General features: G+C 40.3%; 31 protein-coding genes. All 31 read right to left on the minus strand.

The features are described from left to right. Positions 1–76: 76 nt before the first annotated feature. The 31 genes from OM074_RS15045 to OM074_RS15195 all read right to left on the minus strand — a co-directional run bounded on the left by OM074_RS15045 (position 77) and on the right by OM074_RS15195 (position 54892). On the minus strand, positions 77–358 hold the full coding sequence (locus tag OM074_RS15045; protein ID WP_301200890.1) for a hypothetical protein: 282 nt from the start codon (positions 356–358) through the stop codon (positions 77–79). A gap of 296 nt (positions 359–654) precedes the next feature. Further along, the gene (locus OM074_RS15050) at positions 655–2214 is read right to left on the minus strand and encodes a glycoside hydrolase family 43 protein (RefSeq protein ID WP_301200892.1); all 1560 of its coding nucleotides are present in this window, start codon (positions 2212–2214) and stop codon (positions 655–657) included. 40 nt (positions 2215–2254) lie between these two features. After that, positions 2255–4687: a glycoside hydrolase family 127 protein gene (locus tag OM074_RS15055; protein WP_301200894.1), complete on the minus strand. Its 2433-nt coding sequence runs from the start codon at positions 4685–4687 to the stop codon at positions 2255–2257. 21 nt (positions 4688–4708) lie between these two features. Next, positions 4709–6658, minus strand: a complete 1950-nt coding sequence (locus tag OM074_RS15060; RefSeq protein WP_301200896.1) for a glycoside hydrolase family 97 protein — start codon at positions 6656–6658, stop codon at positions 4709–4711. 13 nt (positions 6659–6671) lie between these two features. After that, on the minus strand, positions 6672–11108 hold the full coding sequence (locus OM074_RS15065) for a glycoside hydrolase family 98 domain-containing protein (protein WP_301200898.1): 4437 nt from the start codon (positions 11106–11108) through the stop codon (positions 6672–6674). A 40-nt stretch (positions 11109–11148) separates the two neighbouring features. Continuing rightward, positions 11149–13713 (minus strand): glycosyl hydrolase 115 family protein, encoded by a 2565-nt coding sequence (locus OM074_RS15070; RefSeq protein WP_301200900.1) that lies wholly within the window; start codon positions 13711–13713, stop codon positions 11149–11151. A gap of 143 nt (positions 13714–13856) precedes the next feature. Beyond that, positions 13857–16190: a beta-xylosidase family glycoside hydrolase gene (locus OM074_RS15075; protein ID WP_301200902.1), complete on the minus strand. Its 2334-nt coding sequence runs from the start codon at positions 16188–16190 to the stop codon at positions 13857–13859. Positions 16191–16629: 439 nt separating this feature from the next. Further along, entirely contained in the window at positions 16630–18012 is a 1383-nt protein-coding gene (locus tag OM074_RS15080; protein ID WP_301200904.1) for a glycoside hydrolase family 43 protein, read from the minus strand. Positions 18013–18389: 377 nt separating this feature from the next. Further along, positions 18390–18965 carry a DUF3237 domain-containing protein gene (locus tag OM074_RS15085; RefSeq protein WP_301200906.1) on the minus strand — a complete coding sequence of 192 codons (576 nt, stop codon included), beginning with the start codon at positions 18963–18965 and terminating at the stop codon, positions 18390–18392. A 10-nt stretch (positions 18966–18975) separates the two neighbouring features. Further along, positions 18976–20541, minus strand: coding sequence for a carboxylesterase/lipase family protein (locus tag OM074_RS15090; RefSeq protein WP_301200907.1), 1566 nt, complete (start codon positions 20539–20541; stop codon positions 18976–18978). Positions 20542–20555: 14 nt separating this feature from the next. Then, positions 20556–22478 (minus strand): alpha/beta hydrolase-fold protein, encoded by a 1923-nt coding sequence (locus tag OM074_RS15095; RefSeq protein ID WP_301200909.1) that lies wholly within the window; start codon positions 22476–22478, stop codon positions 20556–20558. Positions 22479–22898: 420 nt separating this feature from the next. After that, a complete protein-coding gene (locus tag OM074_RS15100; RefSeq protein WP_301200911.1) occupies positions 22899–23072 on the minus strand; it encodes a hypothetical protein in 174 nt (57 codons plus the stop codon). Between the two features lie 60 nt (positions 23073–23132). Then, positions 23133–23759 (minus strand): hypothetical protein, encoded by a 627-nt coding sequence (locus OM074_RS15105; RefSeq protein ID WP_301200913.1) that lies wholly within the window; start codon positions 23757–23759, stop codon positions 23133–23135. Positions 23760–23776: 17 nt separating this feature from the next. After that, entirely contained in the window at positions 23777–24754 is a 978-nt protein-coding gene (locus OM074_RS15110; protein ID WP_301200915.1) for a glycoside hydrolase family 43 protein, read from the minus strand. Positions 24755–24816: 62 nt separating this feature from the next. Then, on the minus strand, positions 24817–26154 hold the full coding sequence (locus tag OM074_RS15115; RefSeq protein ID WP_301200917.1) for a glycoside hydrolase family 43 protein: 1338 nt from the start codon (positions 26152–26154) through the stop codon (positions 24817–24819). A gap of 29 nt (positions 26155–26183) precedes the next feature. Further along, complete coding sequence (locus OM074_RS15120) at positions 26184–29255, minus strand: glycoside hydrolase family 2 TIM barrel-domain containing protein (RefSeq protein ID WP_301200919.1); 3072 nt, start codon at positions 29253–29255, stop codon at positions 26184–26186. A 56-nt stretch (positions 29256–29311) separates the two neighbouring features. Continuing rightward, positions 29312–31399, minus strand: a complete 2088-nt coding sequence (locus OM074_RS15125; RefSeq protein ID WP_301200921.1) for a glycoside hydrolase family 43 protein — start codon at positions 31397–31399, stop codon at positions 29312–29314. Positions 31400–31853: 454 nt separating this feature from the next. Next, positions 31854–32450 (minus strand): alpha/beta hydrolase, encoded by a 597-nt coding sequence (locus tag OM074_RS15130; RefSeq protein ID WP_301200923.1) that lies wholly within the window; start codon positions 32448–32450, stop codon positions 31854–31856. Between the two features lie 70 nt (positions 32451–32520). Beyond that, complete coding sequence (locus tag OM074_RS15135; RefSeq protein ID WP_301200925.1) at positions 32521–32838, minus strand: early set domain-containing protein; 318 nt, start codon at positions 32836–32838, stop codon at positions 32521–32523. Positions 32839–32848: 10 nt separating this feature from the next. Next, on the minus strand, positions 32849–35458 hold the full coding sequence (locus OM074_RS15140) for a glycoside hydrolase family 31 protein (protein ID WP_301200927.1): 2610 nt from the start codon (positions 35456–35458) through the stop codon (positions 32849–32851). Between the two features lie 116 nt (positions 35459–35574). Then, on the minus strand, positions 35575–36972 hold the full coding sequence (locus OM074_RS15145) for a glycoside hydrolase family 43 protein (RefSeq protein ID WP_301200929.1): 1398 nt from the start codon (positions 36970–36972) through the stop codon (positions 35575–35577). Between the two features lie 148 nt (positions 36973–37120). Beyond that, positions 37121–38245: a glycoside hydrolase family 43 protein gene (locus OM074_RS15150; RefSeq protein ID WP_301200931.1), complete on the minus strand. Its 1125-nt coding sequence runs from the start codon at positions 38243–38245 to the stop codon at positions 37121–37123. A gap of 27 nt (positions 38246–38272) precedes the next feature. Beyond that, on the minus strand, positions 38273–40852 hold the full coding sequence (locus OM074_RS15155) for a glycosyl hydrolase 115 family protein (protein WP_301200933.1): 2580 nt from the start codon (positions 40850–40852) through the stop codon (positions 38273–38275). A 24-nt stretch (positions 40853–40876) separates the two neighbouring features. Beyond that, the gene (locus tag OM074_RS15160) at positions 40877–42223 is read right to left on the minus strand and encodes a glycoside hydrolase family 43 protein (protein ID WP_363320271.1); all 1347 of its coding nucleotides are present in this window, start codon (positions 42221–42223) and stop codon (positions 40877–40879) included. 51 nt (positions 42224–42274) lie between these two features. Continuing rightward, positions 42275–44089 (minus strand): hypothetical protein, encoded by a 1815-nt coding sequence (locus OM074_RS15165; RefSeq protein ID WP_301200935.1) that lies wholly within the window; start codon positions 44087–44089, stop codon positions 42275–42277. Between the two features lie 437 nt (positions 44090–44526). Continuing rightward, positions 44527–46569 (minus strand): NPCBM/NEW2 domain-containing protein, encoded by a 2043-nt coding sequence (locus tag OM074_RS15170; RefSeq protein WP_301200937.1) that lies wholly within the window; start codon positions 46567–46569, stop codon positions 44527–44529. A gap of 265 nt (positions 46570–46834) precedes the next feature. Next, positions 46835–48376 (minus strand): carboxylesterase/lipase family protein, encoded by a 1542-nt coding sequence (locus OM074_RS15175; RefSeq protein WP_301200939.1) that lies wholly within the window; start codon positions 48374–48376, stop codon positions 46835–46837. Positions 48377–48391: 15 nt separating this feature from the next. Next, positions 48392–49549, minus strand: coding sequence for an alpha/beta hydrolase-fold protein (locus tag OM074_RS15180; protein WP_301200940.1), 1158 nt, complete (start codon positions 49547–49549; stop codon positions 48392–48394). A 218-nt stretch (positions 49550–49767) separates the two neighbouring features. Further along, positions 49768–52386: a xylan 1,4-beta-xylosidase gene (gene xyl3A, locus OM074_RS15185; protein ID WP_301200942.1), complete on the minus strand. Its 2619-nt coding sequence runs from the start codon at positions 52384–52386 to the stop codon at positions 49768–49770. Positions 52387–52468: 82 nt separating this feature from the next. Beyond that, a complete protein-coding gene (locus tag OM074_RS15190) occupies positions 52469–54394 on the minus strand; it encodes a glycoside hydrolase family 97 protein (RefSeq protein ID WP_301200944.1) in 1926 nt (641 codons plus the stop codon). Between the two features lie 327 nt (positions 54395–54721). Then, positions 54722–54892 carry a hypothetical protein gene (locus tag OM074_RS15195; RefSeq protein ID WP_301200946.1) on the minus strand — a complete coding sequence of 57 codons (171 nt, stop codon included), beginning with the start codon at positions 54890–54892 and terminating at the stop codon, positions 54722–54724. Positions 54893–55459: the final 567 nt, after the last annotated feature.

Genomic DNA, 55459 nt, shown 5'->3' on the forward strand with positions numbered 1-55459 from the left:
AGTCAAATCAAATCAAAAAATCAAAGAACGTTTATATTGTATTGAAATATAATTGTTTGCAAAATATTTTTAAAAGTTAACGCATCACTAGTATTCTGTAATAATTAAAATCATAACGGCACTCTGCAACTATTTTATATCCCCCACGCACTTCGTCAATAACTTTTAGAGATGTAAATTGTCTGCTCATTTGTTCATTTTGATTGTCTAAACCTAATTGATCGTTTACAAAATGATTTATTGAGTACCGTGATTGTTTAAAGGTAAGTTCGTCTCCTTTTTTTAAACTAATAAATTGAGCATTAATGCTTACTGAAATTATTCCAACAAGAATAATAGTACTTAAAAATTTTTTCATGTTTAAGATTTGTTTATTAATAACTATTAATAGGATAATTAATTAACATTGATAATTATTACGCATAAAAATCAATATCAAAATAAAATATAGAATCAAGAATATAAGTACACAAAACCATTTATAGTATTTGATATTAGTTTAAACTGGAATAGTAGGTAAAATATTTAGGCTCTAAAAGGTTTTCATTTTAAAATTATATTATTTACTATTCTTAAGTTTATTATAGATTCCATGACACTTTCGTGTTTCTTGGAATCTATAAGGACAGAAGGAAAACTCAAACAGGTTATGATTTACTTAACCCTAAACCAATCAATATCAATATAGCCACCAATCTGGCTGGTAGCATAATTAAACAAACAAAACTTATTGCCTGTAAACATTTTAAGATTGAACTGCATTCTTAATTCATTGCCTAAAGCAGTATAATTTTCATTATCGAAACTATATTCAAAAGAGGCTATTTTGGAACTGTTAGAAGCTATAGCACGTAAATAAACTTCGTTACCTTCACTCATTGAAACAGACGAAATAGTTTGGCCATTATTAACCATAACAAGCTCTTTTTTTCCTTCAGTTTGCTTAACTGCGATATAGGCATATGGATCCTGAAAAATACCAACACCTGCAATGTCGCCATCCTTCATGTTTGCAACATCAATTTTAGCGGTACCTAACGATGGTGTTATCTTATCGTAATGCGAGAATGGACGCTGGGTTAATGTATTTACAGCTTTGGGTAAGCGATCCACTACAGAAGCTGTGTAAAGCCTGAGGAATCCTTTACGCTCAGTAAGCGACCACTTTGTTGAATCGGGGTTATGATTCCATCCCCATTGCATACCTAAAGAAGAAGAATCAAACTCATCAGACCTTGGAAATTCCTTAACTGGATATTCCTTGCCTACATTGGGCTTTCGATAAGTTACCACACCTCTCCCCTCAACGCCAACCATTGGCCAGCCAACTTCCCAGGTAACTGGTTGTAACGAAGGCATACGGCCAAACGGGCCACTGTCAACAAACAGCATTGTCCACCATTCGCCTGTTTGCGTTTCGATTAATGCACCCTGGTGAACACCAAAGGTGACGCCCGGAGTTTTATCCTCAATTACTACTTTCTGCTTATACGGCCCATAGATATTTTTTGATCGCAAAGCTACTTGAATACCAGCAACACCGCCATAGGTGCCATACAGATAATAGTAGCCATTGATTTTATATACATGCATACCTTCGAGCCCACCGCGGATATCACCTTTAAACACTAGCGAATCATTGCTGACTGGCGCAAAGTTTTTGTCAAGCTCAGTGATTTTTATATCCCCGTAACCATGTGCCACATAAATACGCCCATCTGTATCGAAGAACAATCCTGGGTCATAAAATCCTTTCGGTAGTTTTGTTACTTTCCAAGGCCCTTCTGCTTTGTCTGCAGAACAGATAAACCCGCCTTCATCAAGTGTAATAAACAACAAATAGAATTTGCCATTATTATACTTAATACTGGTGGCCCACTGGCCATGGCCATAGCGATTACAGTCATTCAGGTTGTAACAATCGCTAAAATCGAATCGAGACACAGCATTACTGCAATATTCCCAGTTAACTAAATCATATGATTTTAAAACAGTTACACCAGGAAACACCCACATTGTGGTTGTTACCATGTAATAAGTGTCACCGACGCAAATAACATCCGGATCCGGAAAATCGGCAGGGATAACCGGGTTGGTATAGGTACCATCTCCATTATCACTATGAATATTCTGAGCACTTAAAATGGAAATAGTCAGAAAAAGTAATGTTTCTAATATAATTACAAATTTTATTGTAAGAATCGTCATTTTCATATCCTCTATCATTAGACTTCTTAGTATTATCTTGATTTTATTAATCATAACTATTCATCTGTTCATAAGCATCAAGAAACAAACGCATAAAAAATACTCCGCCTGCTGTACAACCTTCATGAGGTACAAATTTTACAGTTATCCGTTTTTTCCCATATAACATAGCCTCCGGTATTTCATAAAAAACGTTTCGAAATTCAGATACATTCCATTTATCCTTAGTATCTTCTGTCACCAGCTTTTCGCCATCAATAAGGATATCTAAAGCACGGTTGCCCCACTCGTTGCCCCAATAGCGCACCATTAATGACAAGTTAGTTTCGCCATTTGTATTCAACTGATAACTAAAGAAGCCTCCACTACGGGCATTGCGCCAAAATTCATTCATATATATGCCTGTGTTAGAATTGGCTGATTGCACAAAATGATCGGCTTCGGGCTGTTGCTGGCCCGGTTGCACTTTATCAACAGTAAGTTTTTCCAACAATAACAACTTAGCCTCTTCGGCGGCAATAGAATCCAAAACCTCTTTATATTCATCATTCGACAATTGCATCCAATACATCATGTACCTTGAATCGTGAATGCCATAGAATGGCTCTAATTCAAGTTGATCACCGGCGTTTTCGATGTGCATCTGGTTCATTGTAAAATGAAGCGGCTTGCCTTCAACAGGTTTTAATACATCAGCTATTTCAGAACGGTTATCATCAATAATCACAGGCGCATCGTTAACAGGCAACATGCTGCCTCCAGCAATGTGTTCCCAACGGCCACTTCCGGCTACAAGGCCTTTTAAATCCTCTGAACCGGTTTTTGCACCCAAAACAATAGGGCCATGCAAGAACGTAATGTACGATGGCACATTTGGCAATGCTTCGGTAGTGCTGTGCATTGGCAATGAAATTTCAACCACATCGCCTTTTTTCCATTTACGGTTGATAGAAACATAAGACGATGGCTGGGCTGTTACATCCTGCTTTTTGCCATTAATTTTAATTTGGAGCTTACCTGCTTCAACCCACGAAGGATAACGTAGCAACATATTAAACTTTGCATTGCCTTGAGTAATTACCAACTCCGTTTTTTCCTCGTAAGGGAAATTGGTATGCTGTTCGAGCCCAACCTTTTTTGCTTTCCAATTAAGCGATGACGCAACAAACAAGTTTACAAATAATGAATCCTGGGTATGCGAATAGATGAACTCGCCATATTTTCCATGGTTTTCCAGGCCAGTACCTACACAACACCACATGGCTTCGTTAGGTGCCGAATAAACCCTGTAATGCCTTGGTCGGGCCGGGGTAAAATAAACATAACCGCCATGCTCAGGATGCTGGGTCGACAAAATATGGTTGAACATTGCCCGCTCATAAAAATCGGCATATTTAGCCTGAGGATTCATCCTGAAAAGTACCTCTGTGAGCTTAAGCATGTTGTTGGTGTTGCAGGATTCGGGACCTTCAACATCATTGATATAATCAGTGCATGAAGCAGCTGTTGGGAAAAATTCTTTACGGCTATTGCCACCGATCGCCAGACTGCGGTTTTGGGTAACTGTTTCCCAAAAGAAACTGCCTGCATCATTATATTTTGCATCGTTGGCCACCTCAGCTATGCGCTGAAAACCTACTGCTTTAGGCACTTGCGTATTGGCATGCTTGTTATCAAGTTTATCTTCGCCAGCCATTAAAGGGTTCAAAATATCTTTGTGCGAAAACCTTTTGGCTGTAGCCAAATATTTTTCGTTGCCGGTTATCTGATAAGCATCAGCCAAAACCTCATTCATGCCGCCATGTTCGTTGGCCAACATAGCTTCCATCTGCGCATCGGTTAAGCCAGCGGTTAAATCCACTGCCCAATCGCAAAACTTCAGAAATACCTCTTTGGCATCTTCATTACCACCATAAAGCCAGGCATCGCGCAAGCCGGCATAAGCTTTATGAACATTGTACCAAGGCACCCAATATTTCCAAATCAATTCGGTTTTGCCTTCTTTTATACCTTTCCACAAATCAGCGCCATTGGGCACGCCGCCAACATAGCCAACGCCCCAACCGGGATATTTTTTTCCATTGGCTTCCTGGCAAGCTTTTAACTCAGCCACCATATAATTCATGCGCTTAAAACACGCTTGGTTGCCTGTTGCAGCATAATGAATGGCCATTGCCGAAAGGTAATGCCCGCCAACATGGCCATCGAGCCCATCGCTTTCCCAGTTGCCATAATTTTCAGCTTTAGGCGTTAAACCGGCAGCTTTAAGGTAAGGTGCTAAAAAACGATCGGTATCGTACTTTAATAAAGTAACAATATTCAGTTCCTGAGCCTCTTTAAATGGGCCATCCAACAAACGCACATCTGATAACGGGAATGTGTTTGGATAAAGTTTTTCTTGTGCCATTGCGTTGCTACTGCCACAAACGGCAGCAGCAACAAGCACAATTTTTGATAGTTTTTTAAGGTTATTTTTCATTATAAAAACCGTTATTCTTTGTTATTGCACAATTACAACACCTCCATTACATGGAATAGAAAGGGTAACTTCTTGTTTGTTATTTAGCTTGCCTGATACTTTTTTTCCTGACAATTGGCTATCATCAACATACATAGTATAAGCGCCTCCTTTTTGAAGCATTGGCAATTTTATTTTCAATTTTAAAGTTTCTTTTTGGGCATTTACTCCTGCGATGTACCATTTATCCCCTTTTCGGCGTGCAAATACAACATACTTGCCAGGATAACCATCTATAAATTGAACTTCGTCCCAGGTTGAAGGCACTTCTTTCATAAAATCAATAGCCCATGCAGGGGCATCTTCTAAATTATTGGGTGCTAAAGCAAAATGCTGCACGCCACTTTGAAACAATACCGCAGTTGCTAAAGCAAAAACATCGGAAGTGATGCGTTTTGTGCCTTTATTTGGGGTATTACCTGCATTATAAAATTGATTCAAAGCGCTCCCACCAAAATCCATGCTGCCAACAGTATTGCGGATAAATGGGTGGATACAAGCATTAAAAGCTTCGGCATCGCAACTGCCTTGCCCAAAATGAAGGTTCTCGCTGGCTAGCACTGCTTCGCTTGACGCAAAGTTAGGATACATGCGCTCCCATCCGCGTGGCAACGTACATCCGTGGAAAATCACCTGAATGCCAAAATCATTGGCATCAGAAAGGATATCCTCATACAATTGCATGGTTACCTGCTTGTCGCCACCAAAGAAATCTACCTTTATTCCTTTAATGCCAACACTTTGCATCCATGCCATCTCTTCCCTTCTAATTCTTGAATTATGCATTAAGCCACGTGGCCCTTGTGGGGCATCGTTCCAATAGCCATTTGAGTTATACCACAAGTAAAGCCCAACATTTTTGCTTTCGCCATATTTAGCCAGCTCGGCAATTTTATCGCGCCCAATTTGTGTATCCCAAAGGGCATCAATCAATATGGTTTCCCATCCCATTGCAGCACTAAAATCGATGTACTCTTTTTGTACCGGGAAGGTGGTATTGTTGTCCATTTTAATGATCCAACTCCAAGAGCCTTTGGTATACTTATAATTTTTTGACGCTTCGTATTTAGGTTCAACTACATCAAAAGGGATGGTAGTTTCGACAATTGGCTTTAAAGTCTCGCCAACGGTAATCGTACGCCAAGGCGTTTCGCCCGGCAAAGCAATACCTGGAGTGGTTGTGCCATTGCCATTATTCTCGCCTTCTTGAGGAAAACCAATGGCATACAAGCCTCCGTTGCTATTAACCAGCCTGCTTGCACAGTAACTGCCATCAACGCCAGTTTCGGAAATTAATACCCATCCTTTATCAGTTACCTTAAACAGACATGGGAATGTATAGCCATTGCCCCAGCCATTTTGCCTAATTGGCGCATCGGCTGAATAGGCTGTTTCATAACTTGGCGAGGTACGTGCAAAACCGTGCATTGGCTCTGCCTGCGGGCAAAGAAATGTTGTAGTGCCTTCGGGCAATTTAAAGCCGGTTGCTTCGGCTTCAACTACACAAGCAAAATTTTCTTTTTGAGGATATACTTTATATTTAAATGCAACATCGTTATCGCTTACGCGGAATGTTACATCAATGGCAGCTTGGCCATCTTTTGTAAAACCAAACACAGTTTCGTTGGCTTTATAATTTACCTTGCTGAATTTAATGTTGGGCAATTCATAAGTATCGTTAACTTCATTTGACTTTACATCTGCATTCATTTCAAGCCCTGTTGAAAAATCGCCAACATTGGTTTTCAACCCAATTGGCGAACCTTCGATAAAAGCAACACCATTAAGGGCCACGCTATATTCTGGCGCCCCATTATTAGGAGACACTGTTACAACAAGCTTCCCATCGGGGCTTGCTACCTGTTTTGATTGGGCAATAAGACCACTAATTGTTACACATATCAAAAAGAAAACTACACTTAATTTCTTCATTTTATCTTATTCTTTATTTGTTAATCTTTAATATTTTTTTCGCTGAAACAGTTTTATCGGAATAGGTTTTTAGTTCAATAAAAAATCCGGTTCTATTATCAACATTGTTTATTCGCTCTCCGGTTAATGAATAATACTCTATTGAAATTGCAATCTTAGATGCCGTCGGCAGATCATCTATACCTACATCATTAGGAACCTCACCTGAAAGTGCAATTGTTTTTGTTAATACACCTATAGATGATATATTAACTTCGCCATTGTAATTCCCTTCAGAAAGCTCTGTCTTCAACCTGACATAAACTATAGTCTCTGCAAGATTACCATTTTGTGGTGAAAGATTAATCTCTGAACTATATGCTTGATTTTCATCTAAAGTAAGTTCATATCCTGTTGGAGCATTTATATAAACATCATCTGTCAACGAGCTTCCCCACACACTAAATGACTGATTATAGGGCATTCCATCATTGTCATAACTAAATCCATTCAATACAGTTGTTGATACATTAATTAGATCCGGTGTTCCATTTGCAGATTCAAATCCTTTAAAAGTTATATCATCCAAATAAAAATCAACATTATCAGCAGCTAATCCCCATACTACTTGTGTAGCTCCTGCTTGAAATGCTGTAGATGACGCATCCGATGCTGAAGATCCTGTTTCCCAATTAATATTATCGATAGAGTATTCCAATGTTAATTCTACATTTGAACTTCCCGAAACTGATGCTCGATACCAAACAGGTTGTCTAAGTGATGGAGAAAGATCTACATAACCATTTTTCAACATATTAAGTCCGTTATCAGATGTTGATTTATAAATTCGAAATTCAGAACGATCATCTGGTCCAACTGTATATACCAGTAGCAAATATCCTTCCATAATACCCTGTGTATATCCGGTTGAAGCACTGCCTACATTGTTAACATCTCCCCTTAATAACACACCTACTTTATAATAGGAATCAGAACCAACAGTTTGCTTCCATGTAACTGAATAGTCGGTACTTTCTTGCGAAAAAAGATTTAAATCCATTACGCCGGTTGAGTTTCTTTGTCCACAACTATATGGAGTTAACATATTACTTGTGTTTCCATTCGTATCGGTGTAGGAAACCACACCTGCTGTTGCAGTATTATTCTTTCCTATTGTTACATCCAATGCCGGAGGTGTTTGTGCAGAAGTAGTTACTACATCATTTGAAAAATCATAATACTTCGTAACCGGTAAGGCTACTACTTCCCCTTCAACACTTATTGAATAACCAGAAACAAAGTCAGAACCTACTGCTATTTCTCCGCTATATGAATGAATTGCTAATCCTTCTTTTAAACGTACATATATGGTAGTTGCTTCAACCTCTCCATTTGTTGAGGCTAAATTCAATGTAGATGCAAAATCTGAGTTTTCGACTAATGAAACTTCAAAGTTATCCGGAGCTTGAATTTCAATATTATTTATAAGGGAATTACCTGAAACGATAAATGACTGAGTTTCGGAAGGACCAGCGCTCTGTTCATAACTAAAATCTTCCATCTTAATTAAAGAAACAGAAATATTACCAGACAGATAAGTAATGTTATCCATTTCCCAGCTAAAATTGTTGGAATTTAGTCCCCATACAAGTTCTGTTGATCCGGATGAATATGTATCATCTGTAAACAAGGTTTCAGAACCTCCGACCCAGGTAACACTATCATTTGAACATTCAAATTTTAACTGGTTATCATATACGGTTGCTCTGTACCAGCAAGGTTTTCCGGGTTCGATGGTAAAGCTGGTTGTATATGTTGCCCGACTCGTAAGACCATCGGTTCCTGCAACATATGGCTCAAGGGTAACGGTATTATCGTCATTATTCAAAGCAATAAATAAATAGCCCTGTTTCATTCCTTCAGCGTAAGCAGAAGAACCATTATCACCAGTTCCTCTTAACAAAACACCTTTTTTTCCCCCAGTGGTTTCATAATACTCTTTCCATACAATTGAATAATTTGAAGAAGCTGAAGAAAACATATCCAAATCTGCTACAGCAGTACTATTCGTTGTGCCTACTGTATAAGCTTTAAAACAATTACTTGTTTCGCTGTTGGCATTGGTATAGGCAACAACACCAGCACTTCCGCTTTGCACTGTTACCAACTGGGCTGCAGGACTGCTTGATTCTGTTGATGCTATATCTCCTGAAAAAGTATAAACATTACTTTCTTCTCCCTGAGTAACAACAATGTTATCGAAAACGATATTATTTGTACCGGATGTATTAGCTTTAAAAACAATAACATTCTTGCCAGTATTTAATGTAACCTTCTGTGCATTAACACTCCAATCACTATCACTGTTGGTTCCTGTAAAATTTGGTGTTGCCACTTTGGTTCCATTAACATATAAATCAATAGTAGTAACATCTCCTGCGGAGGCTAAATATTTAGTCAACAACTGATAATCACCGGATCTGATCACTGTTACAGTATCACGGACACTTGCCAATGCATTAGTACCAAAACGTAAATATCCTTGTCCGGTATAATTTCGAATGCTACTGCTATATCCACTTGTAGTTATTCCACTAATGTATTTATAATCGAAACATTCTGCTTCATATTGCAGAGGTCCTGTATAAACAGCAGGCTGATCAGGAGCTTCAATTGATGCAGTTGTGTATGATGTCAGACGATCAGTTGCATTACCTGCACAATTGATTGTAATATCCAACGGTCCGTTATGTTGAACAGTTAAAGTAAAGACATCATCTGCCCAACTATTGCTAAGAACACTTGCCGTGTGGTCTGCTCTATCAACATAGGAGTAGGTTGGTTCAGCAGTACAACCGTATATCTTTAATTCATCCGTTTTTAAACTCGCATCATTTTCGTCATAATTACTTAGATATAATGTTACTTTATCTGCATATTCCTTCATTACTCCTGAGGTATACTGCGAATAAGTAAGATCAATCGATTCACTTGTATTGAATTTAAACGGAATATTTGCACTGGCCATTTGTCCTGTTTTATAGGGGTTATAGGTAACCCAACCGTTTTCGTGACGTCCAACATATAAATCACCGGTATATTCTTCTTCAAACATCGTATTAAACTCAGCGACCTTATTTGAAACAGAAGACCAACGAGTTGAATAAGCTGATTTATTCACAACAACATCAAATGATTGTGCCATATCATCTCCCAATTGAAAAACAGTAGGAACAGTTGGGTAGCGTCCGGTCTTTTTAAAGAAGCTTTTATTATCTTCATAATTACCGTCATTATCCATACGATAGAGTCCTTCAAACATAGTTTCCGGCGAGCTATATATTTGATCGGAAGAGCCTGAATTTACATCATTAACAACAACCAACTTGGTACGATCAATCACTTCCTGGCGTGAAGGAATACGGATAGTACCATCTATTATTTTCCTAAAAAGATCAATACTAAAATTATCGAATTGAGGAAAAGTTTCCCATCGTCGCTCCATATAACCATCTGTAGTATTAGCAGCATTCAATTCATGAAAACACTGTAACCAAATTAATTCCGGGGCATCTATCACTGTTTGCCCTGTTAGCATGATATGTTCTAGATGAGGAGCGCCACCTGTTGCCAAACTAAAGTTGGCATGCTCTCCATTGGCATTGGTCCATCCTGTGTCATCATATCTTATGCCATAGTTTCCACTATAACCGGAAAGATAGGAACCCAAACATATACTTTCCATATCGGATTGATAAGATTGTTGGGTATATTTTTCACATAAGATATAATTCTCGGTATACTTTAAGCAAGCCTCGGCAAAAGCAGGGTTTCTTTTTAACATTGCAACTGGGTTGATACTAGGACTCCATTGGTTTCCGCACCAGCTAACCACAAGATAACCTCCATATTGATTACACAATTTTAACAAATCTGCAAAATGTGCTATACGGTCGGTCCAGGCAGGAGAAAGAGGATCTGTGGAATCATCATACCCCCAAAATTGTTCGGCATAATTAAATCCAATGACATTAGGATAATCTTGAAAAAATTCGTGATATACAGATAAATCCGAATCTGAAAATTGGGCATATCCACCACTTGCAATCTGAATCATAGCCCACATTTGATTCTGAGCACATGTTCTTACCCACGATTTCGCTATTTCATAACCATATTCGGCAACTTTAAATCTACTCGTTTCTGTATCGTGACTAATTGACAATGAGATATTCATTACTACATAAGGACGAATATCTTCTGGAATCAAGTCAATAATTTTCTGAGGGTCAGCATAATTCCAGGTATCAATATGAACTAACCACATAGGCTGGTTTGGTGAAATAGGTCTGCGTAATTGAACTGTTTCCTGAGCATTAGTATTACTAACGCCTATTAAACTAAAAACAAAGACTGCAAGCAGACAAATCAGTCTTATTTTATTAATAGATTTTGTAGATTTTTTTTCCATTTGCATAGATTTTTATATTACAATTTGACGTTTTTGTAAATCACTGAGTTATTTTCTCATAAGGACTTTCGGGCATTTTCAGAAAAGATTCTTCAAATCCGCCATTATCAATAATGATTTTATAAAATACTATTCCCGGATCCAGTGGTTTTATCTTTAATATACAATTACCATTTTCTCGATATGGAAGAGGAACTGTTATTTCTAATTCAATCATTCGTGCAGCAGCCGTAGGATACATTTTTGTATAGCAATTTTTCCAAACCAACTCGTTATTGATATTGACAATTTTTTCCTTCCCCCCCGCAATAGCAACAGCTATACTATGTCCACCTTTTTTAAACGAAAGCGTACTATCTAAATACAGCCTCACTTTAATACTGTCCGAACCGGCATTTAATTTAAATTTATAAGAGAGGAATGAACCATCAGTTTTTTCGGTATAAGGCATTAAAGCAATGCCCGACAAGGTCCTTCCCATATTAGGTATAATCTGCCATTGGGAATTTGCTGCAGTCTGACAATTAAAATAATGTTCAGCCTCGATGGCCACCACCCCATTTTTTTCTGAAAATACATAACCGCCTGTTTGAACTTCATCGAAAGAAATACGGATTACTGTTGGCATAATATTAAACTGTGGCGCATGCCAGGAAGTATAGCCAATATGAACCTGATCCATCATGTGATTCCATTTGCCATTCGCTAATTTTTGATTATAACTATTGGTTAATTCTCCATCACGTTTAAAACAACGCTCAACCCTATCGGCCCAAAAATTTGCAGCCGTATCTTTTTCTTTAGCCAGTTTTTGATTCATGGCAACAGAATAATACATATCATAAACATTTGCCAAGGCTTGTACCGGAAACAGCACCAACTGAAAATATGTATCCTTGTAAACTTCGGGCATTTCAATATATTGCCTAAGGGCACGTGCTTCGAGGGCCAAAAACTCATCTCTGGCCATTTTAAATTCACCGCTTTGCAGGTTGTATGTATTTTCATCCAACATTTCGGGAGTAACACGACTGGCATATTTACAGTAAGTATTCAATATACAGCTTGCTTCTTGCGCCTGAGATGATCCAAATTGCTGTGCACAAAATTCTACATAATAATCGTCAAGGTGTTCTAAGGTAAAGTTCTTAGGATTCCATGCCATATTCAGGAAAAAATCCATGGGGTATTCGTTAGGTTTTAAATCACCAACATTAAGTATCCACAATTTATCTACACCATAATCATACGTTAACTGAAGCTGCTCCCACATTTGTTGAATTTGTGTAACATTAAGCCACTTATTAGCCCTTGGAGCTCCATAATATCCAACATGATAGTACATTCCGTAACCTCCCGGATGTTTCTTTTCGTTCAATTCCGGTAACCGTCTTACATCACCCCAATTATCATCACAAAAAGCAACAATCACATCATCAGGAACTTTCATACCCTGCCCGTAATATTCAAGCACTTCTTTATAAAGCGTCCAAACCTGAGGCATTTCAGATGCATTACGACCTGTGGCCTCTTTGATTATTTGTCGCTGATCTTTAATAATACCTTCTAAGATTCTAAAATTAGCTTCAGCACTTCCAGCATCCACCATAGGCTTATCATCATCACCACGCATCCCTATAGTTATCAAGCTCTCGTAGTCTTTAGTATGTTCAATACCTTCTTTAAAAAACTGTTGAATACCTTTTTTATTAGTCAGATAATTCCATTCTCCATTACCATAATTGGTCTTGTTTCGGATCCATTCCTGCTGCGAGCGTTGCATGGGCTCATGATGCGATGTTCCTATTACAATACCGTATTCATCAGCAACCCGAGGGTTTCGATCATCATCTTCATTGAAAGAATTACCAAGATAATTTCCACTTTCATCTTTTAGAATTGGCACTAAAGGATTATATTCCTTCATTGATCCCCACATTCCCGGCCATAAAAGATTTGCATGCAAACGTAAAAGTAACTCATATACACGAACATACATCTCACTATTCAGCCCTCCAAATTTTTCTTTGGCCCAGCGTTGCATGCATGGATTCTCATCATTAATAAAAATGCCCCTGTATTTTACTTTGGGCTCCCCGGAATAATAAGTCCCGTTTAAAACATAAGCAGAAGTCCGTTTATTTGGAGGAACATCGGCCCACCAATACCATGGCGAAACACCAAGTTGCTTAGATAATTCGTATATTCCATAAATAGTACCTCGTTTATCACTACCTGCAATTACAAGACATTTCGCTACATCTGGATATGGATTATCAATGGTTGAAATGACAAAACTTTCCCACTTTCCCTGCAAGGGTTCAATATCTAATTTGCCAGAGTTAGAAAGCTGCTTAATTTGCTGACTGTGGCCAATAGTTCCAACTATAATTTGATATTTAATTCCGGTGTTTTGAGGATTTAACTCAGGCTTGACGTCTGTAACTGAAAAAATATCTTTTTGTAAATCCTGTGCTGCTCTTATTACACCTTTGAAATCAGATTTATCATATACAATACTTGCCACTATCCCGGCTTGTGATACGATAGGAAAATTTAAATCACTTACAGGTTCATTTGAAAGGATATTTTCTATGCATCCCAAATTTATTTGAGCAAATGACCTTTCACAGAAAGGAAAGCACAAAATGAACAAGCAACTAAGCTTAATAAAAAAATACTTTATATCTCTCGTTTGCATCATCCTTTTATTGAAAAATCATTATTTCAGCTTGATATTTTTTTGTATTAATAACCTAATATTGAAAGCATCTTTTTTGCATATCGTTTTCCTAAAATCCGATATCCTTCTGCTGTAAAATGCAAATGATCACCTTTTGCAGGACAAGCTTGTGAAGAAATAATATATGAGTTTGGAATAACCTGGGGAAGTGAATTTATAATTGCATTCATGCTGGCACAAGCTCCACCTTCTGCTGCACTTACCATTTCTCCGGCCAGTAAAGGAACCTCTTGGGGGTTCAGACCTAAATCAGCAATTAAATTGTCATAAACAAGCTTAACTTTTTTTGTCCAAAGAGTGTCCCCGGTATTTGATTCACCCTGATGTATAAGAATTCCTTTAATAACACCTTCCTTTTGAGCCAACTTAGCCATCTCCACCAATCTTCCATATGGATCACCATCGTATTCTTTCACCATATTTTTTAACCAATCAGGGGAAGAATCCACATAAGCTTGATAGTTATCCTTATCAAAAAGTTCAATTTTACAGCCACCTACAGCCACATTAATAACCCCAACTTTTATATTCTCAGGCAATTCATCAATCAAAGTTCTTCCAAAATAATCTGTAGGCGTTAATCCGGTATGACAACGACATAAAGGCGGAATTGCAGTATACCATTTCCCTTTCTCTCTTCCAAGATCAGGACAATCAACTGTTGCCATCACTTGAAATCTTGGATTTACATCTATGGTATCCTGAGCTTCAATTCTGGCATTACCTTCCATATTGGATTGACCTAAACTAAGGAATATATATCGTTCTTCCTTTGGAGATATTTCATCACTAATATGGAAATAATCAAAATCAACATATCCACCGGATTCTTTTGTAGCATAATTGAAAAGGCCAAAACGATAGCCCATAAAATGAGGCAAGGTATATTGCATCTCTAAATTAGATCCTATTTTTTTCCACTTTTGCCCATCATGGCTATAATAGAAATAGGCAATATCGGGCCATCCTGTAAAATCACAATCTGCTTTTAAATAAATAGTTGACTGGTTCAACGGCAAGCTTTCTACTTCGGCCGGGCTTTCGGTTTGAGCACTCACCATGACAATTTTCTTAGCACCAGCTTCGTATTTTACGCCTACCAAACCATATTTTTTCTGCAATAATGCCAAGCCGGCAAAATCGCCCTCTTTCATATTAGACACATCAAGCATGGTTGAACCTGAACATGTTGGCCCGATGGTTCTTTGTGTTAAAGTATTTTTAGCTAAAAGAAAATCGTTATTAACCCTTCCGGTTGTTAAACGCAAATAACCTTCGCGCTGGCGGACAGACCAAAGTGCATTATCCGGATTATGGTTCCATTGCCACACCAAAGGCAAATCAGCCTCTTTTTTGGTTCGGCTAAATTCATCTGAAGCAACAATGCCAGGCATCAATCCTTTGCTGACAGGCAAATCAAGTGTATCCGGCACTGTGCCATCAACCCCAAGCACAGGCCAGCCATCTTCCCAACTAACAGGAACCATATATGGGATGCGCCCTACTGCCCCATTATCCCTAAACAGGTAAGCAAACCATTTTCCATCAGGCGTATCAATTAACCCGCCTTGCGCAACACCTTTATCCTGCAAAGCCAAACGCCCCTCATATGGGCCGGTTATTTTATCGGCACGATGGATAATTACAGTCCTCATACCTCCCCGAGGCCAGGTAATATTAAACAAGTAATATTTGCCATCAACCTTAAACAACTGAGAACCTTCGGCAGGCAACATTAGATTATCTCCGGCAGGCAACCCTGCATCTTCGATAATCACTTGTTCTGATTCAGGAATAATGCCATCGAGGTTTTTATTTAGCTCAACCAATTTAATTTTTCCACTACCATATACCATGTAAGTTTTCCCATCATCATCGAAAAACAGGGAATGATCATGCAACATTGGCTTAAACGCGGTTTTCTTCCAAGGCCCTTTCTCTATATTTTTAGTTGAATAGATATATGTTTTTCCGGTTGTACCTGCAAACGTTGAAACGTAATACCTGCCTTTATGATAACGGAGGCTACTTGCCCAGGAACCTTTCCCGTAAGTGCTTTTTCCATTTTCAAGGTTTAAATCATCCACATCGTCCAAAACATCATAACAATAATTCACCATTTCCCAGTTAACCAAATCTTTCGATTTCATAATTGGCACCCCCGGGCTCATGTGCATGGTGGTGCTGCTCATATAATAAACATCGCCAACCCTTATGATTGACAAATCCGGGACATCGGCATGTATTATTGGATTAACCGCATTGCCATTTTGTGCCAATGCGTTCCCCAAAAAAACATTGACAAATAATAGAAACGTGTACAGGCTATATATTCTCATTTCATTAAAATTTTGATTAGTATTATTCTTCTATAACTCAAAGCGAAGTTATCCATTGCATTAAGAGGCGCCTTTTACTCTAAGATATTTGATTTATAATATCAGATAATAACCGCCTTTTCAACAAGATACTCCAGGCCGGAATAAAGATATTGAATCACAACACCCCTCCAAACATCCTCTAAAGGGTGAGGCTAAAAATCCCCTTTAGAAGAAAAATAGGGGTAAAACAGAAGATAGAATCTTGAATTTATCTAGCAAATGAGAGCATATTAATTAAACTCAAGACAATTCTATCCTAATTATTATTTTTATTGGCGTTTCACCCAAGCCCGGCTTCATTTTTTTTTATTTTGGACGCGCCAGAATTCAAAACTCTATTTTCATCCCTTGATTCGCATTTATTACAAATACTTCTTCCATTATCTATTAAACTAAATCACTCCATAAATTGCCAATAATCGAAATTCATAAGGACTTTTTCAGTTTTGCCTTTAAAGATGAAATAAACACCATGTACCCCGGTTATCTTTTCAACATCTATAGTAATTAAACCCCACTTGCCATCACCACCATACATTGGCACTTGCACACTCCCAACTAAAAGGCCATCACGGCTATCGAGGCGGACTTCCATTATTGCGCCACTATCAGTTGAAGTGCCAAGTTGTGCTGTAAATTTGACAGCCCCCTTTTCGCCAAAATCAACACCTTTAACTTTAGTGAATGCATTATTTGTTTCGGCAGTGATGAAAACACCAACTTCATTATCCTCTTTATATTTAACCCCCTCGGACCAAGCCATTGTTTCAGCCTCATTTCTTTTGAATGGATTTAAATGTGCCACACCTTCTTTCACGCCTTCTTTTGTTGGGTTGATTAATGGAATGGTTCCGTCAGAATTATACTCAAATTGCTCAACACAAGTAGAGCGCCTAAAACCTCCGCCATTAGGCAACCCCTGGTTATGATAGAAGAAATATGAATTGCCTTTATAATCAATAACCCCTGCATGATTTGTAAACGCCAAGTCCTCTGAACGCTCCATTATTATCCCCTGGTAAGCCCATGGGCCTTCCGGCGATTTAGAGGTTGAATACCCAATGTATTCGGGCACGCCTTCTGCTGCGTAAATAAGGTAATAAAGATTGTTTCGCTTATAAAACCATGGGCCTTCAACGTATTTGGTACCCGAAGTGCCATCTTTTTTTACCCCTTTCCCAAAAGATTCAGCAACCATATCAACCGATACCACACCATTATTTCCAATACTTTTATCGTATGAAAGCATATCTTCATTCAATTTCACATACCAAACATTTGGATTTCCCCAGTATAAATAAGCCTGCCCATCATCATCAATATATATAGTCGGGTCAATATCATTCCACAAATGATCGCTATCTATCAGCTGTTTGCCCAAAGGATCGGAAAATGGCCCATATGGCGAATCTGCTACCAAAACACAAATGCCAGTCCCGTGAATAGGCACATAAAGGTAGAATTTGCCATTTCGTTCGATACATTGAACCGCCCATGCCCCATTTGTTTTATCCAGCCACTTGAAGTTTTTTAACGATGCCACTGCACCATGGTTTGTCCAATTCACCATATCAACCGATGAATAACAATGCCAATCGTACATTGTGAAAAAATTGTCTTTCGTATCGTCCTCATCATGCGATGTATATAGAAAGACAGTATCGTTATAAACCATTGGCGCCGGATCGGCAGTAAAACTTGTTTGAATAATAGGGTTCTGTGCATTTACCCTACCAAGAACTGTTGCCAACAACAGGGCAATTAAATAACTTCTTTTCATCTGTTTATATTTTGTTTTTTAAGGCCATATGGAACTCGCCAACTTAATCATTGGCTTCGCCGATCTTCGATTCTCATGTGTGAGGAAGTATTACTCATGGCTCGTTGCATATGTCTATTTTTTTTTAATGTTTTACATTATTTTCCAGGTTAACACTCTAAAGCTAGCACCGGTTATAACAGGTTAGCATTTTTACAAAATTCTAATAAGGCACAAGCGAGACGCTTGCACCCGTTTGTTCATTCAAAAAAAAAGCCTTCAGAAGGTTCTCATTAGTTATCAATGAGCCACCTCCTGAAGGCTAAATTATCGTATTAGTACAATTATGATTTTCAGTATTAGATATTTTAGTTCTAAAATCGAACAACAAACACCTATTACAAAAGCTTATAAACACTTATAACCACATAAGGTATTTCCCCGGGCTCTAACTTTGGTACTTGTATAGTTCCTAAGAAAATGGCGTGGTTCAAATACTCATACGGGCTATTCACCGGCGCCTCGAAATTAAGCACTGATTTTAAATAAGGTATTTCCTTGCCTTTGCTTTTTGACAGGTGAAACAACGCCTGATTAATTACCTGAATGACAACGCCATCATCAGTCTTCAACATATAACGGGCATTAAACTCAACATCCCCATCGGGCCTTACCAGCTGCCAATCTTCGCCGGCAGGAAGCACATCCCCCTTTATTTTAGGGCCTTTAAATGTGCCACCTGTAATTGGGATAACCTGCCTTGAACCATATTTGCTTTCACCTATCTGTATGGCTTCGCCAATGGTTACTTTTGCCTCCCACATAAACTCTGCCTTGAAATCGACATAAGTATCAATTTTGTCCAAGCCGGTTGAATCCTGTGCAAATGCTGTTGATTGCAAAGCCAAAGCAACAAGGATAAGCAATAAAACAACCTTAGTTTTTAAATGCACCATTTGTTTTACAATTGTCATTTGCAACAATTTATTTTGCCCACGCCTCCCCATTAGAAGTGCGCCTCCACTCAAAATAAGTATCCAAAACTTTCAACGATTCCTCACTAGGCACAGGCCCCAAATGAGGTGTAGAGCCTAAATACATTACTTGCTTTGTGTCATCATTAAATGCTGGCCACTCAGGAAGCCCTTCGCCATTGGGATTGCCATACTTGGTAAAGTTCACCCAATAATCTCCCATAGCACGGGATATTTCAATATCTGATTCTGAAGTATGAGGATTAGATGCATCTAGCTTTTGGAAAACATAGGCCACATCCTGCCCATGAGGCGAGCCATAACCAAATTGAGGGGAATCCTTTGGATAATCAGGATGTTGGTCGAAATAATAATAGTAAACATCTGACTTTCCGCCCTGCGATTGAAGCCTTGCCCAACTCCAGGTATGCCATCCAAAGGCTGCATCACGCATTAAGTCCCGCCCAGTTTTTGGCACACTTTCTTCGCCCAATGGATAAGCCATAATTAAAGAATCAGCAAATTGCCCAAAACGGCCCTTCACATTTTCAGCTGCCACCTGTGGATTTTTCTCCCACATAAAACTAGCCCCCTCATCGGAATTATAACCAATCAATACAGGCACATCATTATACTTTCCTTCCTGATAAAGCTTATACTGATCGCCCATAATCACATGGCCATCTACAATAGGCCAGCCTCCAGGCATTGTCCAACCAGCCGGAATTAGTTTTTCGGCTGGCAATTGCCTTAACTCGGCAAGAGAAGCTGCCCCATGTTGCTGGGCGTAGGCAATACCATCAGCTTCAGCCTGTTTTAAAGTTTTCATATTCTCACCCGGATAGGTTGTAGGGCGTGTTGGCCCAAATGAGCCGCCACTTTGTGAAATAGCGCCATGGAAAAGCCCTTTAGCCAATGGCGAAGCACACAACATACTTACCGAAATTGCCCCGGCAGACTCTCCGAAAATGGTTACCTTATTGGGGTTGCCACCAAAGGCTGCAATATTTGTTTGTATCCATTTAAGCGCAGCAATCTGGTCTAACAAGCCATAGTTACCAGAAACACCATCAGTGCTTTCGGCAGTCAGCTCTGGATGAGACAAAAAACCCAGCTGCCCAACTCGGTAAGCAATACTAACCAACACAACGCCTTTCTTTGCCAGCGCTGCACCGTCATATACCGGTTCCGAGGTAGAGCCAAAACTAAAGCCACCTCCATAAATCCAAACCAACACAGGAATCTTTTCTTCGGCAGATTTTGCAGGCGTCCAGACATTCAAGTACAAACAATCTTCGCTTTTGCCTGATGGCGGGTTGCCTCCCTGCATTGGAGCTGGGGCAAACTCTTTTGCTTCTTTTACACCTTTCCATTTTCCTGCAGGCTGAGGGGCTTTCCAACGCAAATCACCCACCGGAGTTGCAGCAAAAGGGACACCTTTAAAAACAGTCAATCCATCTTCTTCAACACCTTGTAAAATACCTTCTTGAACCTTTACCTGGCCAGGTTCAAGGCTTGTACAGGCATTCAGCATAATCATTAACAACCCAATTACCGGGCATATGTATTTTTTCATATTTACCTCCAAAATTACTTAAATAATACTTGAGAAAAATTATACAGATTATTTCGCCATACCGGCCATGAATGCCCTCCTGGATATTCGCTGTAAACATATTTTATCTTCATTTCATCGAACTTGCCCAGCATGATTTGGCAGTTTTTCCAGGCAATATCTTCTTTACCTCCCATCGAAATCCAGAAGCTTTTAAGATTTTTATTTATCAGCTTGGTGTTTTCCTTTATAAAAGCATACTGTTTATTAGCCAATTCATCTTGCATTGGATGAATCCATCCAGAACTAAACACTCCTAAATATCCAAACAACTGAGTATTGTGTAATCCGGCATAAAGCGTTTGCATCCCTCCCATGGACAATCCAGCTAAAGCCCGCGATTGAGCATCTGTTTTAACGCGGTAATGTTTTTCTACAAATGGAATAACAACTTGCGATAAATCAGCTTCAAAAAGTTTAAAGAAATCTTCGCTAAAACCCGATAAAGCCATGTTGCCATCTAACATTACTACAACCATTTGCTTTGCTTTTCCTTCGGCAATAAGGTTATCTAAAATCAAATCTATTTTACCTTGTGTAGCCCAGCCACGTTGGTCTTCGCCACCGCCATGAAGCAAATACAAAACCGGATATTTTTCTTTAGTGTTTTTATCATATCCCGGAGGTGTGTACATATAAAAATTGCGCCAAGAGTTGGTTAAACTTGAATAGTACCGCTTGATGCGAATATCGCCATGTGGCACATCTTTAATTTGATAATAGCCATCGCCACTAAAAGGCACCTCAATTCCACTAGCCATCCGACCCATGCCATAAAATGTTTCACTATTTGGATCAGCAACAGCAACGCCATCGATAATTAATGAATAGTAATGAAAGCCTTCGCTTAAGGAATCGGTAACCACTTCCCACACTCCTTCCTCAGCTTTTACCATATCGTATTTGCGCCCTAAGTCAACTTGTACTTTATGAGCTTCAGGCGCTTTTATGCTAAAAACAGCACGCCCATCGGGCAATGTTTTAGGATATTGCGCTGAACGCATTGCAGTTTCAGCTTTTACGCCAACACTATTTGCCACATTAAAAATTGAAGGATCAACAGGCTTAAACAATAATTGCGAAAAGTGATACAAATTGTCTTTCCACACTTTAAAATCGTGATAGCCATTTGGCAATACCTGAAAAATATGATTGACATTATTCTCTTGTAGATACTCATGGGTGCGCTTGGTAAAATTCATCAGGTTGTCCTTATCGCCACAAGACAGCCACAACAATTTTAGCTTTTTTTTGGCTTCAGCAGGATTTGGCACAAGTATTTGCGGCTCCCTTGTATTGGGCGCCGAAGAAAAACCGCCAACCCAGGCAAAGTAATCGAGGTTGCCTAACCCATAATTCAACGACTGGCCTCCGCCCATCGACAACCCTGCCAAAGCACGATGTTCCCTATCGGTAAAAACAGGAAAATTCTTTTCTACATAAGGAATTAAATCATTTAATAATTCATTTTCGAAAGTAGAGAAAGCTGCCACCTTTGCACTATCAAAAATATTGCCTATCGCCCTGTCATCTTTCATGGCGCGCCCATTTGGCAACACCACAATCATAGGCTCCACCTTATTTTGAGCATACAAGTTATCTAAGATAACCTGAGGCGTACCTTGTATAAACCACTCTTTTTCATCACCTCCAATGCCATGCAAAAGATACAGTACCGGATATTTTTTATCTCTTGAAAAACCTGGAGGCGTGTATACTAATGCACGACGATTACACCCAACAGTGTTTGAGTTATAAGTTAAAGTATCAATATTTCCATGAGCGATATCAGGTTTCTCTATATCAAAACCTTCCGGGGCAGTAATATATTTGCTTTGGGCATGCAGTTGATTAAATAATAAAAAGAAAAAAGAAAAAATCGTGAATAGGGACTTCATTTTTTTAGACTTTAGAGTTATACAATTATTCTTTATTGTGGAAATAAAATCTGGCATTGGCTTAATAATTGTATCAAGCTAATAAGATACAATAACCCATCATAACATGGGTCAAGTTTTGTAAACCATAGCTAATCAACAACAATAACGTACCACCTCCCTGACAAATTAATACAAAAGTGCCATTAAGTTCATTTACTAAATAGTCTCCATAATTGGAAATATATCCACTTGTTTCTTTGCTAAATTATTATTAATCAATAATGATGAATGTGACTTTTAGATATTTAATTTATAAATCCAGACATTTGAATCATTATTACTTTGCAAAGGTCTAAAAATGTCTTAGGGCAATCATAATATAGAATAAGGCGGAACAAGAATAAATCCTGTTCCGCCTTAATTTATGTTTTGCATCTTTCAATGTAAAAAGCAGTCCACATTAAATTTCAATAATACTTCAATATTCAGGTCACGGGCACGTTTAAAAGGCCCGTCCAAAAGCAGTACATCTTCCAACGGAAACTGACCTGGATAATAGTCTTTACTCTCCTTTAATGTTGTGGTACAAGCAAATAACATCATATTTGCCATACACAATACTTTGTTAAACATTCAAGCGACAATAGTGCCGTAATATAATAGCTCCTTTGCCTATTTTATATTTTTAGGCCAGTGTGGGTTAATGCCCAACTTGTCAAAAAACAAATCTAACTGTAATGCATTGTGGTTTATTATTTTGACGTCCATCATCGAAAACGATCTTCTATGCTCTTTGGGTATACTCAACCAATGAGTAACCTTGGCAAGATTAATGGCTGTCAGAGAAGCGTTAAAGTGAAAACCCAATTTGTTTTCGCTTCTGGTTTGACAATCATTTAAGCCAATATGCTGTTTTGCTTCTCTGTAAAGAGATGCAATTTGGAAACGACTTTGATAAGATTTCAGGATATCAGAAGCGTGCATGTTAATATCTGTTGAGAAACATAGTTTATAAACCTGTTTACCCTTTTCGTTGCAATAAAGGGCATGTACAACCTTTATGCTACGTTTTAAGGATATGGAATGTACAATGGCACTATGAACTACAGCGTGCTCATCTTTTGACACTAGCTTAAAGTGCTTCATGTCTATATTGTTATGATCAACCTTCCCATCGTATTTTTGGGGTCTTCCAGTTTTACTTGTTGGCTCACCTTGATACAGGTATCTCAAATTAGCATCATCCCTTAATCTGCCAATTAAAAAGCTCAGGACTAATAAATTCGCAAACTTTTTCATAGCTTAGGTTATTGATTTCATTTTAAATTGGCCGATTTTACACCATCTAACGTTTGAATCACTTTCTTAATTGTACCGTCTTTATTAAAATTCAAATAATCAACACAAACCGATCTGCGATAATTTCCACCGGTAGGTAAGACTCCATTATGATAGAAATAGTAGGTCTTGCCTTTAAAATCGATAATCCCTGGATGCGTTGTTGAACTTTTGGGAACAGTGTCTTGCACTACGCCTTGATGAACCCAAGGCCCTTCAATACTTTCAGAGGTACAGTACTCCACCGATTCGGGAAAATGGGCTGCGTAAACCAGGTAATAAATTCCCTTTCTTTTATAAATCCATGGAGCCTCTGTAAAATTTTTGGGTGTAAAGGTGTGAATCGGGCCGTCAACTTCAATCATATTATCCTTGAGTTTAACCCATTTGCAACTCCCGTTGCCCCAAAACAAATATGTTTGCCCATTGTCATCAATAAAAACAGCAGGGTCAAGATCGTCCCAGGAATGTTTCATGTCGGTTGTCATATCGTTCGTGATCAATGCTTTGCCAAGCGCATCTTTAAATGGACCGGTTGGACTGTCGCCAACAGCAACCCCAATAGCGACACCCCCTTTGCTGTTTTCTTCGGCTTTGTGGATGATGGAAATATACCAGTAAAACTTACCGTTTCGTTCAATACACTGAGCAGCATTGGCAGCATAGGCAGCCCATTTGAAATCTTTGGTAGTCAGGCATGGCCCATAGCTTTGCCAGTTTACCATATCGGTGGTTGAATACACTAGCCAGTCGGACATATGATAGGTTTTGGCATCGACAGTTGCCGTATCGTGACCAACATAAAGATACACGGTATTCTTATAAACCAATGGGGCAGGATCGGCGGTAAAAACATTGGTAATGATTGGATTTTGGGCAGTTGAGCCATTGAAAAACAAAACCAATACAACTAAAAGACTAGTAAGCCTCGCTATAAATATCCAATTAAAAATCATAAAATTCATTTTTATGTAGTATAAATGCAATTTAAAATATATAGAATCAATTATGTTCCAAGTTATTGGAACTTCCACCAATCAAAGTTCAACAATTCGCCTTCGCCACCTTTAAAAACCAAATAAAGATCATGAACACCTTTAATTTTCTTCACCTTGGCATTTATAGTTGACCACTTGTCGAATCCTCCTGTACTGTTCACCTCGCAAACGCCCAATAGTATGCCATCCTGCCCTCCAAGCCTTATTTCGATACTGCCTTTTGCAGAAGAGGCCACTTGGGCAACAAACTTTTTGGCGCCTTTGCCAAAATCAACATCCCTTATCTTGATATAATCACCATGGCTGATGCTTGACATATAAACGCCGACATTTTTATCATCAGCAGCTACAAGCCCATGTGACCATGCCATTGTTTCGGCTTCCACACGTTCGAATGGAATGAACTTGCCCACACTGGTTTTGACCCCTCCTTTTGTTGTGGTTAACAGGGGGATTGTTCCGTCGGGATTCAAGCTAAATTCCTCGACACAAACCGACCTGTGGAAACTGTTTCCACCCGGTAATGTTCCGTTGTGATAAACAAAATACCACTTCCCTTTAAATTCAGTAATTGCCTGATGGCTGGTTTGGCAATTATCGACTGGGTTTAATATCCGTCCCTGATAATCCCATGGGCCGATGGGGGAATTACTGGTGCAATATTCGATGGTAGATGGCAAACTTGATGAGTACGATAAATAATATTTCCCATTAATCTTTTGAAGCCAGGGGGCTTCTCCAAATTTGGGAACATTGGCATACTGAACCTCGCCCGAAAAACTAATCATATCGTCGTTCAGTTTTACATATTTGCACTTTCCATTGCCCCAATACATGTAAGCTTGTCCGTCATCGTCAACAAAAACGGTTGGGTCAATGTCGTCGAAATCGCCCTGATTGGGGGTCATATCAGTGGTAATGATGGCCGAACCTTTCGCATCGACAAATGGTCCGGTGGGACTATCGCTAACCGCTACGCCAATGGCTTTGCCTTTTTTCTCTCTGTGGCTGGTTGATATGTACCAATAAAATTTCCCTTTGTGATAAACACATTGGCTGGCCCATGCATCGCCATTTGTCCATTTAAAGTCGGTTACCTTCAGTTTTGGACCGTGGTCGGTCCAGTTTACCATATCGGTTGACGAATAAACCCTCCACTCATGCATACTAAACCATCCTCCTGTGGGTGAAGCCTGATCTCTGCCGGCATAAATATAAAAACGTCCGTTATGAACCAACGAAGCAGCATCGGCTGTGTAATTTGTCTGAACAATAGGGTTTTGTGCGTAGGAAAAAACAAGTAGTCCTACCACTAGGAATGAAAAAAATGTAAACTTTATTTTAAATAATAAATTCATATATTATAGCTGTATATTTATGAAATTGTCTATTCTATTATTTCCAACACAAACCCATACGAATAGGGCTTATTTCCATCGATTGCATATTGCTCCAATGTTCTCGCGCCCCACGAGTCGTTTCCTCCGACACCTTCAATATTGAGGTCGATGTTTACGTTCACATATTCTCTGCGTGGCAACTGGTAATTGTGTAGCATGTTTTCGGTATCCTCTTCAGAATAAGGCCAAGCACGGAAACAAAGCGGTTGCAAACCATTAATTGCCAGTTTTCTGCCCAGGCTGTTCCCAAACGAAAACCAACGTACATCGCAACGGTTGGCATTGTCTTGCGGCACTACATAAGGCGTAATAAATTCTTCCAACCCTTTTTTGTAGTAGCCAACTAATGCCCCAGTTTTGCGATCGGGGTAGTTTTCAAATTCGCCCAGGCCATACCATTCTACTTGGTTCATATTGGCAGGCAACCTCATGCGCATCCCAAATTTGGGTATCATGGCAATTCCTTGGGTTATTGGGGTGTAAATGGCTTCAACCTGTATTTTGCCTGCTCCGTTTACGGTGTATTTCAATTGATAGTTAGCACCAACCGGAAGCTCCATCTCGAAAGTAACCACTGTGAAGCCATTATCAGTATTGACTTTATAGCCTTTTACTTTTCGATTTTTGGCGGCGTTGCGCCATGCACCAAGGCGGTTGTTGTAACCATTGCGCCGTTGGTTTTCATTGGCGGGTTTCCAGAAGCAGGGTTCCAGTTCGTCCTGCAAAACTTCATCGCCATTTACCTTCCAGCTTTTCATAGCCCCAGTGGATTTATCAAGAACGATGGATGCTGTTCCTGTTGTAATTTCAATCCCCGTTGCCGTCTCTTTCACCACAGGAGCAGTGGCTTCTTGTGCTATTTCCGAAAAGGTATATGGGTTTAGCACAAACTGCTTTCGGGCCACTATGAAACCTTTTTCGGCCCATAGGGTGGGTTTGGGCAATTTGGCATATACGTTGAGCAATAGTTCACCCTTTGCTTCATCCATAAAAGGAATTTCAAGTATATCGTTGGCATTCAACGGTTGATCACCGGCTTTGATTACCCGCCCGTTGTCCAAAAATTCGTAGGCATATTCAAAATCGTTCAACGAAGTAAAATCAAGTTTACTGATAACTTGCACGTTTGAAGAGTTGGATACCATGCTAAAATCGATGTATTGCTGAACCTTTTGCGCTTCGTAATAATGAGGGTGCGGAATGCGGTCGGCACCAATCAGGCCGTTTATCAAAAATGATCCGTCGTTGGGCTTGTCGCCAAAATCGCCGCCATAGGCCCAGTATTCGTCAGGTTTGAGGTTGACCGATTGTGGGTTGTTGCCAAAAGCTAATGGCGAGCCATCTTGTTTTTTGGAAATAGCCTGATCGACCCAATCCCAAATGGCAGCTCCGGCTATGCTCTTATCTGCCTCAATCACATCCCAATATTCTTGAAAATTACCCAAAGAATTGCCCATTGCATGGGCATATTCGCGCATCATCACGGGGCGGTCTGAAATCTTCTCGGCCAATTCATTCAATTTCAGTGGAGGTAAATACCCATTGTCGTACACATCAGAAACCGAGCGATCTGAGTCAGAATAGACCAAGCGAGAGGAGTCAAGAGCCTTAATTGTGTCGCGCATACCACTCAAATTTAGTCCTCTACCGCCTTCATTGCCCAACGACCAAAAAACAATGCTCGGACTGTTCTTATCGCGTTGCACCATCGATACGGCTCGGTCAACGTGAGCTTTGGTCCATTGTGGGTTATCGCCCAACTCTTTGTTCCCAATTCCATAGCCGTGCGATTCTTGGTTGGCGTCGATCATTACATAAATCCCATAGAGGTCGCACAATTCATAAAAAAGTGGTGAATGCGGATAATGTGCCGTGCGCACCATATTGAAATTGCCTTGTTTGATCAACCGCACATCCAATTCGGTGGTTTTTGCATCAACATAACGGCCTGTGCGCGGATGGTGGTCGTGGCGGTTAACACCTTTTAGCTTGATGGCTTTTCCATTGATTTTCAACACTTCCCCATCAACTTCTATTCTGCGTACGCCCAAGTGATATTGGAATTTTTCGATTTCATTCTTTTTATCGCTAAGTGTTATGGAAACATTGTACAGATATGGGTCTTCCGATGACCATAACCGTGGGTTGGCAAGTATGTCTTTCAACACCACTTCTTGCGAATCGAAACCTGCAACCAATGGAACTGCTTTAACCAATATTTTTTCAACTGTTTTCCCATTTTTGTCGTTCCCCGTGATTTTAACTTCCAATTTCAAGTTGCCCATTTTTTTCTTATTTTGGTTTCTGATTGAAACTTTAGCACCAACTGTGGCCGAAGAAAAACCTTTTAATGGTTCGGCAATAATAAAATAGTCGCGGATATGAGTTTTGGGCCTTACCCAAAGTTCCACCGGTCTGAATATTCCACTTAATCGCCAGTAGTCCTGGTCTTCAAGGTAACTACCATCGCTCCAACGATAAACCTCAACGGCCAAACAGTTTTCCCCTTCTTTTATAAAATCGGTTACATCGAATTCGGCTGGTGAATAGGAATTTTGGCTATACCCAACTTTTTGCCCGTTCACCCAAACGTACATGGCCGATTCTACCCCTTCGAAATGCAGATAAAACTGCTTGTCTACCATGCCGGGTTCCACCTTGAATGTGGTAACATATGAACCAACGGGGTTGCGGTTTTCGTACGAAGTCCAATCCTTTGGCGGTTCGCTGGATACCTGGGGTTGGTTGCGATTAAACGGGTAGTTGATGTTGGTATAAATGGGCGTTCCGAACCCTTGCATTTGCCAGTTGCCCAGAATTTGGATATTGTCCCAGGCTGTTACATCGTAATCGGCTTTATAAAAATCGACTGGGCGTACTTCGGGTTTTGGCGACCATTTGAACTTCCAAGTGCCATTGAGCGAAACAATTTCTTTGCATTCGTTTTTCTTCGAAGGGAGCACCAGCGAACTATGGTAGGCTTCTTTATTGATCCCAATTACGCTTGGGTTTTCCCAGTCTGCAGGTGCTTGCGATTTGGACTGTAGAACAATGAGCATCAAGCCAATAATCAATATTGTTTTCATTTTATTTTGAAGCTAATCCATTGAATATATTATTCCTCTACTATTTTCCATTCAAACACTGTCCCATCTTTTCGGTCGGGAAGGGTTCCGGGGAAATCGGCTCCGTAAGGTTCGTTTGTTCCAGGGGTTAACCCCACAAAACGGTTGGTTTTAAGCGAAAGCAACATACATTGCCCATGCAACATATCCTGCCACTGAAATAAACCGGCTTCCGATTCTTCTTTGAGCATTCTTACATCGCCCGAGATACCAATGCCTACCACAGTGAGAAACCCCGTACCATTCAGGGCTTCAAGTGCTACCCGTCCTTTGCCACGATCATGTACTTTAAACCGTACACCTTTTCCATTTGCTTCAGGCGAACCTTTTCCTTGTGAGTGCATCATTCCGTGCGGATTGGCCCATGCCAATAAGTTTGTACCCAAATTAGTCAACGTAATAACCTTCCCAACAGGGATATTATTCGAGCGGTTGGCAAGTGGCTCATCAAGCTTGAAATCTTCAAAGTCGGCATAACCACCTTCTTTACCTTCGGTATTGAAAGCAAAAAGGGCATAACGCGACCCCTGAAAGGTTTTAAGCTGATAAGGCAATCGGATGGAATCGCCTACATTGGTAAACGTAACACCATCGGCACTATAGCTGAATTGGGCAATGTCTTCATCGTAATTGCCTGTAACTCGTAGATATACTTTTGCAGATGATAATATTTTATCGATGGTTTTATTCTGGTATTGATCGTAGAACCGAAGAATGAAACCGCCATCTCTTCTCACCATGCCCAGGCTGGCATACGGCATGTTCAGTATGGCAAGTCCTGCAATATCACCAGACTTTAGGGCACTTGCATCGAGTAAAGTTGTACCCGATGATTCAGGGCCAATTACTCGCTGGGTAAGTGTATTCCGTGCCCAAAGAAAATCTTTAGCTGGCAAGGTAAACAAGCGTAATGAGCCATGCTTCTTGTTCAACTCCCATTTGCCATCGGTTGGGTTGTGGTTCCATTGCCATACAGGTAGAAGCTTTGTTCCCGAAAAATCGTCACTACGCTGGTAAGGCGCAATAGGAGTTGTTTGTGTTGCAACATTGGGTTTTATCCAAGTGCGTGGCGAGCGACCAAGATTTCCTTCGATCCCAAAGTAGGGCCAACCGTCTTTCCATGTAACAGGAGAAAGAAAGGTTGTTCGGCCTACCGACCTGAAATCCATCATTGAAAAGCCCCACCAGTCGCCATTGGGCAAATCGACAATACCGCCCTGATGCAATGGTACTGCACCAAAATAACTTTCAGCATCAGGTGTGAGCTTAAACTTAAAACCAGGTTCGGGTACAGGGTGGCCAAGCCCTACATTATCGGTAAGCCACCCACATTTTGTGCCCATAGTTTCTTTTGCACTGATTACCGTTGTTTCGTAAGGACCATAGGGTTTATCGGCACGGGCGCATTGCATACGCCCGCAAGGCGCATAGTTGGCACTGATGATGTAATACTTCCCTTTGATTTTGTAGATATGATGGCCTTCGCCCATGTTATTACCAGCAGGAATAATCACTTTTTCTGTTCCTTCTACAACGCCACTCATATCGGGCTTTAATTCCACCATTCGAACTTCGTTGTAGTTATACACTGCATAAATTTTCCCGTCATCGTCGAAAAGTACGGACAAATCGTAAATCTTTGATTTCATTGGCTTTTGTGTCCACGGTCCTTTCGGATCCTTCGCCATGAAAACCTGCATTCCATGATTGTTCACATTGGTGAAAATATAGAACATGCCATTTTGGTAACGGATACAGGGAGCCCAAACCCCTTGACCATAGGCTTCTTTCCCATCCTGAAGGTTAAACTCAGGCCCTAACGACAAAGAATCAAGGGCATAACTCAGGAAAGTCCAGTTCACTAAGTCTTTTGAATGTAAAACAACCAAACCAGGCATGGAATGCATGGTGGTGCCAGCAAGGTAAAAATCCTCTCCAACCCGGATAATATCGGGGTCGGAAAACTCATCGTAAAAAAGTGGATTAGTATAAGTACCGTTCCCATTATCGGCTGTCCACGATTGGCTATATGAGTTGAAACTCATCAGGCAAATCGCTGCAAAAAAAAGTAGCTTCAAAAATTTCATTTTTTTAATATGTCTTTTAAATTTTTATCTAATCAATCTTAAACACTACCGAAGTGGCAACAATGACATTAAAGCTGTTTAACTTCATAAGTAAAATATTTTAATAAAAATACTCCCTACAATAGTTTAAATATCAACTAGAGTACAGCGGGCTAATGTATGTGTATAAATGAAGATTGTATTTTGGTTTAAGATATTTCGTTTCTAATATCAAACAAAACATCATTAAATAATACATTATAACAGCTAAAAAGATTTATCAAGAAATAGCCCCACTGCTAGGTTATTAGCTAAAATTGCCCATCACCTTAGGATACTTATTTGGCTCCTCAACTTTTCAGAGATTTAATTTAAGCATATGCATACAATAACTCACCTAAGTCAAAACATATAAACTTAATGCCATAACAATCACTAAGAAATAATTACTAAAGTATTTCTCCACCTACTTAAAAAGATGCTGGACATATTGATGCAAACACCTACGCCAGATGAGCCATTCATGGGCAGTGCCTTCTGACTCGTAAAAAACATACCTGATTTTTTGCTTGTCCAGCATTTTGCAAAATGCCCCAACAGAGCCGGGAAATGGTTCGAATTCTACAGTCCCTAACCCTAGCCATAAAACTTTTAGTTGTTTGTTTAAAGTTTTCGAGTCGTTATATTTTCCATCCAGGAATACCGCAGGATTTATTTCCTCTATACTAGGATAATTTGAAGTCCCACTAAAACCGCCATAATAGGCAAACTTATCTAAATGATTCATTACTACAACCATCTCCTTAGCCTTTTTATCAGCAATCAGGTTATCGAGTATCAGATTGGCTTTGCCTTGAGATGGCCAACCCGTTTCATCTTCGAAACTTCCATGCTGAAGATATAAAACAGGATAACGCTTTTGAGCATCCTTTTCGTAACCGGGGGGCGTATAAACAAAACAGCGACGCCAATCCTGTGTAATTTCAGAGAAATAATTCATTTCACTCACCAAGCCATGGATAACATCTTTCAATACGTAAATATCCCTGTCAACAGCAGGCACTTCAATAGCACTTCCCCAACGGCCGGCACCGTAAAAGTACTTAGTGCCCGGGTCAGGAACTGATGCCCCATCAATATTTAACTGATAATAAGGAAACCCTTCGGCCTGAGGGGCAGACTCCCCTGTCCAAAGACCATTGTTGTTCTTTTTTTAGGTAATACTTTACCCCACCAATATCTAACTGCACCATTTTGGTCTCGGGTGCAGCAACCTGAACCCTGACACACCCCTGGGAATTGACCATTGGGGATTGCTTGCCCGGTTGGTTTACCTCACTTGGTTTAAAATCTTCGATAACATTGTTGGTTTGTGCCTGAACAATTGCTGTATTGAAAGTCAATAGGCTACAACAAATCAGGATTAAACCATTGATTTTTGTCTTTTGCATGATAAATAGATTAGAATTTAACCACTTGTTGGGTTCCATCATACATCACCTCTTTATCGGCTTGTGATACCTCGGTGCCAATTCCATTCTCCTCAGAAACGATAACTACTCTAAATTTGCGTTTATTAAGCATGCCCGGGTATTCGCCTTTTCGCTTGCCAACAATCAATTTTTGGATGGCATCGTCCCAATGAAATTGGATAGTTGAATAACTTCCGGATTCGTAATTGTAATGATCGCCTTCATCTTCGTACAGAGTAAAAGAGCCATCGGCACCTTTATAAATGCGAATCTCTAAATTATCGTATGGCTTTTCTGAAGCATATTGCACTTTAGGGCCTATTGGAACAACAGAACCGGCTTTAACAAACACAGGGATTTCATCCAATGGGACATCAACTGTAATTTGCTGTCCGCCATCGTATTGCTTGCCATTTTTAAAATGATACCAACTTGCAGATTTTGGCAAATATACTTCTCGGCTTGATGCCCCTGCTTCGGTTATTGGCGCTACTAAAAAGGATTTTCCGAACATGTATTCATATGGCTGGGCTACAGCTTGCGCATCGTCCCTGAAATCCATTACCAATGCCCTCATTATGGTAGATGCATTATTGGTTACCTGCCACGCTTCTGAATAAATATATGGCATTAACGCATAACGCAGGTTCAACATTTTGCGCATGTTTTCTTCAACCTCAGCTCCGTATTTCCAAGGCTCTGTTTCAGACTGGTAACCGTGCATACGGAATATTGGATTAAATACCCCCCACTGAAACCAACGTGTTAGCAGTTCTTGGAAATTTTTATCGGTGTATTGTGCACCTCCCGGGCGGAAGAAACCACCTATATCGGTTGTCCAATAAGGCATACCGGTTATCGTATAATTTAAACCAGCTACAATCTGACGTTTGTAGGTATCCCAAGTACCGCCAATATCGCCCGACCAATTGATGATGCCATACCGCTGCTGTCCAAGAAATGCAGAACGGGTTAGAATACAAACCCTCTTATCGGAAGTGGTTACCCGTTGCCCTTCGTACACGGCTTTGCTCACCATCAACGGATATGTCAATCGGTAAAAATCGCCGGGGCCGGCATATGTCATTTCGCCTGTTAAAGCATCATTTTCAGGCTCAACAGCATCCATCCACCACGAATCCACGCCATAATCGAACATGTTGTCTTTTAATGTATTCCAATATTCTTTTCTTGTTTCGGGGTTAAAATAATCCAACCATTTGGTACCTGCTATAAACCTCTCGTTTGCCACATACTCTTTGCCTATTTCAGAATTCTTATCGGGATTAGACCAGATGGAAATATTAAAATGGGCATTCAAATCGTGAAGCTCTTTGATAAACTTTGAAGGGTTTGGATAATTGGTTTCATCAAACTGAGGTACACCCCATCCCCTGCTTCCCCAATATTGCCAATCCTGCACGATTACATCCATTGGCAATTCTCTTTTTCGGAACTCTTTTACTGTTTCAACCAGATGCTTGCTTGAAACATAGCGTTCGCGACACTGCCAAAAGCCATAAGCCCATTTCGGGAACAATGGCGCATTGCCGGAAAGATTACGATAGGTGCCAACCACTTTATCAGCCTCGGGGCCATAAAACACCACATAATCCAACATTTTTGTATGAGGAGAACGAAATGTGGTACTATTTTCTTTAAGCTTCCAGCTCAACTGAGGATTATTATCGGATTTACACACCACCTCTACTTTGTGTTCGCCGGCTTTTAATGGCACAAGGGCACTAATAGTAGGCGGCAACCATATATTGCTTTGGCCGATACATGCCTCTCCGTCGATGACTACAAAATGACGGTTGCCCATATCACCTAAATCCAAAAACAGCGAATATTCTCCATCGGCAGGAACGGTGAATTTTCCTTTGTAGAGAGATTGGTTTTGCGATACTTTTTGAGTACCGGCAGTTGTGGTTACTTCGGCCAACTCTTCGTTTTCATTGTTTTGTTGTTGCTTTTCCAACGTAATGGCATTATCAGCCGGGTTAAAATCGGTTAATCCATATTGATGCCACATTAAACCATAACCTTTGCTTGAATAAATAAAAGGCAGGGCTAATTGCGAATTCTCCTGTGTTAAACGGCGGCTGATGCCTTTCAGGTTGTAATGGCCATCCTGAAATTGCCCCAACCCGAAAATAGACTCATCTTCGGGCGAGTCGAAACCCTGTTGGGCCATGTAACATTTTTCGCCCAAAACAGAATCAGGCAACAGCTTACGGGAACCTTGCTTCTCATTAAGAAAGATATTTCCTTCTGAATCGGCAAAAGAGAGGATGCCTGTCTTTTTGTTGACAATAACATGGATATTCTTTCCTTTCACCTCAATTTCCGACGATGTTTCAGAAACTTCGAAAGGAGGTGTTTCCACTTTATTGGTTAAAACCAGTTCTGGTAAACTGCCAAGCGAATCCTTCATATATTTTACCCGCACCGCATTATCGGCAATAGGATAAATGACTAATGTGCCTTCTTTAAGGGAAACTGCAATACCATCATCAAGTTGTTTATACTCAACAATTGCATTATTGCTACATGAAGCCAGTAGTATACTAAAGGCTATATAGATAAAGTATTTCATTCTAAAATTGCTTTCAAAGGATAAATGCCTATCGGGAGATAGGAAAGTTGCAAAATGAGTATGGCTCTATACAATTAGAACCATATTCATTACCCATAATTCGCTAATGATTCTAATTATTTACCAAACTCCCAGGCATCAAAATTGAACAGCTCACCGTCATTACCTTCAAATACAAAATATAAATCGTGAACGCCTTTAACCTTTTCCACTTTGGTAGTAAATGTTTTCCAGGTATCAGCACTTCCAGTATTTGCAATTTCGCATACACCAATTAACTGGCCATCTTTAGCACCTAAACGAATTTCAATCTTTCCTCCAGTTTTTGAAGCCGCTGTCGCTTCGAATTTTTTAGCACCTTTGGCAAAATCAACACTGCGCACTTTTATGTAATCGCCATTATTGATTTGTGATACATAAACACCACGTTTGCTATCTGAAGCCGTTTTTAATCCTTCGGACCAGGCAATAGTTTCTGCCTCGTTTCTTTTGAAAGGATTCAGGTTTTCCAAGCTTGTTTTTACCCCTTCGACTGTTGGAACAATTGATGGGATTGAACCGTCTGCATTATATACAAATTGTTCCACACAAGTTGAACGCCTAAAACCGCCACCATTTGGCAAGGCTTCGTTATGATAGAAGAAATAGGAGTTTCCTTTATAATCAATTATTCCGGAATGGTTGGTAAACGAAAGTTTTGGATAACGCTCCATTATTAAACCTTGGTATTTCCATGGCCCAGTTGGCGATATTGAAGTTGAATACCCAATACTTTCAGGAACCCCATTGGCGGCATAAATAAGGTAATAAAGGTTGTTGCGCTTATAAAACCAAGGGCCTTCAACATACTTGGTTCCAAGAGTGCCATCTTTCTTTACACTTTCGCCAAACGATTCAGCAGCCATTTCCACAGACACAACTCCATTGTCGCCAATGCTCTTGTCGTACGAAATCATATCTTCGTTCAATTTCACATACCAAACACTAGGGTTGCCCCAATATAGATAGGCCTGCCCATCGTCATCGATAAAAACAGTCGGATCAATATCTTGCCATAAATGATCACTATCAATTAGTTGCTTTCCCAAATGGTCGATAAAGGGCCCGTAAGGCGAATCGGCCACCAGAACACAAATACCTGTTCCGTGGATTGGAACATACAGGTAAAATTTACCATTGCGCTCGATACACTGAACAGCCCAAGCTCCATTTTTCTTATTTACCCATGGCAAGTCTTTTTCTAACGAAGCCACAGCGCCATGATCCGTCCAGTTAACCATATCCGTTGTTGAATAACACCGCCAATCGTACATGGTAAAGAAATTAGCCTTTGTGCTATCCTCATCGTGCGATGTATAAACAAAAACAGTATCGTTGTAAACCATTGGTGCCGGGTCGGCTGTAAAATAGGTTTGAACAATTGGGTTTTGCGCATAAGCAGAACCCGCAAAAAGTAAAACCATTAAGATTAATAATGAAGCTTTTCTATACATATTTGATTTTTTATATTTCATATTGTTACATTTTCTTTACTAAAACTAAATTTATAACTGCGAGTCATACAGGCTCTGCTAGGAGTCATTCGTCTAATACTTCAATTCGTTTGTAATCCGCTTACTAAAGCGGAATATATTTTAGAATTAAACTTATTTATTATGATTTCTAATATTCTATGACCTGTTCTGTCCATGTCGGTCCTTTAATATAGAACCTGCCATTTTCATAATAAACGGGTTCGTAGCCCATTTGCGGTGTCTTTTCCCAACCTCGAAGTTCAGAAAAATAGGGATAAGGGCGTTTTTCATAACCCATATAGTGACAGGAACTCCAGATATTACCATCGGGGCCAATGAACAAAGCATTATGACCAGTTTCACAATAAGGGTCTTCTGTATCCTGAAATTTTAAATGGTCATATCCTCCCTCAATTGCAAGTTCCGGGCGATATCCCTTTTTTCTTGTACCGAAAATTGGTTCGTCCGACTCTAATTCCCATGGGCCAAGCGGATTTTTTGACTTTAGCAGGCCAACTTCATATCCGCGTGTCCAAGTTGAAAAGAACATAAAATATGTCCCGTCTCTTTTTATCACAAAGGGGCCTTCGATGCCGCCAACCATCCATTCTGGCCAGCCAGGTTGTTTCTTATCCAGAAATTTTTCTGCAGGAGTTATGAGCTTACCAGCTTCCAAATCGATTTTTGCTTGAAACAAGCCATTGCCACTACAGTAAAAATACACCTGACCGTCTTCGTCTTCAAACAGAGTTGCATCGTTATTATACTGAGGAGTAAGCGGCCCGTTAACCAAATCGTAAGGGCCGGTAACTTCGTTTGATGAAAATAGCCAAACGCTGTGTGTGCTCATTCCTTTTGGGTCTTCTTTGGTAACTTTCCCACTGTTTACTGTAAGCCAATATTTCCCTTGAATGTAATGAATTTCAGGAGCCCAAAACCTACCATTGTAAGGACAATCTTCAGGCAATTTGCTGGCATCAATAAGCCATGAATGTTGTTTCCAATGAATGAGGTCATCGGAAACCAACAATCGAACACCCGGATTCGGACCAGTCCATACTGGGTTTGACGTTCCTGTACAATACCATTTGTCTCCAACTTTTATGATACAATGGTCGCGCATTGAAATAGCAGTATCCCTTGTGATGGGATTTGTATATCTGAACTCATGTGTTTTACCTTCTGTATTTTTTTCATTTCCGGACTGTTGGGCTAAACTGGTCATTGATATGCCCAAAAGGCCAACAAACAAGAGTGTTATTACTTTTCTCATTTCTGTTATTTTTTGAGTAATCTATTACTATCTGTTATAAGGGCTTTCCTGCATTTTTAAATATGTAGGTTCGTATCCTCCATTATCAACTACCACCTTATATATTACCATTCCCGGGTCCAAAGGACGAATGGTTAAATCATATATCCCATCTTTGTTTTCAGGGATTGAAAGGTAAGTTGATGATTCTATCATCCTGGCCGCAGCGGTAGGATACATTTTATTGTATTTGTTTTCCCAGTTTAGGTCGTGGTTAATATTCCAAATATTTTCTTTGCCACCTTTAAATGACGCAGCAATGTTATGCCCTCCCTTTTTAAAAGGCAGTGTACTGTCAAAGAAAATCCACACCTTAATACTATCTGATTGTGGGCTTATATTCATTTTATAGGTTATAGCTGCATTTTCAGTTTTCTCGGTGTAAGGCATTAAGGCAATCCCTGATAGTGTGCGCCCCAAACTTGGAATCACAGTCCATTTTGTGTTATTAGTATTATTGGCCTCAAAGAAATGTTCAGCTTCCATTACCACAACGTCGTTTTCTTCATTAAACACATAACCTCCTTGCTTTGCTTCATCAGGGGAGATGCGGGTAACCTTAGGCATAATATTACCTTCGCGAGGCTCATCCCACGAGGTATATCCAATATGGGTCTGGTCCATAATATGGTTCCATTTACCACCGAAAACATTCTGATTATAATCCTTTGTGAATTCAGCATCCAATGCAAAACATTTTTCTACTCGGTCAGCCCAATAATTGGCTTTAATATCTTTTTCGGAAGCTAATTTCTTGTTCATCGCCAATGAATAATACATATCATAAAGATTGGCCATCGCCCGCACAGGATGAAGCACCAATTGCATATAGGTATCCCTGTATTGTTCAGGAAGTTTATAATACTGACGCATAGCCCTTGCTTCGAGCGCCAGATAGGCATCTTTCACAAGAAGAAACTCGCCACTTTTAAGGTTGTAAGTTCTATCATCGAGCATCTCTGCTGAGATGCGGCTTGCATATTTACAATACAGGCTAAGAATTTCAGCAGCATCTTCTGCTTCCTTTTCTCCAAACTTATCCTTACAAAAACTTATGGCATAATCATGCAAATTATCCTGATTGTAGGCGGTAGGGTTCCATGCCATGTGAAGAAAGAAATCCATAGGATATTCATTTGGTTTTAAATCGCCCACGTTCAATATCCAAACCTTATCGACACCATAGCTATAAGTTAACTGCAGTTGTTCCCACATGTGTGGTATTTGGGTCATATTCAGCCATTGATAGGCTCTTGGCGCGCCATGCAAGTCGACATGGTAATAAATGCCATATCCACCGGGATGCGGCTTTTCTCCCAGTTCCGGTAGCCGACGAACATTACCCCAGTTATCATCACAAAAAAGAACGGTCATATCTTCAGGTATTTTAATTCCCTGGTCATAATAATCCAATACCTCGCTGTACAATGCCCAAATCTGAGGTGTTTCTTTAGCAGGTAAGCCGGTCACTTTTTCGATAATGGCACGTTGGTCAGAAAATATCTTTTCCAGTAACCTAAAATTCTCTTCTGCACTGCCGGCATCCGTCATTGGAATATCGCCATCGCCTCGCATAGCCATTGTGATTACCTGTTCGTAGTTTTTATTACGTTCCAAACCATCTTCCCAGAATGCTTTCAATCCTTCTTCATTTGTTCTGTAATTCCATTCACCGTTACCATACTCATTTCGGTGATTGCCCCATTCTTTCTGTGAACGCATCATGGGTTCGTGATGTGATGTTCCCATAACAATGCCATATTCATCAGCAAGGCGTGGATTCTCAGGGTCGTCCTCATTAAAAGCATTCCCCCACATGGCTGGCCAAAGGTAGTTTGCCCTTAAACGTAGCAGTAATTCGAACATATGAGTGTACATTTTGCTGTTTACACCACCAAATTTTTCTTTTGTCCATCCGGTGAAGCAGGGCGCTTCATCATTGATAAAAATACCACGGTATTTTACTTTTGGTTCGCCTGAAGCATAACGACCTGACTTGATATAAGCCGATTTGCGTTTTTTGGCCGGAACATCAGCCCACCAATACCACGGCGATACGCCCAATTGCCTTGATAATTCATATATCCCGTAAATCGTTCCCCGCTTATCGCTCCCAACTATTACAAGACTGTTTTTGTTTTTTTTATTAGGATTCGGGATGGTGGTAATAACAAAACTTTCCCATTTGCCTTCAAGGTCTTTTACATTCAGTTTTTTTGAAGAAACCAGTTTGTCAATTTGCTTGTTTTTACCCAGCGTACCAATGATAATTTCATATTCAGAAGTTTTGTTTTCTGGAACAAGCAATGGTCTTTTACCGGTAACACTGTCAATGTCGTTCTGCAAATCGCGTATAGCACGTATTACTCCAGGGAAATCGGAATTATCGTAGTTGATTTCCGCAGCAGTTCCACTCATAGAAACAACAGGAAAGTCATTATTTGTTAAAGGCTTTTCAATAACAAAATCCAGTTCGAATGGATTATAGGTTTGAACAATTGTTTTTTGAGCCGTTACCAAATTGATTACTAACACCAAAAACAATAATAATAAAATTTGCTTTTTCATAATTATGCTTAAAAAATTAACTTATTATTTACCATTCAACTTCCACCAATCAAAGTTGAACAAATCCTTTTCCCCTTTAAAAACAAAATACAAATCATGAACACCTTTGATGTTTTTTACAGTTGCTGTGGCTGTTTTATAGATATCTCCTTCAGCCGAAGCTGTTATATCTACCAGCCCCAAAATAGGCCCATCAATTTTATCGGCATGAATTTCGATTTTACCGCCATACAATGCAGCCACACATACTTGAACGGATGAAATTCCTTTAGAAAAATCAACTCCCTGCACTTTAATATAATCGCCATTATGGATTGAAGTAACCACCACGCGTTCGGCCATCTTCTTGCCCCTATTCCAGGAAACATTTCGTTCCCACTCAATAACCTTTTTCGTATTAAGCCCTTCACTAAAAGCCATGGTTTCGGCTTCGTTCTTAATGTATGGATTTAACACGCCAATTTGAGTGTTTTTAGTTTCACCCCACCATGGTAGTTTTATTATTTCACCGTCTTTATCGTAAACAATTTTAGTAACACAAATCGAACGACGTTCGTAATGCTTCGACATTGTTTGTTTCAATATGTCATAATTGAAGCCAAAAACATAAGAGTTTCCTTTATAATCGATTATTCCGGGATGGTTGCCACTTGAGCGCTGATCACCTTCCATAATCATACCTTTAAATACCCAAGGCCCAGTGGGACTATTGCTCATAGCATAACCAATACCTTCGGGGCAACAGGCTGATGCATAAGCCATATAATATTTTCCGTTACGTTTCCAAGCCCATGGCCCCTCCTGATAATGGAAAACATCTTTTTCGCCCTTCACTTTTACAAAATCGGCCATTCTTGTAGGTTCGCCTTCAACAGTAATCATATCTTCATTTAACTTAACATACCATAACTCCGGATTTCCCCAATATAGGTAAGCCTGCCCATCATCATCTATAAAAACAGAAGGGTCAATATCCTGAGGCCCGTTTTTTATCAAGGCTTTTCCAATAGGATCGGTAAATGGCCCATATGGACTATCGGCAACCAACACCCCAATTCCAATACCGTTCGGCATGGGGCAATAGAAATAAAACTGACCGTTTCGTTCAATACATTGCGGTGCCCATGCTCCATTGTCATATGGCACCCATTTAAAATCCTTTAACGAAGCAACAACACCATGGTCTGTCCAATTAACCATATCTGTTGAAATATACAGCAACCAATCCTGCATTTTAAAACCTAAAGCATCATCTTCATCGTGCGATGTATAAAGAAAAACGGTATCGTTGTAAACCATTGGTGCAGGATCTGCCGTGTATTTAGTCTGAATAATTGGATTTTGCGCGTGTACCTGGGAATTAACTCCCAAGCACAGCGCTATTATTAATAGTGAAATAATTCAGTTCATAATTTGGATTTGTTATTCTGCAGAAATCGCCACTTTAAAAGTTTTCACAACCCCATTGTAATCGCATTTCACCGTTGCAATTCCAGGGAGCGCTTCTGGTTGCGAAATAGCCACCTTCACCGCTTTGTTGCTGGCAGTTGCAGTCACAACAGGTTTTTGAGTTGTTCCTGAAGGAAGTTTGACTTTTGCTTCATACAAATCGTAACCTACAATACCGTTTTGGTTGGTTGAACGAACAGGCGTTGCAGGCATTTCGATGGCCTTTCCGTCAACAAAAATGGTAACAGTTGGCGCTACGTGGCGTTCGATTGCTTTTTTGGCTGAGCTGAAACCCAATCCCATGAAATCGAACAACGCTTCTTGGCCGGCACCTTCGGCTACCAGGAAAATAGCGTGTTTCTTGTCCAAGCCGTCAACAAATTTGGCTACGTCGATAGTGAATTTGGTAATTTCTTGTTTTGAATTAGCAGGAACCACAATTTCGCCAATTTTCTTTCCTTGCCATGCGGCATTGTCCCATGGGCCATCTAACCAAACGTTCACCTTGAAACTTTTAGACGTTTTGGGTGCAATAAAAAGGTTGAATGCTGTTTTGTTGCCTTTTTTAGTGCCTTCAAACGCTTTCAGCCCCTTAGTGTCTTTTTTAAGCCCACCAAAACCAAAATATTTGAACCCAACAATGGTTCCGTTTTTCATATTGGTAATAGGCATGTGGTTGTCCCAAATGTCCCACGAATCTTGCTGCAAGCTTACATCCGAAAGGTAACAAGCGTAACCAGCTGAATAATATTGATAAGGATCGAGGCCATATAAATTGAAACCTTCAGATGTCACTTCAGCTCCTTTGTATTCAATACCTTGATTATCTTTTAATACCCAAATTTCATCTTTCGCGTATGGATCGTACCCCCTAATTACAGCTGTTCCACCTTGGGCAACAGGTTTTTCGTCCCACTGAATGGTGATAGGCTCTACCACTGCCTGACGTGCAAAACCGAAGTTTCGTGGTGGGCGGTGATAGAAAACATACCACTGTCCATTGATTTGTTCAATACTACCATGCGTATTGTGGCCACCGTTGGCTGTCACAATCTTTGAACCATCCTGATTCAATACAGGGCCGCGAGAATCAACCAACACACCTCCGCTTTTCCAAGGCCCTAATGGAGAATCAGCTACAGCATAACGTAAAGTAGAGTTAGAACTGCCTACGCCGTATTCAGGGCCTGAATAACCACTAAAAACTGTGATGAATTTGTTGCCAACCTTGCGGATAGATGAAGCTTCGAAAAAGTTAAACGTACCTAAATCCTGATCGGCATATACGTTAGGATATTCCGTTCCCTTAGGATCTTTGATAACGCCATAGCGTGCACTGGCAGGGATCATAAAGTTAACAACCTCGGTGCCCGGGCGTAAAGAATACATCGTTTTTTGATCCAGTTGTGCTGCATTGGAGCGTTGAAAGCCCCAAAAACCATAAGCACGGAAACCGATTTCGAAATCGGGATCGTTGGGGTCGGTTACATATTCAATAAAAACAGCAGGGTCGAAACCTAAAATACTGCCGGGTACTGTACGCGTTCCTTCTTCGTTCAGGTTAATTGGGGTAAAAGGGCCGTCGGGACGAGAACCTTTGCAAACCATGGCTTCGCGGCCACGGCCACGGCTATGCGGAAACAGGTAATAATCCTTGGTGCCATCTTTGCGTTTCACCTCAACCAAGTCAGGGGCATACATCACATCCCATTGGCCTTCGATATTGTAAGTAAAAATTGGGCCTTCGTCGCGCCATTCGTTCAGGTTTTCAACGGGTGCCGACCACATCCGAATGTCAGGGCCACAATAGCTGTTCATCCTTAAATCATGCGACCCAATAATATAAGCACGAAATTTTCCCGGGTTGTCGGGATCTTCAAATACGCGTGGTTCGCCATCGGGCAAGTGTTCCCACAACGGCAAATAGGGATTCCCTGCAGCACGGTGCACAAATTGAGCGTCCGATTGAGCACTCTTTTGCTCAGCCCCATTGCCGTTAGCGTTTGCAGCAAAGGGCAACGCCAAAGAAAAGGCGGACAATAATACCAAGTACTTTTTCTTCAATTCAAACTTTAATTTCTTCATGTTGTATATTTATTTTGATTTTCATTTAAAACTTAGTATTTGCATAAAGTACACTCACCTGATTTCAAAAGACGATAGTGTATTTCGACGCTCAAAACCTTGTAAGGCATGTTGTGCTTTATACGGGCAGTTGAAAATGCCTATTGGCGGTTGCTGAATTTGTAAAACAACACCCCGTGTGCAGGCACTTTTATTGCCAGCTTTTCGGAACCAGCATCCAAATTGGCAATATCTTTCTGGCGCCAAAGGTCACGTACGGTAACATCTCCTTTTATGCCTAGTTTTTCGAAATCGCTGTAATCCATATCCACTATCTCGATGCCGAAGTTACAGAAGCCAACCGCACGGCTACCATCTTCAAGTTCTTTCACATAAATTTTCAAATCTCCGATAGTTTGAAGACAGGTACCTTGTTTGCCAAGCGGGTCTTGATTTACATCAATCACCTCATCGTTGGTAAGCAGGTTCAAGGTGAAATCATCCAGTTTCTCCATGTCGCAACCAATCAATAGAGGGGCCGCAAAAAGGCTCCACAAACTAATGTGCAAATATTGCTCGTCGGGCTTCAACTTACTTGGGTGTGTATTTCCCCAACCAACATGGCCAACAACCAACATATCAGGGTCGTTCCAGTTACCAGGCTTAGCATAAGGAGCCGATTTATCCTGGTCCAGTGCAATATTCTTTACACTTACCCAAGTATCGGTAATATCGTTGGTGGTACGCCAGCAATTGCCACCTACTGAACCACCCCATTTCCAAACGTCGGACATACCGTATTGACATACGCTATAAACAATATCACGAGATTGCTTGCGAATGTAATCGCCCATCAATTTAAAGGGTGCCATGGCTGTTTCCAATTCCCCGCCACCGTTGTATGAAAGCGATGACACTTTATAAGGGTCATTATCAGGCAAACCATCAATTACGTTTCCATAACTACACCAATCGTATTTAAGGTAATCGAAGCCCCACTCAGCATAAGTTTCTGCATCCAACTCTTCGAAACCATAACTGCCGGCACATCCACCACACGACCATGGGCCAGGGCTGGAATAAAGGCCTATTTTCAAGCCAAGCCCATGCACATAATCGGCAAGGCCTTTCATATCTTCGAATCGTTTATTGGGTACGATTTTTCCATTAGCATCCCTTAATTCCCCTCTTAAAGAACCGTCTTCTGAATCGCGGTGGTTATTCCAAAAATCATCAATATTTATGTATGTCCAGCCATGGTTAATCAGTCCACTTTTTACCATAGCATCGGCAGCACTTTTAACTTTTTCGGCAGAAACCTCGTGGGCAAAACAGTTCCAACTGTTCCAGCCCATAGGCGGGGTAAGGGCAATTTCGTCTCCACAAACAATACGAAAATTACGCTCGGCTGTGCCAATAGCGTTTTCGGCCTTTAAAACAACTTCATAAGTCCCTTTTTTAGACAGTTTGCCTGTAATAATGCCAGTTTGGGAGTTTAACGCTAAGCCCTTTGGTAAACCTTCAGCCGAAAATTCCATTGGCCTGTCTCCGGTTGCCGTAACCATGAATTGAAACGGCGAGCCAGGGCGTACACCAAAAACCTTTGCCCCAGTGATTCGTGGTTCTGCAGATGGTTTTGGCGTTAGAATATAAGGTTCGCTTGCAATTGGGTTAAAGGTTTCTAATGTAGTTACACCGGCCACCTCAAATTTAGCATCGGCCCAGTTGGCATGGTCGTAGTAATTGCCATTGCCTCCATCGGCCACTACCAGTTCTACTTTTTTAATGCCGGCTAATGCAACAGAACAATCTTTGGCAGAATCACCTATATGCATCACTCCACTGGACCAAAGTTTCTGTCCATCGCCATATACTTCAAATTCAACGGCAGGTTCGTGGCCTTTCATCTCATCATCAAGCCCAACTTTTGCAGTGAATGAAGTTGCTTTTCCTTCAGTTAAAACCAGCAACGAACTAAACGCATGAGTTGCAAAACCTCTTTCAAATGTTTGCCCGGCAATAGTCATGGTGTTGCCATCTAATGATTTGTTTTTAACTGGTATGCCGTACCCTTGAGTTACAGTACTCAAATCCAATTCATCGAGCCAAACGGTATTCTTCGACTCATTTAGTAAGCCACAGGATGTAGCCAATAGTATTAATCCGATGATACCTGTTACAGAAAATAATTTCAATGTATTCATTTGTTTATTTAAATTTAATCTCCAGTATACCTTAAAATAAAGAAAGCCTTTGCACTGTTACTTACAACTAAAGCAACAAGCACAAAGGCTAAATTATATACTTAAGCACTAAGCTTATTTCACTATAAGATAATTCATTGTTAATATCAGACATAAATGCATAATATCAACAATTTTACTTTCTAAGAATTAATAAAACTAGTCAATTATACTCGGCATTATACCAAAGCCAATAAAGCTCATCTTAACATAAAAATGGTAAAAATTATTTAGCCCATTCTTTTCCTTCAACTGTCCTTCGCCAGCTAAAATACCCATCAAGCACTTTTAATGACGCTTCGCTTGGCACAGGGCCTACATGAGGCTTTTGCTGCAAATACATGACCTCCGGCGTATCATCGCTAAAAGCAGACCACTCAGGAATACCTTCCCCATTCGGATTGCCATATTTTGCAAAATTTGTCCAATAGCTCCCCATAGCTTCAGATATTTCAAGATCTGACTTTGATGAATTATTAGGATCCAAATGCTGAAAAACGTAAGCAACATCTTGCCCGTGAGGTGAACCCTCAGAGTTTTCAGCATGCTGGTCGAAATAGTAATAGTACACATTTGATTTGCCTGTTTGAGATTGAAGCCTTGCCCAAATCCATGTTTGCCAACCAAAAGCAGCATCGCGCATTAAGTCCCGCGCGGTTTTAGGCACACTATTTTCCTCAAGCGGATATGCTTCTAATAGGGCATCGGCATACCTTCCGAAACGATGTTTAACGCTATTTTTTACATTCTCCGGATTTTTTTCCCACATAAAGCTTGCGCCTTCGTCGGAATTATAACCTATTAGGACAGGTACATCATTGTACTGGCCTTTCTCATAAAGTTTATATTGATCGTCAGGGATAACCACACCATCAACAACAGGCCAGCCTCCAGGCATTGTCCATCCGGCAGGGATAAACTTTTCGCCCTCCATTTTGCGCAAATCGGCAATAGAAGATCCTCCGTGTTGCTTCACATATTCAATTCCGTCAGCTTCAGCATCCTTTAAAGTTTTCATATTTTCGCCAGGATAAGTAGTTGGCCGCGATGGGCCAAACGAACCCCCACTCTGAGAAATAGCACCATGAAAAAGCCCTTTTGCCAACGGCGATGCACACAACATGCTTACTGAAATGCCACCGGCTGATTCTCCAAAAATGGTTACTTTATCAGGGTCGCCTCCAAATTGTGCAATATTTTTTTGCACCCATTTCAATCCGGCAATCTGATCTAACAAACCATAGTTTCCTGAAACACCATCAGGGCTTTCGGCACTCAATTCAGGATGCGCCAAAAATCCAAGCTGTCCTACGCGATAAGCAATACTTACCAACACAACTCCTTTATTAGCCAAGGCTTGCCCATCGTAAACAGGTTCAGAAGTACTTCCAAAACTGAAGCCTCCACCATAAATCCATACCAACACCGGCACTTTTTCATCGGCAGATTTTGCAGGTGTCCAAACATTCAGGTACAAACAATCTTCGCTTTTTCCTGATGGCGGATTACCTCCCTGCATTGGGCCCGGGGCATATTCGGTTGCCTGTTTTACCCCCTCCCACTTTTCGGCAGGCTGCGGGGCTTTCCAACGCAATTCTCCAACAGGAGGCTTAGCAAATGGAATACCTTTGAAAATGGTTAAATCGTCTGTAACAACACCTTGTAAAATACCCTCTTCAACCTTTACTTGCCCTGGTTCTAAAGAAGGCTTGCAAGATGTAGCCATTACCATTGCAAATATGCTTGCTAAAAATGTTAGTTTTCTCATGAATCTATAATTTTATTATCTAAATAATTTTGGAGCCAATTCCCTTAAACTACGGCGCCATGTTAAAAATTCGTGGCCTGTATTCTCCGAAACATATGAAAAAGCATTTAATCCGGCCTCGTTTAACGCTTTTACTGAAGATTCAACCCTTTCAGGATTCTCGCGGCTACCACAACTTTGGAAAATAAGTTTCACCGTTGATTTATCTTTTATATCCTCAGGCGAATATACACCGCCACTTAAAAGTGCATAATACGAAAACACATCAGGCTTGTTTAGGGTAATTAACCTTGTTTCGAAACCGCCCATCGACAAGCCTGCCATTGCACGGTTATCTGAACCTTTAAGCGTGAGGAAGTTTTCTTCGACATATGGGATTAATTCATCAACCAATACTGTCTGAAACGGAGTAATGTCGAATGATTTTAACCCTCCAAATTTTGTTTCGTTGGTCATTCCGTAAGTCATCACAATAATGAACAGCTTAGCTTTTCCTTCAGCAATAAGGTTGTCCATGATAAGGTTAGCACGCCCTTGATTTGACCATGCAGTTTCATCCTCGCCCCATCCATGCTGAAGGTATAAAACCGGATATTTTACAGAAGAGTTTTTACCGTACCCGGGAGGTGTATATACAAATGCCCTTCGGATTGAATCTGTACTCTCTGAAGGAAATAGAATTTGCTCTACTTTACCGTGAGGCACATCTTTTAATGCATAGAAATCACGGTCATGGGCAGGTATTTCGATACCGCTTTCCCAACGAAGTGAACCAAAGTAATTCATGGCACCCGGATCGTTAAAAATACCGCCATCAATAGTTAAATGATAATAATGAAAACCCTCGTCCATTGGGCCTTCGGTAGTCCCCATCCAAGTGCCGTCTTCCACTTTTTTAAGAATGGTGCCGCCCCTTCCGCCAAGGCCTAAGCTAACGCGGACACTGTCTGCATCTGGCGCCTCTATTTTAAAACGGGCATATCCTTGCGAATTGACCATTGGATATTGTTTTCCCGGCTGGTTCAACACCGAAGGCTTAAAATCTTCGATAATATTAGCAGGCTCAGTTGACTCTGCTTGCTCAGAAGATGCTGTTGGAGCTGTTGGGGAAACACAACTACTTACTGCAATAGACAATATAACAGCAAAGTTTAATAAATGCTTTTTTTTCATATGATTATAATTTCTTCAATTTACCATATGGAACTCACCAATTTAGTCATTCTACAGTGTGAGAATTATTTGCTCATGGCTCGTTACATACCGGGTTTAATTGATTTTGGTTAATATTATAAAGATTGGTTGACTGGCTTTAACAAGAAACACTACCAGTGCCCCAAAGCCTTGGTAGTGCAATTTTTCTTGATAATGCCAATACTAATCCTAATTGATTAGTTAATGGTAATTTTTACTGCTTTTAAATCCTTTTCATCCGAACTATTTCCGTAGAATATTTCATATTCGCCTGGAGTTACAGCCATTTTTCGTTGCCCCCAATCGTAAAACTCAAATGATGATGCAGGTAATTTAATCACTGATTTTTGACTTTTCCCGGGCTTAATGGTTAACCGCTCATATCCTCTTAAGGTTTTTAACGGCCCATCAATGTCATTAACCTTGCGCACATATACTTGAACAACTTCTGTTCCTGCATGTTTTCCTGAGTTTGTAACAGGAACCGTTAATTTAACAGTTTCGTTAGCCGCAATTTTTGTTTTGCTTAAAGAAGCTTTTCCAATTTCGAATTTGGTGTAGCTCAATCCATATCCAAATGGGAAAAGTACATCGGTTGTGTAACGGTAAGTACGCCCCTTCATTGAGTAATCTTCGAAATCGCCCAACTTCTCTGAATCTTTGTAAAAACTTACAGGCAGTTTTCCTGATGGATTGTAGTCGCCAAATAACACATCAGCCACAGCTTGCCCGCCGGATTCACCGCCATACCAGGCTTGTAGAATAGCATCGCAACTTTCGGTTTCAGGTGCAAAACCAATAGCCGAACCGGAGCAGTTTACAAAAACCACTTTTTTACCGGCAGCTTTTAATGCCTTTAAACAGATGCGCTGTACCGATGGCAATTCAATATTGGTGCGGTCGCCTCCTTTAAATCCGGGATAGTTAACCGGCATCTCTTCTCCTTCTAACAAAGTAGATAAACCACCAACAAACACCACCACATCAACACCTTTCAACTTATTAATCAGGTTGGTATAATCTACATCCACCTCTTTTCCGAAGTTAAATTCAATGTTGGCCTGCCAGTTATTTTTCTGGGCATATAAAATTTCAATTTTGTATTTCGTTCCAGCTTCTACTTTAAATGGAATTCGAGATGGGATTGTCCTCCAATTATTGTATTGCGCCAATGACTCTCCATTCACAATCAATTCAAAATATCCAGTTGCTCCTCCTTTAAATACAATTTCCTGGCTTTCTTCTGGCGTATATTCGGTTTCGTACTTGGCCGAAAACCCTTCCAGCTTAACACCAGATGCAAATTCGTGCTGCCCGGCAGTGGTTAATTTCATTGGATTTTCAATGCGCGTTACAGTAACAACATCGCCACTCCTATCGGGTGTATTCCAATAAGTGGCTTTAAACCCTTTTTTGCCTTCGAAAGAACATTTGCCAAAATATGATTGGGTAATTTTATCTTCAACCAAATCACAGGCTTTGTCATAAACAATACTGTTTTCTGAGATTTTTGTTTTTATGCCATCTAAAATGGTAATGGTACGAACAGGCGTGCCGTTATAATTCCCCCAAAGCATTGGCTCGTCATCGGCATTTGGCCCGATAACAGCAATTTTTTCGGCCGATTTTGACAAAGGCAACACATTGTTTTTATTCTGAAGCAAAGTCATTGACTGTTGCGCCATTTCCAAAGCAATCTGGCGGTGCTTGTCATTATTTAAAATTGAAGGCGAAATTTTAGACCAAGGTACAATGGCATCATCATCCATCTCTCCTAAATCAAAACGGCCAATTAAAACACGCAATAAACTGGTATTGATATCGTCCTCTTTAATCAAGCCACGCTCTACAGCTTCGGGCAGATTTTTGAACGGGTAATTCTCCCAAACACACTCCACATCTGTTCCGGCAAGAACAGCTTTTGCAGAAGCATGGACTGCATCGGAAGACACCTTATGGGTAGTAAAGAAGTCGGTAACAGCACCACAATCAGAGACTACTAAATATTTATATCCCCACTCATCGCGAAGGATTCGTTGCAACAAACGGGTGTTTCCACAACAAGGCTCATCGTCTAAACGTTGGTAAGCACACATCACCTGGCGCACATCGGACTCCTGAACCAAAGCCTTGAATGTTGGCAAATAGGTTTCGTAAAGTTCCCTTGGATCTACATTATTCAGGTTCAGCTCATGGCGGCTCCACTCCGGCCCTGAATGTACTGCGTAGTGTTTTGCGCAAGCTAACAACTTACGGTACTTGGCATCATCTGGCCCTTGTAAACCCTTTACTACTGCAACACCCATCTTTGAAGTCAGGTAAGGATCTTCTCCATAAGTCTCTTGTCCCCTTCCCCACCTTGGGTCACGGAATATATTCACATTAGGAGTCCAAACCGAAAGGCTTAAGAAACGCTTGTTCTCTTCGCCTTTTTGACGCGCTTCGTTGTATTTGGCACGCGCTTCATCAGAAACTGCATTAAATATGTCATATACCAACAATTCGTTAAAAGAAGCAGCCATACCCACCGGTTCCGGGAATACCGTTACATTATCGGTATTGGCATAGCCATGCAGAGCTTCGCTCCACCAGTTAAAACGCATTATACCAAAACGGGGAATTGGGTCGGACTGGTCGCACATTAACGCAGCTTTTTCTTCCAAGGTCAGCCTTGAAATTAAATCTTTTGCCCTCTCCTCAGAACTTAGTTCCGAATTTTGAAAAGGATATTTCTGCGCACATATATTAATTGTGAGCAAAAGCATGGCAGATATACTCAGCCATTTTCGTAAGTTTGATAGAGGTTTCGTTTTCATTGAATTTATTTTTTTCACCAAGTTGAGATTGGATTTCATGCAATTCTTTAAGTTGATTCAATATTGATATTAACTCCTGATTCTAATTATTTAGTGGCGTTAATTCAGCAGCAAAACCACCACGGCGCAACATTTTCACATCAATGGTACTTGTATTATCCACCACCAGATGTTTTACAGAGAAGGTTTTATCATGAATGCCATCGCTGATTAATGTCAGTTTATATTTTACATTTTCAGATAAGAAACTGAAATTCAGCTTTTGCGTTTTTTCTTTCTGTATCCCCGAAATTCCACCAATGTACCAATTGGCTCCTTTTTGGCGCGCCATAACAGTAAATTCTCCCGGATAACCATCCAATAGTTTTGTATCATCCCAGGTATTTGGCACGGTTTTCAAAAAGCTTTTAGCAGCATCGGGCAATTCGTAATATCCTTCGGGACGGTCGGCCATGTGCTGCATCGCAGATTCAAACAAAACACTTAATGCCAATTCGTGACCATAAGAAGTAATGTGAGGATATTGTGAGTTGGTAAACGTTACCGGCGTATAATCCATTGCCCCTACTACATTGCGGGTAAATGGCAAGGTTGCATTATGTTCTGGTGCTGTTGTTGTTAACTCAGGGCTGTTATTGTACCATTCTGCCCCTCTTACCCCTTCGTAAGTCATTAAATGCGGATAGGTTCTTTGCCAGCCACGAGGCACCAAGCAGCCATGAAAGTAAACCATTATCTCGAATTTTGCTGCATCTTCCAAAATATCGAGGTAATAATTAATCATGTCTTGTTTTTCGCTTTCAAAAAAGTCGACCTTCACACCTACAATGCCTAATTTCTTTAACTTGGCAAACTCTTCCATACGATTCTCGTGAGTTAACATTCGGTCTTTTGGTGTAGCGCCAACCCAGGTATGCTCACCTCCCGAATTGTACCATATCAATGGTTTAACTCCTAACGAATGGATATATCTTAAGGCATCTTCCAGATTACCACCATTAGTCATGGCATCCCACTCCCAATCCAAAAGCGTATAATCCCATCCCATCGAAGCTGCTAAATCGGCAAATTTGCATACTGTTTTATAATCCTTTGTACCATGATTATCTGACCAATAGTTCCATGATGCAACACCTGGCTTAATCCACTCGGTATCAACAATCACCGAAGGGGCAGATACGTCATTTACCAAAGTAGATTCCACAATATCCGCAAGGCTACCCATTACAATTACCCTCCAAGGCGATTTCCAAGGAAGTGTTACAGTTGGTTGTACTTCGCCAGTACCCCTGCCATTCCATTCATCCGGGAAAGTTATTTTATATTTCGTTTTGTCTCCGTAATTCGTTAATTTTGAACCACAAAAATTACGGTTAACATCGGCTTCGTGAATTAAAAACCAGCAAGAGGTATCGGGTGTGCTAAAAAGTGCAGGATAAGCCCAATCTTTCTGTTCCGTGCCATCGGCCATTTTTGCATAAAGCCCTTCGTTAGCCGGGTTGAATTTTTGTAGCCAACGCATGGTACTGTCTGGAATAGTATAAGCTGTTAGCTCATCCGTTACTTTATACGCTACATTTTTGCCAGGGAATTCATAACAAAAAGCAACGCCATCGTTATAAGCCCTGATTATAAGGTTTACTTTTGCTTTTCCCGAATTTTCGAAAAAGGCTACTACCTCATTGCCGGAATTGCTACAATCTGTTTTCTTCCCGTGCAGCATGGTGTAATTTTCCTGTATTGATTTTGATTTTCCGGCTTTTAAGAATTTAAGCCCTTTTGAGAAATCGGCCTCAGAACAAACAAGGCCTAAATCTATCTGAGGAATAACTTCGGTTTGTTTACCACCGTTTTTGTAATTGACTTTTAAATACCAATTGCCACTTTGTTGATTAAAAAGTTGAACATTCACCTTTCTGTTAGGAGATATAATAGAAACAGTTTGAGAATTGACAAAAGATATCGAGATTATAAAAATTAAAGTTATAGAACCAATTCTTTTTTTCATATAAAAATATATAACATTACTTAATACCGAAAACAAGCTGATTTATAATACTTAAATCTTGCCTTTAAAAACAACTAAAATATTTAATTTTAACCTACCCATTTATCGATTTTAGATATATGAATTATGAAATTGGATAAAAACCCAAATAAGATTAAATTCTAAACACTTATTTGGATTTTAATAAACCTTAATGATTAAAAATCTCTTCTAAATAAATCACATTCTTATCATATATAAAACAATAGGCTTTGTTGCGTTCATTAAGTTAGATACTTTTAAAGTAACCGTCTCCGCATAGCCCTCCCCCCCCCAAAAAATGTCCCATCAAATTCCCAACACCTCAAAAGTGGCAAACAAGCCTTTCACCCACCCACGTGCGGTATTTGTTCGAACCTCGTTCTTAAACGTATTCCTTTCCTTAAACTTCAACCAACATCCATTTTCAAATAACCATTGACCAATGAAGCCACAAAAACCTCCCTCTGCCTGTAACATTTGCCATTTTCAATTTACATTACGCTTAGTCAATGGCAAACCTTACTTTTACCCACAAGCCTATGTTTGCCACTTCCCTACCCTTCTGGTGCTGTTATTGTCATACCTTTTGCCCTTACACACATTCGGTATTTAAGTCATTCCGCTGTTCATACTTCACAACTAAAAATGCCCTAAAAACCGAGCCCCAAGTAAACTTGGCGCGCCACTTAGCATTTGCTTAAAACTGTTTTTCTTTTATTATAAATCTCGGATTCACTATTGTCAAATGACCAATCCACTATTAACTAATTGCGCAAAAGCTGATCCCTGGCAAAAGCAACGCCAAAAACAGCACCCCAAAGCTGCAATAACATAATGCGTCCCTATATAACTTGCCTATCTTCATTTGTGTAAACCTGGTATATCCGGCAGTCCTATAGCGGCATTATGTTATCGAGCCCCACGGCCCGAGCTCCCCGACCCACGCCACCACACACAAACAGCCCATTAAAAAATCACACTACCTGTCCCGCAAACCCAGCGGGAAGCCTTACCCTCTTGCTGCCTACGCTAAAGCTCCTGCAG

Source organism: Plebeiibacterium marinum (assembly GCF_026013615.1).
GTDB classification, from domain to species: domain Bacteria; phylum Bacteroidota; class Bacteroidia; order Bacteroidales; family Marinilabiliaceae; genus Saccharicrinis; species Saccharicrinis marinus_A.

Coding starts and splice junctions, on each gene's coding strand:
- OM074_RS15150 (WP_301200931.1), bottom strand. CDS start 38,245: ATGAGAAAAGTAATAACACTCTTGTTTGTTGGCCTTTTGGGCATATCA.
- OM074_RS15060 (WP_301200896.1), bottom strand. CDS start 6,658: ATGAAGAAATTAAGTGTAGTTTTCTTTTTGATATGTGTAACAATTAGT.
- OM074_RS15120 (WP_301200919.1), bottom strand. CDS start 29,255: ATGCTCATTGTTCTACAGTCCAAATCGCAAGCACCTGCAGACTGGGAA.
- OM074_RS15110 (WP_301200915.1), bottom strand. CDS start 24,754: ATGATTTTTAATTGGATATTTATAGCGAGGCTTACTAGTCTTTTAGTT.
- OM074_RS15090 (WP_301200907.1), bottom strand. CDS start 20,541: ATGAAAAAATACATATGCCCGGTAATTGGGTTGTTAATGATTATGCTG.
- OM074_RS15175 (WP_301200939.1), bottom strand. CDS start 48,376: ATGAGAAAACTAACATTTTTAGCAAGCATATTTGCAATGGTAATGGCT.
- OM074_RS15165 (WP_301200935.1), bottom strand. CDS start 44,089: ATGTGGTCGGCACCCGTTGAAAACCTGAACGAATGGCGCGACGAAGGC.
- OM074_RS15095 (WP_301200909.1), bottom strand. CDS start 22,478: ATGAAGTCCCTATTCACGATTTTTTCTTTTTTCTTTTTATTATTTAAT.
- OM074_RS15085 (WP_301200906.1), bottom strand. CDS start 18,965: ATGACAATTGTAAAACAAATGGTGCATTTAAAAACTAAGGTTGTTTTA.
- OM074_RS15170 (WP_301200937.1), bottom strand. CDS start 46,569: ATGAATACATTGAAATTATTTTCTGTAACAGGTATCATCGGATTAATA.
- OM074_RS15115 (WP_301200917.1), bottom strand. CDS start 26,154: ATGAATTTATTATTTAAAATAAAGTTTACATTTTTTTCATTCCTAGTG.
- OM074_RS15055 (WP_301200894.1), bottom strand. CDS start 4,687: ATGAAAAATAACCTTAAAAAACTATCAAAAATTGTGCTTGTTGCTGCT.
- OM074_RS15135 (WP_301200925.1), bottom strand. CDS start 32,838: ATGCAAAAGACAAAAATCAATGGTTTAATCCTGATTTGTTGTAGCCTA.
- OM074_RS15155 (WP_301200933.1), bottom strand. CDS start 40,852: ATGAAAAAGCAAATTTTATTATTATTGTTTTTGGTGTTAGTAATCAAT.
- OM074_RS15045 (WP_301200890.1), bottom strand. CDS start 358: ATGAAAAAATTTTTAAGTACTATTATTCTTGTTGGAATAATTTCAGTA.
- OM074_RS15080 (WP_301200904.1), bottom strand. CDS start 18,012: ATGAAAAGAAGTTATTTAATTGCCCTGTTGTTGGCAACAGTTCTTGGT.
- OM074_RS15075 (WP_301200902.1), bottom strand. CDS start 16,190: ATGAGAATATATAGCCTGTACACGTTTCTATTATTTGTCAATGTTTTT.
- OM074_RS15195 (WP_301200946.1), bottom strand. CDS start 54,892: ATGTTACAGGCAGAGGGAGGTTTTTGTGGCTTCATTGGTCAATGGTTA.
- OM074_RS15145 (WP_301200929.1), bottom strand. CDS start 36,972: ATGAAATATAAAAAATCAAATATGTATAGAAAAGCTTCATTATTAATC.
- OM074_RS15180 (WP_301200940.1), bottom strand. CDS start 49,549: ATGAAAAAAAAGCATTTATTAAACTTTGCTGTTATATTGTCTATTGCA.
- OM074_RS15105 (WP_301200913.1), bottom strand. CDS start 23,759: ATGAAAAAGTTTGCGAATTTATTAGTCCTGAGCTTTTTAATTGGCAGA.
- OM074_RS15065 (WP_301200898.1), bottom strand. CDS start 11,108: ATGGAAAAAAAATCTACAAAATCTATTAATAAAATAAGACTGATTTGT.
- OM074_RS15140 (WP_301200927.1), bottom strand. CDS start 35,458: ATGAAATACTTTATCTATATAGCCTTTAGTATACTACTGGCTTCATGT.
- xyl3A (WP_301200942.1), bottom strand. CDS start 52,386: ATGAAAACGAAACCTCTATCAAACTTACGAAAATGGCTGAGTATATCT.
- OM074_RS15190 (WP_301200944.1), bottom strand. CDS start 54,394: ATGAAAAAAAGAATTGGTTCTATAACTTTAATTTTTATAATCTCGATA.
- OM074_RS15100 (WP_301200911.1), bottom strand. CDS start 23,072: ATGGCAAATATGATGTTATTTGCTTGTACCACAACATTAAAGGAGAGT.
- OM074_RS15050 (WP_301200892.1), bottom strand. CDS start 2,214: ATGAAAATGACGATTCTTACAATAAAATTTGTAATTATATTAGAAACA.